This is a genomic window from Janthinobacterium sp. EB271-G4-3-2, assembly GCF_020858035.1.
GTDB lineage: Bacteria > Pseudomonadota > Gammaproteobacteria > Burkholderiales > Burkholderiaceae_D > Janthinobacterium > Janthinobacterium aestuarii.
In genome coordinates, this window is sequence record NZ_JACYMG010000003.1 from 458,104 (window position 1) to 514,698 (window position 56,595).

The 56,595-nt window shown below is 62.1% G+C and carries 51 protein-coding genes, 1 tRNA gene and 1 other RNA gene (2 of these 53 cut by a window edge); 22 read left to right on the plus strand and 31 right to left on the minus strand.

The annotated features are described in order from the left end of the window. Both ispH and IGS55_RS09930 read right to left on the minus strand, forming a co-directional pair. A protein-coding gene (gene ispH / locus IGS55_RS09925) for a 4-hydroxy-3-methylbut-2-enyl diphosphate reductase (protein ID WP_034747471.1) crosses the window boundary here: on the minus strand, positions 1–352 show its 5' portion. It extends 596 nt beyond the left edge of the window; only the first 352 of its 948 coding nucleotides appear in the window; it begins with the start codon at positions 350–352; its stop codon lies off the left edge, out of view. A gap of 12 nt (positions 353–364) precedes the next feature. Next, positions 365–820 carry an FKBP-type peptidyl-prolyl cis-trans isomerase gene (locus IGS55_RS09930; RefSeq protein ID WP_034785165.1) on the minus strand — a complete coding sequence of 152 codons (456 nt, stop codon included), beginning with the start codon at positions 818–820 and terminating at the stop codon, positions 365–367. Positions 821–940: 120 nt separating this feature from the next. Between IGS55_RS09930 and radC the strand changes: the two genes are divergently transcribed. From radC to rpmG, 3 genes are all read left to right on the plus strand, one after another. After that, a complete protein-coding gene (radC, locus tag IGS55_RS09935) occupies positions 941–1,615 on the plus strand; it encodes a RadC family protein (RefSeq protein WP_070224500.1) in 675 nt (224 codons plus the stop codon). 246 nt (positions 1,616–1,861) lie between these two features. Further along, positions 1,862–2,098 (plus strand): 50S ribosomal protein L28, encoded by a 237-nt coding sequence (gene rpmB / locus IGS55_RS09940; protein ID WP_010400928.1) that lies wholly within the window; start codon positions 1,862–1,864, stop codon positions 2,096–2,098. Between the two features lie 22 nt (positions 2,099–2,120). Next, positions 2,121–2,288, plus strand: a complete 168-nt coding sequence (rpmG, locus tag IGS55_RS09945; RefSeq protein WP_010400929.1) for a 50S ribosomal protein L33 — start codon at positions 2,121–2,123, stop codon at positions 2,286–2,288. Between the two features lie 139 nt (positions 2,289–2,427). On the opposite strand, the gene IGS55_RS09950 is transcribed toward rpmG, so the two are convergent. The 5 genes from IGS55_RS09950 to IGS55_RS09970 all read right to left on the minus strand — a co-directional run bounded on the left by IGS55_RS09950 (position 2,428) and on the right by IGS55_RS09970 (position 7,758). Next, positions 2,428–3,597 carry a DesA family fatty acid desaturase gene (locus IGS55_RS09950; RefSeq protein WP_442908155.1) on the minus strand — a complete coding sequence of 390 codons (1,170 nt, stop codon included), beginning with the start codon at positions 3,595–3,597 and terminating at the stop codon, positions 2,428–2,430. A gap of 172 nt (positions 3,598–3,769) precedes the next feature. Further along, a complete protein-coding gene (locus IGS55_RS09955; protein ID WP_230517166.1) occupies positions 3,770–5,128 on the minus strand; it encodes a mechanosensitive ion channel family protein in 1,359 nt (452 codons plus the stop codon). 125 nt (positions 5,129–5,253) lie between these two features. Further along, complete coding sequence (locus IGS55_RS09960) at positions 5,254–6,573, minus strand: RsmB/NOP family class I SAM-dependent RNA methyltransferase (RefSeq protein WP_102292656.1); 1,320 nt, start codon at positions 6,571–6,573, stop codon at positions 5,254–5,256. Between the two features lie 21 nt (positions 6,574–6,594). Beyond that, positions 6,595–7,203: a phosphoribosylglycinamide formyltransferase gene (gene purN, locus IGS55_RS09965; protein WP_034747453.1), complete on the minus strand. Its 609-nt coding sequence runs from the start codon at positions 7,201–7,203 to the stop codon at positions 6,595–6,597. 156 nt (positions 7,204–7,359) lie between these two features. Beyond that, positions 7,360–7,758, minus strand: a complete 399-nt coding sequence (locus IGS55_RS09970) for a barstar family protein (protein WP_034747450.1) — start codon at positions 7,756–7,758, stop codon at positions 7,360–7,362. A 401-nt stretch (positions 7,759–8,159) separates the two neighbouring features. On the opposite strand from IGS55_RS09970, the gene IGS55_RS09975 reads away from it, so the two are divergent. From IGS55_RS09975 to IGS55_RS09995, 5 genes are all read left to right on the plus strand, one after another. After that, positions 8,160–8,672: a glycine zipper 2TM domain-containing protein gene (locus IGS55_RS09975; protein WP_128142141.1), complete on the plus strand. Its 513-nt coding sequence runs from the start codon at positions 8,160–8,162 to the stop codon at positions 8,670–8,672. A gap of 214 nt (positions 8,673–8,886) precedes the next feature. Then, positions 8,887–9,675, plus strand: coding sequence for a spermidine synthase (locus tag IGS55_RS09980; protein ID WP_230517165.1), 789 nt, complete (start codon positions 8,887–8,889; stop codon positions 9,673–9,675). 47 nt (positions 9,676–9,722) lie between these two features. After that, positions 9,723–11,483: a GspE/PulE family protein gene (locus IGS55_RS09985; protein WP_230517164.1), complete on the plus strand. Its 1,761-nt coding sequence runs from the start codon at positions 9,723–9,725 to the stop codon at positions 11,481–11,483. Between the two features lie 68 nt (positions 11,484–11,551). Further along, positions 11,552–11,627 (plus strand) — tRNA-Lys (locus tag IGS55_RS09990). A gap of 103 nt (positions 11,628–11,730) precedes the next feature. Further along, the gene (locus IGS55_RS09995) at positions 11,731–12,129 is read left to right on the plus strand and encodes a hypothetical protein (protein WP_230517163.1); all 399 of its coding nucleotides are present in this window, start codon (positions 11,731–11,733) and stop codon (positions 12,127–12,129) included. Between the two features lies 1 nt (position 12,130). Here the strand turns inward: IGS55_RS09995 and IGS55_RS10000 are convergent, their stop codons facing one another. Together IGS55_RS10000 and IGS55_RS10005 are read right to left on the minus strand one after the other, a co-directional pair. After that, complete coding sequence (locus IGS55_RS10000) at positions 12,131–12,634, minus strand: hypothetical protein (RefSeq protein WP_230517162.1); 504 nt, start codon at positions 12,632–12,634, stop codon at positions 12,131–12,133. Positions 12,635–12,637: 3 nt separating this feature from the next. Further along, positions 12,638–13,684, minus strand: a complete 1,047-nt coding sequence (locus IGS55_RS10005) for a lysozyme inhibitor LprI family protein (protein ID WP_230517161.1) — start codon at positions 13,682–13,684, stop codon at positions 12,638–12,640. Positions 13,685–13,859: 175 nt separating this feature from the next. Between IGS55_RS10005 and IGS55_RS10010 the strand changes: the two genes are divergently transcribed. After that, positions 13,860–16,019: an alpha/beta hydrolase family protein gene (locus IGS55_RS10010; RefSeq protein WP_230517160.1), complete on the plus strand. Its 2,160-nt coding sequence runs from the start codon at positions 13,860–13,862 to the stop codon at positions 16,017–16,019. Positions 16,020–16,077: 58 nt separating this feature from the next. Here IGS55_RS10010 and IGS55_RS10015 read toward each other — a convergent pair whose 3' ends face one another. From IGS55_RS10015 to IGS55_RS10040, 6 genes are all read right to left on the minus strand, one after another. Then, entirely contained in the window at positions 16,078–17,370 is a 1,293-nt protein-coding gene (locus tag IGS55_RS10015) for an MFS transporter (RefSeq protein ID WP_230517159.1), read from the minus strand. Between the two features lie 154 nt (positions 17,371–17,524). Beyond that, positions 17,525–18,256 (minus strand): BON domain-containing protein, encoded by a 732-nt coding sequence (locus tag IGS55_RS10020; RefSeq protein ID WP_230517158.1) that lies wholly within the window; start codon positions 18,254–18,256, stop codon positions 17,525–17,527. Between the two features lie 104 nt (positions 18,257–18,360). Continuing rightward, the gene (locus tag IGS55_RS10025; RefSeq protein WP_230517157.1) at positions 18,361–19,044 is read right to left on the minus strand and encodes a hypothetical protein; all 684 of its coding nucleotides are present in this window, start codon (positions 19,042–19,044) and stop codon (positions 18,361–18,363) included. Between the two features lie 152 nt (positions 19,045–19,196). Further along, complete coding sequence (locus IGS55_RS10030) at positions 19,197–20,918, minus strand: dipeptidyl-peptidase 3 family protein (RefSeq protein WP_230517156.1); 1,722 nt, start codon at positions 20,916–20,918, stop codon at positions 19,197–19,199. Positions 20,919–20,966: 48 nt separating this feature from the next. Further along, the gene (locus tag IGS55_RS10035) at positions 20,967–22,685 is read right to left on the minus strand and encodes a methyl-accepting chemotaxis protein (RefSeq protein WP_230517155.1); all 1,719 of its coding nucleotides are present in this window, start codon (positions 22,683–22,685) and stop codon (positions 20,967–20,969) included. A gap of 143 nt (positions 22,686–22,828) precedes the next feature. Then, positions 22,829–23,428, minus strand: a complete 600-nt coding sequence (locus IGS55_RS10040; RefSeq protein WP_230517154.1) for a short chain dehydrogenase — start codon at positions 23,426–23,428, stop codon at positions 22,829–22,831. A 111-nt stretch (positions 23,429–23,539) separates the two neighbouring features. Between IGS55_RS10040 and IGS55_RS10045 the strand changes: the two genes are divergently transcribed. Beyond that, positions 23,540–24,457, plus strand: coding sequence for a LysR family transcriptional regulator (locus tag IGS55_RS10045; RefSeq protein ID WP_230517153.1), 918 nt, complete (start codon positions 23,540–23,542; stop codon positions 24,455–24,457). 9 nt (positions 24,458–24,466) lie between these two features. Here the strand turns inward: IGS55_RS10045 and IGS55_RS10050 are convergent, their stop codons facing one another. The 3 genes from IGS55_RS10050 to IGS55_RS10060 are packed head-to-tail and all read right to left on the minus strand — an operon-like array spanning position 24,467 to position 28,778. Beyond that, positions 24,467–25,948 carry an efflux transporter outer membrane subunit gene (locus IGS55_RS10050; RefSeq protein WP_230517152.1) on the minus strand — a complete coding sequence of 494 codons (1,482 nt, stop codon included), beginning with the start codon at positions 25,946–25,948 and terminating at the stop codon, positions 24,467–24,469. A gap of 31 nt (positions 25,949–25,979) precedes the next feature. Beyond that, complete coding sequence (locus tag IGS55_RS10055) at positions 25,980–27,578, minus strand: DHA2 family efflux MFS transporter permease subunit (protein ID WP_070301420.1); 1,599 nt, start codon at positions 27,576–27,578, stop codon at positions 25,980–25,982. Positions 27,579–27,584: 6 nt separating this feature from the next. Beyond that, the gene (locus IGS55_RS10060) at positions 27,585–28,778 is read right to left on the minus strand and encodes an HlyD family secretion protein (RefSeq protein ID WP_230517151.1); all 1,194 of its coding nucleotides are present in this window, start codon (positions 28,776–28,778) and stop codon (positions 27,585–27,587) included. A gap of 144 nt (positions 28,779–28,922) precedes the next feature. Here IGS55_RS10060 and IGS55_RS10065 point away from each other — a divergent pair, with 144 nt between their 5' ends. After that, positions 28,923–29,642 carry a TetR/AcrR family transcriptional regulator gene (locus IGS55_RS10065; protein ID WP_034747405.1) on the plus strand — a complete coding sequence of 240 codons (720 nt, stop codon included), beginning with the start codon at positions 28,923–28,925 and terminating at the stop codon, positions 29,640–29,642. A 23-nt stretch (positions 29,643–29,665) separates the two neighbouring features. Here IGS55_RS10065 and IGS55_RS10070 read toward each other — a convergent pair whose 3' ends face one another. From IGS55_RS10070 to aceE, 4 genes are all read right to left on the minus strand, one after another. Beyond that, positions 29,666–30,841, minus strand: a complete 1,176-nt coding sequence (locus IGS55_RS10070) for a hypothetical protein (RefSeq protein WP_230517150.1) — start codon at positions 30,839–30,841, stop codon at positions 29,666–29,668. A 257-nt stretch (positions 30,842–31,098) separates the two neighbouring features. After that, positions 31,099–32,877 carry a dihydrolipoyl dehydrogenase gene (gene lpdA / locus IGS55_RS10075; protein WP_230517149.1) on the minus strand — a complete coding sequence of 593 codons (1,779 nt, stop codon included), beginning with the start codon at positions 32,875–32,877 and terminating at the stop codon, positions 31,099–31,101. Between the two features lie 10 nt (positions 32,878–32,887). Next, positions 32,888–34,552 (minus strand): dihydrolipoyllysine-residue acetyltransferase, encoded by a 1,665-nt coding sequence (gene aceF / locus IGS55_RS10080; protein WP_230517148.1) that lies wholly within the window; start codon positions 34,550–34,552, stop codon positions 32,888–32,890. 94 nt (positions 34,553–34,646) lie between these two features. Then, positions 34,647–37,343 carry a pyruvate dehydrogenase (acetyl-transferring), homodimeric type gene (aceE, locus tag IGS55_RS10085; RefSeq protein ID WP_230517147.1) on the minus strand — a complete coding sequence of 899 codons (2,697 nt, stop codon included), beginning with the start codon at positions 37,341–37,343 and terminating at the stop codon, positions 34,647–34,649. Positions 37,344–38,001: 658 nt separating this feature from the next. On the opposite strand from aceE, the gene folD reads away from it, so the two are divergent. The 5 genes from folD (at position 38,002) to IGS55_RS10110 (ending at position 43,179) form a co-directional block, all read left to right on the plus strand. Then, positions 38,002–38,847 (plus strand): bifunctional methylenetetrahydrofolate dehydrogenase/methenyltetrahydrofolate cyclohydrolase FolD, encoded by an 846-nt coding sequence (gene folD, locus IGS55_RS10090; protein WP_230517146.1) that lies wholly within the window; start codon positions 38,002–38,004, stop codon positions 38,845–38,847. A gap of 50 nt (positions 38,848–38,897) precedes the next feature. Next, positions 38,898–40,967: a M3 family metallopeptidase gene (locus tag IGS55_RS10095; protein ID WP_442908156.1), complete on the plus strand. Its 2,070-nt coding sequence runs from the start codon at positions 38,898–38,900 to the stop codon at positions 40,965–40,967. Between the two features lie 8 nt (positions 40,968–40,975). Then, the gene (locus IGS55_RS10100) at positions 40,976–41,401 is read left to right on the plus strand and encodes a DNA polymerase III subunit chi (protein ID WP_230517144.1); all 426 of its coding nucleotides are present in this window, start codon (positions 40,976–40,978) and stop codon (positions 41,399–41,401) included. Beyond that, complete coding sequence (locus IGS55_RS10105) at positions 41,398–41,775, plus strand: hypothetical protein (protein ID WP_230517143.1); 378 nt, start codon at positions 41,398–41,400, stop codon at positions 41,773–41,775. The genes IGS55_RS10100 and IGS55_RS10105 overlap by 4 nt, the downstream gene beginning before the upstream one ends. 261 nt (positions 41,776–42,036) lie before the next feature. Continuing rightward, positions 42,037–43,179 carry a branched-chain amino acid ABC transporter substrate-binding protein gene (locus IGS55_RS10110; protein WP_070301412.1) on the plus strand — a complete coding sequence of 381 codons (1,143 nt, stop codon included), beginning with the start codon at positions 42,037–42,039 and terminating at the stop codon, positions 43,177–43,179. On the opposite strand, the gene IGS55_RS10115 is transcribed toward IGS55_RS10110, so the two are convergent. Continuing rightward, positions 43,172–44,074 carry a LysR family transcriptional regulator gene (locus tag IGS55_RS10115; protein WP_230517142.1) on the minus strand — a complete coding sequence of 301 codons (903 nt, stop codon included), beginning with the start codon at positions 44,072–44,074 and terminating at the stop codon, positions 43,172–43,174. The genes IGS55_RS10110 and IGS55_RS10115 overlap by 8 nt on opposite strands. Positions 44,075–44,165: 91 nt before the next feature. Between IGS55_RS10115 and IGS55_RS10120 the strand changes: the two genes are divergently transcribed. Beyond that, on the plus strand, positions 44,166–45,167 hold the full coding sequence (locus tag IGS55_RS10120; protein WP_230517141.1) for an NAD(P)H-binding protein: 1,002 nt from the start codon (positions 44,166–44,168) through the stop codon (positions 45,165–45,167). A gap of 21 nt (positions 45,168–45,188) precedes the next feature. On the opposite strand, the gene IGS55_RS10125 is transcribed toward IGS55_RS10120, so the two are convergent. Both IGS55_RS10125 and ilvD read right to left on the minus strand, forming a co-directional pair. Then, entirely contained in the window at positions 45,189–45,500 is a 312-nt protein-coding gene (locus IGS55_RS10125) for a c-type cytochrome (protein WP_034747381.1), read from the minus strand. A gap of 223 nt (positions 45,501–45,723) precedes the next feature. After that, positions 45,724–47,589 (minus strand): dihydroxy-acid dehydratase, encoded by a 1,866-nt coding sequence (ilvD, locus tag IGS55_RS10130; RefSeq protein ID WP_230517140.1) that lies wholly within the window; start codon positions 47,587–47,589, stop codon positions 45,724–45,726. A 170-nt stretch (positions 47,590–47,759) separates the two neighbouring features. On the opposite strand from ilvD, the gene IGS55_RS10135 reads away from it, so the two are divergent. The 3 genes from IGS55_RS10135 to IGS55_RS10145 all read left to right on the plus strand — a co-directional run bounded on the left by IGS55_RS10135 (position 47,760) and on the right by IGS55_RS10145 (position 51,242). Then, on the plus strand, positions 47,760–48,671 hold the full coding sequence (locus IGS55_RS10135) for a LysR family transcriptional regulator (protein ID WP_230517139.1): 912 nt from the start codon (positions 47,760–47,762) through the stop codon (positions 48,669–48,671). A gap of 79 nt (positions 48,672–48,750) precedes the next feature. After that, entirely contained in the window at positions 48,751–49,581 is an 831-nt protein-coding gene (gene lgt / locus IGS55_RS10140) for a prolipoprotein diacylglyceryl transferase (RefSeq protein ID WP_230517138.1), read from the plus strand. A 164-nt stretch (positions 49,582–49,745) separates the two neighbouring features. Beyond that, complete coding sequence (locus tag IGS55_RS10145) at positions 49,746–51,242, plus strand: GGDEF domain-containing protein (protein ID WP_230517137.1); 1,497 nt, start codon at positions 49,746–49,748, stop codon at positions 51,240–51,242. Here IGS55_RS10145 and IGS55_RS10150 read toward each other — a convergent pair. From IGS55_RS10150 to IGS55_RS10170, 5 genes are all read right to left on the minus strand, one after another. Beyond that, positions 51,239–51,703: an EVE domain-containing protein gene (locus IGS55_RS10150; protein WP_230517136.1), complete on the minus strand. Its 465-nt coding sequence runs from the start codon at positions 51,701–51,703 to the stop codon at positions 51,239–51,241. The genes IGS55_RS10145 and IGS55_RS10150 overlap by 4 nt on opposite strands. A gap of 90 nt (positions 51,704–51,793) precedes the next feature. After that, a non-coding RNA gene (gene ssrS / locus IGS55_RS10155) (6S RNA) lies at positions 51,794–51,971 on the minus strand. 54 nt (positions 51,972–52,025) lie between these two features. Continuing rightward, positions 52,026–52,337, minus strand: a complete 312-nt coding sequence (locus IGS55_RS10160; protein WP_034747344.1) for a cell division protein ZapA — start codon at positions 52,335–52,337, stop codon at positions 52,026–52,028. After that, positions 52,337–52,600 (minus strand): hypothetical protein, encoded by a 264-nt coding sequence (locus IGS55_RS10165; protein ID WP_034747342.1) that lies wholly within the window; start codon positions 52,598–52,600, stop codon positions 52,337–52,339. The genes IGS55_RS10160 and IGS55_RS10165 overlap by 1 nt, the downstream gene beginning before the upstream one ends. A gap of 156 nt (positions 52,601–52,756) precedes the next feature. Beyond that, on the minus strand, positions 52,757–53,503 hold the full coding sequence (locus IGS55_RS10170) for a hypothetical protein (RefSeq protein WP_230517135.1): 747 nt from the start codon (positions 53,501–53,503) through the stop codon (positions 52,757–52,759). 534 nt (positions 53,504–54,037) lie between these two features. Here IGS55_RS10170 and groES point away from each other — a divergent pair. Together groES and groL are read left to right on the plus strand one after the other, a co-directional pair. After that, complete coding sequence (gene groES, locus IGS55_RS10175) at positions 54,038–54,328, plus strand: co-chaperone GroES (protein WP_010400979.1); 291 nt, start codon at positions 54,038–54,040, stop codon at positions 54,326–54,328. Positions 54,329–54,378: 50 nt separating this feature from the next. Next, positions 54,379–56,028 (plus strand): chaperonin GroEL, encoded by a 1,650-nt coding sequence (groL, locus tag IGS55_RS10180; RefSeq protein WP_010400981.1) that lies wholly within the window; start codon positions 54,379–54,381, stop codon positions 56,026–56,028. A gap of 169 nt (positions 56,029–56,197) precedes the next feature. Here groL and IGS55_RS10185 read toward each other — a convergent pair whose 3' ends face one another. Next, positions 56,198–56,595, minus strand: partial view of a hypothetical protein gene (locus IGS55_RS10185; protein WP_230517134.1) — the end only. The gene runs 697 nt beyond the window's last position; the window shows 398 of its 1,095 coding nt (coding positions 698–1,095); the start codon falls outside the window, past its right edge; it ends in the stop codon at positions 56,198–56,200.

Genomic DNA, 56,595 nt, shown 5'->3' on the forward strand with positions numbered 1-56,595 from the left:
TCTCGCGGCCTTCGCGGCGCATCTTGCCCACTTCCATGTGCACCTTGGTGACGAGCGGGCAAGTGGCATCAAAAATGCTCAGGCCGCGCGATTCCGCCTCGGCGCGCACGGCTTTCGACACGCCATGGGCGGAAAACACGAGCGTATTGCCAGCAGGCACGTCATCGAGGTCGTCGATGAAGATGGCGCCCTTGTTGCGCAAGTCGGCCACCACATAGGCGTTATGGACGATTTCATGGCGCACGTAGATCGGCGCGCCAAATTGCTGCAAGGCGCGTTCGACGATTTCGATCGCCCGGTCGACGCCAGCGCAAAAACCGCGGGGCTGGGCCAGTAACAGTTCTTTATCCATCGCTATTCCTTTTTACAGCACCGAAATGAGCTTGACTTCAAAGCGCAGCGGCTGGCCGGCCAGCGGATGGTTGAAGTCGAACAGGGCCGAATCGTCGCGCATTTCGCGCAGCACGCCGGCAAAGCGGCCGCCGCCCGGCGCGGCGAAGTCGACCAGGTCGCCGATCTTGTAGTCGGCGCCCGGCACCGAGTTTTCGTCCAGGGTAGCGCGCGAGACGGACTGCACCAGCTCGGGATTGCGCTCGCCAAAGCCTTCTCCGGCCGCCAGCTCGAACGTCTGGTGCGTGCCTTCAGGCAAACCCAGCAGACGCTGCTCGAGGAATGGCGCCAGCTGGCCCTGTCCCAGCATCAAGGTCGCGGGATTTCCGCTGAAGGTAGTGACAATATCAGTACCGTCAACAGTAGCAAGACGATAATGCAGGGTGAGGTAAGCCGCTTCGGTGACGACTGCTGGTTGCTCGTTGGACATAGTAGTTTTCAAGTAACTGGTGCAAAACGATATTGTAAGCCACACTGGCCGCACCTGCCCCATGGCTTCGTCAAAGAAGACCGTACTGGGGCACGCGCCGGTGCCAAACAGGAGAACAGCATGGGCATCAAGGATTGGCCAGCCGGCGAACGGCCGCGCGAACGCCTGATCGAGGATGGCGCGCAGTCGCTGTCGGACGCGGAGTTGCTGGCCGTGTTCCTGCGCACGGGCGTGCGCGGCAAGAGCGCCGTGGAGCTGGCGCGCGATACGGTCGAGCACTTCGGCTCCTTGCGGGGCCTGTTTGGCGCCAGCCTCGTGAGCTTTTCCGCCGTGCACGGCATGGGCAGCGCCAAGTTCGCCCAGCTGCAAGCCGTGCTGGAACTGGCGCGGCGCGCCATCATCGAGGACTTGCAGGCGGGCCAGGCCCTCAATTCGCCGCACGCCGTCAAAGACTATCTGCGCCTGACCCTGGGCAACCTGGCGCATGAAGCGTTTCACGTGTTGTTTTTGGACGTCAAGAACCGCCTGATCACGACCCAGGAAATGTTTCGCGGGACCCTCACCCACACCAGCGTGTATCCGCGAGAAGTGGTCAAGCAGGCGCTGCTGCACAACGCGGCCAGCGTCATGCTCGCGCACAACCACCCGTCCGGCACACCGGAACCGAGCGAATCGGATTTATTGCTGACGCGCGCGCTGGCGCAAGCGTTGTCGCTGGTGGACGTGCGCATCCTCGACCATTTCGTCGTGGCCGGGCGGCAAGTGCATTCGTTTGCGGAACATGGGCAAATCTAGGCCAGAGCCCGCCCCAGCGCAGTTAACCATGTGTAAACAAGGACATACGTGAAAAGGGCAGCAGGCTTGTCTAGCAGTAAACAGCGCGGTTTACCAGTGCTTTCCCCTATGAGAAAGGTAAAAGTCAAATTGTTAAATTTTTTCAATACAACATGACACAATTGTTTTTCGCAAGTCATTGATAAATCGGCTTATTTTGGATATACTCTCGTTTTTCCAATTTGGAATATCTTTAAGGAGTGCGCCATGGCACGTGTTTGCCAAGTCACTGGGAAGAAGCCGATGGTCGGCAACAATGTTTCCCATGCAAACAACAAAACCAAACGTCGTTTTTTGCCTAACTTGCAGAATCGTCGTATTTTTGTTGAATCTGAAAACCGCTGGGTCTCCCTGCGTTTGTCCAACGCCGGTCTGCGCGTCATCGATAAAGTCGGCATCGACGCCGTATTGGTCGATATGCGCGCTCGTGGCGAAAAAGTCTAATTAGCAGAATAAGGGAGCTATCATGGCAAAATCAGGCCGCGACAAAATCAAGTTAGAATCGACCGCCGGTACGGGTCACTTCTACACGACCACCAAAAACAAGCGTACGACGCCTGCGAAAATGGAGATCATGAAATTCGATCCTAAAGCACGCAAGCACGTAACGTACAAAGAAACCAAGATCAAGTAATTGATATTGTATTCTGTAAAAAGAGCCGCTCCGATGAGCGGTTTTTTTTCGCCCTGATTTTCAGCCGACTCTCTTCAGCTTTGTCCCGACGAAAAAAAAGCCCCGGAAACCAGGGCTTTTATCTGCTGCAGCAGCTTACTTATGCATAGCTGCGCAGGCGCAAGGAAAAGTCCTGCAGCGACTTGATGCCCGACGCTTCGGCGCGTGTGCACCAGTCTTGCAGCTTTTGCAGCAACTGTTCGCGCGTAAAGTGGGAACGCTCCCAGATGGCGCCCAGCTCCACGCGCATGTGGTGCATGGTTTCCAGCGCCTTGCTGTGCTGGAACAGTTCCGACAGCTGCTCATGGTGCGCATCGGCCAGCTTGCCCGGCTCGCGCTGCATCAGCTTGCGCGACGATTTCAGGAAGCGCTTTTCCAGTTCCGCCTTGTGTTTCAAATGTTCCAGCTCTTCCTTCCAGGCATGCTTGATCGATTTTGCATACTTGGCCATCACGTCGTAGCGGTTGGCGATGACGGACTGCAAGGTCTCGAAGTCCGCTTCCAGCTTGCCGTGCGAGAACTTCGGTTCCGGCGCCAGCTTTTTCACCTTGGCCAGGCCCAGCATTTCCAGCGCGCGGATATACGCCCAGCCGATATCGATTTCATACCATTTCGACGACAGCTTGGCCGACGTCGCATACGTATGGTGATTGTTGTGCAATTCTTCGCCGCCGATCAAAATGCCGAAGGGAATGATGTTGGTGGCCGCGTCGGCGCAGTCGTAGTTACGGTAGCCCCAGTAGTGGCCGATGCCGTTGATGATGCCGGCCGCCGTGATCGGGATCCACATCATTTGCACGGCCCACACGGAAATGCCGATCACGCCGAACAACACGAAATTGATGACGAACAGCGACACCACGCCCAGCCAGCTGTACTTGGTGTACAGGTTGCGCTCGATCCAGTCCGTCGGCGTGCCATGGCCATATTTCGCCATGGTTTCCATGTTCTTCGATTCAGCGCGGTACAGCTCGGCGCCTTCCCAGAACACTTTCTTGATGCCGCGCGTCACGGGGCTGTGTGGATCTTCTTCCGTATCGCACTTGGCATGGTGCTTGCGGTGGATGGCGGCCCACTCCTTGGTGACCTGGCCCGTCGTCAGCCACAGCCAAAAACGGAAGAAATGGCTGGGCAGCGCATGCAATTCCAGCGCCCGGTGGGCCTGGTGGCGGTGCAGGTAAATCGTGACGCTGGCGATCGTGATGTGGGTGACCACCATGGTGTACAGGAAAACTTGCCATGCGGACAGATCGGTAATGCCAGTTGCCATGAACTGCAAAACGTCGTGTAAAACGGAACTCAATGTCATTACTACTACTCCAAGTGGACAGGGCGTGCGCACGGTCGCTCCAGTGACTCTGGAGGTCCGGCAGAGTTAATTTTAGGCGTGATTGTACGCCCTAATGGGTGCTATCAGGCAAAATCGGAGGCAGGCAGCGAGGTTAAGGCTGGGTGCCGGATGGCGTGGACTCACCGTCTGCAGCGCTGGCAAGCGGGGCAGGAGGCGTACCAACAATACGCAGTTCGCGTTGCGGAAACGGTACAGTAACCTTATGTTCCTGCAAGGTGCGCCAGATGGCGCGGTTCACATTCGATTTCACGCCGCCCGTGCCGTTTTCCGGATCCGCGATCCAGAAGCCGATCTGCACATCAAGGCCGTCGGCGCCGAAACGCACGAGGGTAGCCGATGGCGGATTGCTTTGCGACACACGCGGCACCTTGGCGGTCGCCTCTTCCAGCAAGGGGAAGATGACGTCCAGGTCCGTTTCGTAACCCACCGACACGGCCGTCGACAGCCAGACCATGCGGTTGCTCAGCGACATGTTCTGCACGCCGCCGGAAATCAGCATTTCATTGGGCACGATGGATTCAACCCCATCGCCACCCAGTAACACAGTATAGCGCGTATTGATCTGCGTGACCTTGCCTGTAAATTGACCGACCGTGATCATGTCGCCGATGGTGAGGCTGCGGTCGAGCAGGATGATGAAACCGGAGACGAAGTTCGCGGCGATCTTTTGCAAGCCGAAGCCCAGCGCCACGCCGAAGGCGCCGCCGAACACGGACAGCACCGTCAGGTCGATGCCCACCAGCGACAGGCTGACCAGCACGGAAACAAGGATCAGCACGGCGCGCCCCATGCGCGACAGCACCACGCGCAAGGACGTGTGCAGGCCCTGCATTTTCATCAGGCGCTCGTCGAGCGAAGTGCCGGCCCACATGGCCAGCACCAGCAGCACGGCGACCGAAATAGCGGCTTGCAAGATGGCAGCCACGGACACCTTGTTGCGTCCCAGCGGCACGACGATGCTTTCCAGGAAGGTATGCAGTTCCGGCCACAGGCCCGTGATATACAGGGCCATGCCGGCCCATACAACGACCGTGAAGATCTTTTCCAACAGCAACATGGTGGGGCTGATATCGCCGTGGCGGGCAAAAATACGGCGCAGCACGTAAAAACCGAAGCGCACCAGCGCCATCGATGTGCACAGGGGGATGGCGATGCTGAGCAGATTCACCGACTGGAACTTGGCCAGGAAATGCTGTGCAATACCCAGCAGCATGGCCGCCAGCACGGGCGTCAGGATGCGGATAAAACTATCGGTGCGCTGCAGGGTTTCCGGCGTGGCAGGCGTCGCGGCCGCTTCCGCCCGCTGATGCAGAAACACGCGCAACTGCCGCACCAGCAGCCAGCTCAGGGCCAGGCAGGCAACGATCGCCAGCGCCTGCCACAAGATGGCCGGTTGACGGAAATCGTCGACAAAGTCAGTGATCAGGTTGAGCAGCGGGGTTTCATTCATGGCGGATGGAATCTGGAAGGTGGTGCGGGAAAACAAACGGGCGGGGTGCCCGCAGCCTGCGCCAGACTGGCTGGCGCAAGTGCATGGTCACCGCTGCGATGCTGCAGCGATGGCCCGTGACAAACTTATTCAGCTTGCTCAGCGTCAACGTCGTCGGCCGGCTTTTCATCGGCGTAGACTTTTTTCGGCATGACCTTGCGCTCGAACACGGCGGCGAAGAAGCCGTCCGTCTGGTGCAAGTGCGGCAACAATTTCAGGTAGTCGCCCATTTCCAGCTCGATCTTCTGTTCCGCCAGCACCTTGTTCATCGGCACCAGGGTGAAGTCGGGATGGGCCGCCAGGAATTGCTCGGCGATAAAATCGTTTTCTTCGTTCAGGAAGCTGCAGGTGGCGTACACCAGGCGGCCGCCGCCCTTGACGAGGCGCGCCGCGCCGGCCAGGATGGCTGCCTGCTTGGCTTGCAGCTCGACGATCGAGTTCGGCTGCTGGCGCCATTTCACGTCCGGATTGCGGCGCAGGGTGCCCAGGCCGCTGCACGGGGCATCGACCAGCACGCGGTCGATCTTGCCGGCCAGACGCTTGATCTTGGCATCGCGCTCATGCGCGATCTGCACCGGATGCACGTTCGACAGACCGCTGCGGGCCATGCGCGGCTTCAGCTTGGCCAGGCGCTTTTCCGACACGTCGAATGCGTACAAACGGCCCGTGTTGCGCATCAGCGCGCCCAATGCGAGCGTCTTGCCGCCCGCGCCGGCACAGAAATCGACCACCATCTCGCCGCGCTTGGCGCCGACGATTTGCGACAGGATCTGGCTGCCTTCATCCTGCACTTCGATGGCGCCGCTCTGGAACAATGGCAGGTTTTGCAACGATGGCTTCTTGATCACGCGTAAACCCAGCGGCGCATAGGGCGTCGGCGTGCTGAGGATCGGCGCTTCGGCCAGGGCCAGCATCACGTCGTCACGCGTGGCCTTGAGCGAGTTCACGCGCAAGTCCAGCGGCGCCGGCGCGTTCAACGCATCGGCCAGCTTCATGGTTTCCGCTTCGCCGAACTGGGCGATCAGCTTGTCGAACAGCCAGGTCGGCATGTTGGCGCGCATGTTCGACGGCATCAGGCTGCGGTCGATCTGCGTGATGCGTTCCAGCCATTCCACTTCTTCTTCCGTCAGGCCGCCCAGCGAATCGGCGCCCACCGCTTCGGCCAGGCCGAGGATGGTCAAACGGCGCATGGTCGGGCCACTGCCCGCTTCGGCGAAGTCCGTGAAGAACGATTTGTTGCGCAGGACGGCATAGATGCCTTCGGCGATGGCGCCGCGTTCGCGCGAACCGAGGCGCGGATGGTCGCGGAAATAGCGCGACAGGGTGGTGTCGGCAGGAGCGGTGAAACGTAAAATTTCGCGCAATACTTCTTCAGCATTGGCAAGTATCGCTGGTGGCAATCTCATTGTTATTCTTTCTGTAATATTTTATTGAGGGTCCACGCGGACCTGGCCATGCTCGACTGACAGTTTATCGTCAATGAACAGGCGGATGGCGCGCGGGTAAAGCAGATGTTCCTGTACCAGCACGCGCGCCGATAAGCTCTCTTCTGTGTCGCCGGGCAAGACGGGGACTTTCGCGCTCGCCACGGCCGGGCCATGATCGAGCTCGGCAGTCACGAAATGCACGGTCGCGCCGTGTTCCGTTACACGAGCCTCGAGCGCCTGGCGGTGCGTCGCCATGCCCGGGAACAGCGGCAGCAGCGACGGGTGGATATTGAGCATGCGCCCCGCGTAATGTTCGACGAAGGGCGGCGTCAGGATGCGCATGAAACCGGCCAGCACGACCAGGTCGGGGGCAAAACCGTCGATCACGGCTTGCAGCGCAGCATCGAACTGTTCGCGGCTGGCATAATCCTTGTTGGCAACGACTGCGGTCGCTATCCCATGTTCCGCGGCAAAAACCAATCCCTGGGCATCGGCCCGGTTACTGATGACGGCGGCAATACGGGCTGGCCATTGCTCGGCTTGCGCCGCGCGTACGACCGCTTCCATGTTGCTGCCGCGTCCGGAAATGAGGATAACGATATTTTTCATAGCGCGCATTGTACCCGCTATGGCGATGCGAACCAAGAAAGGCCGGCGATATTGTTGCGCCGCAACATACTCGCACAACAAGCGCTTTCGCCGGACAATGCTGTCTGCCAAGCGGGAAAAAGGCTGATTTTACGTCATCACAACGTGAGTAAGTGTTTACTCGAACGAATAGAAGACGCGGAACGGGACTTTCTTCTCGGCCCAGTAGTCGGCCGCGTCGCGGAATACGTCGAGCAGGATCTCGCGCGCTTCCTTGTCGAATTTTTGCGTATTTGGCAATTGCTCGAGCACCACCAGGAAGCCTGTCTGCGTGCCCGCCTTGAACATGGTGTCCGTCAGGCACAGGCGCAGGGCATCGAAATTCTTCGCCAGGTTTTTCGGAAACAGGAATGCTTCTGCAATAATGCCGATGACTTGTTGTTTGGTCTGTCCAGCGTTGCAATGCGCATATAAAAAGTGCTGCCCGAGACGGATCGCCTCGTCTTGTAATTCGGTCACGCGAAAGGCACGGATGGACTGGACAAGGTTGGGCGGCACGGTTAGTAACAAACTCATTTTTCCCTCAAATCGACCTGTTATGTATGGATCTCTTCTAGCTGCTCTTCTTATTGCATCCCCGCACGCGGGTCAATGCGCACGCGGTGATTCGATCTGTATCAACTTTTATGCGATTCAGTGCGATTTTATATAAGCCATACGCGTATTAGGGTAACGTGTTGTCCTGCATGAATCAACCCGAATATGATGTCAAACGCAAGATTTGTTACAAACCGCTGGTTTCAAGTCATTTCAACATCTTGTATCGATTGAAAGTGCATGTTACAGACTGTGGGGCAAGGGACTTGGGCTGTTACATTTTGTTGCCAGCCGAAACACTTGCCCCGGTCTGGCGGGATTACTATAGTCCCAAGTTGTAAAAAATACCCTGAAAGATTCTCTAGATAACGAGGTTACAAATGAACTTGCAAGCCAAATTGATGATGTCAGCCCTTTGTATCGGTGCATTGCCACTCGCCCAGGCCGCCGACTTTGAAGATTTCGGCAAGGTCGTGCGCGTCGTGCCGCAAGTGGAACAGATCAACCGTCCACGCCAGGAATGCCGTACGGAATACGTGCAAGTCCAGGCGCCGCCACAACAGCGCAGCGCTGGCGGCTCCATCGTCGGCGGTATCGCCGGCGCCCTGCTCGGCAGCCAGGTCGGTAGCGGCAATGGCCGCACGGCCGCCGCCGCCGCTGGCGCGATTGCCGGCGCCGTCGTCGGCGACCGCGTCGACAACCAGAACAATTACCAGGGCGGCATGCAGGAACAAGCCGTCAAGCAATGCCGCCAGGTCGATCACTGGGAATCACGCAACAATGGCTACCAGGTCACCTACGACTACCGCGGCCGCAACTACACGAGCATCATGTCCTACGATCCGGGCGAGCGCATCCGCTTGCGCGTCTCCATCGAACCCGCTCAGCAATAACACCTGACATAAGCTGCTGCGCGTCGGCATAGGCGGCCTGCGATGCTCACCGGCTCGGCGCCCCCGTACTAAGTACGGTTGCGCTTCCCGGCCACCTCTTCCTTCCGCTCGCGACGCTTCTGTCAGGCGTTGTTACTCAGTATTAAAATGCCGGTCCCTCGGGGTTGGCATTTTTTATGGCACGCTATAATGCGGCACACTTTCAGGCCGCCTTATGCTTATCAAACGAAAATCCATCGAACAAGTCGAATCCTCGCGCCCCGCGCGCAAGCCCCGCTACGCCCCTGTCACCCTGTCGGAAATGGATGGCGTGCGCTATCTGCATTTCGGCACGGAATGGGTGCAGGGCGCCATGCGCATCCGCAAGCCGGACTGGCCGGAACTCGAATACGCGCAGCAAATGATGGCGTGGATGCTGTGGCTCGAGCAACCGCAGCGTATCGCCCAGCTGGGCCTGGGCACGGCAGCGCTGACCAAGTTCTGCTACCGCCAGTTTCCGCAGGCGCAGGTCGATGCCATCGAACTGAATCCGTCCGTCATCACCATCTGCGCCTCGATGTTCAAGCTGCCGCCCAACGACGTGCGCCTGCACGTGCGCGAAATGGATGCGCTCGACTATGTCAACGACGACGCCAACCACGGTACCCTGGACGCCCTGCAGGTGGACCTGTATGACGCCACGGCGCGCGGTCCCGTGCTCGACAGTGCCGATTTCTATACCGCCTGCTGCGCCTGCCTGGCGCCGCACGGCATCATGACGGTCAACCTGTTTGGCGACCATCCCAGCTACGCGAAAAACATCAAGGCGATGAAGTTTGCGTTTGAACAGGTGATCTGCCTGCCGGAAGTCCATGATGGGAACGTGGTGGCGATCGCGTTCAAGACGAAAGTGGCACTCGATACCGAAGCGCAAGCCGCCCTGCTCGAGCGCGCCAGGCAGATCGTCGCCGCGACCAAGCTGCCCGCCAAGTCCTGGGTCAAGGGCATCGTCAGCACCCTGTAACCGCCGGTCTGCCCAGGCAGGGCCGGCAGCCTGGAAAGGCACCGGCCATGCCCGCTTCCCCTCCTACCACCTCTCCCGACACGTCGCTGGAACTGCCGCAACTGCTGGCCTGGCTGCAGGAAGACGGCTTGCTCGATGCGGCGCAAGCGGCAGTCGTCCAGGCCCAGGCCGCCCAACTGCCGGCACCGGCTCTGCATCCGCTGTGCAGCATCGCCCACGGCGCACTGACGCTCGACACCCTGTGCGCCTGGCTGGCGCAACGCTCCAGCTTGCCGTATGTGCGCATCGATCCCCTGCACATCGATTTCAGCCAGGTGGCCGACGTCATGACGGCCGGCTATGCGGCCCGCTTCAACATCCTGCCCGTGGAAAGCACGCTTGACCGCATCGTCATCGCCACGGCCCAGCCTTACGCGCTCGCCTGGCAGGCGCAATTGGGAAACCTGGCGCCGCGCAAGCTGAGCCTGGTCATCGCCAACCCGCTGCACATCGCCGACGCCATCGCGCAATTTTTCAGCCTGGCCAGTTCCGTCAAGGTGGCCCGGCAAGCGTCCACGCAAGACCTGGCGCTGCGCCACAATTTCGAACAACTGGTGGAATTGGGGCGCAACAAGAGCAGCCTCGACGCCAACGACCAGCACGTCGTGCGCATCGTCGACTGGCTGTGGCAATACGCGTTCGCCCAGCGCGCTTCCGATATCCACCTGGAACCGAAGCGCGACGCGGGCCTCGTGCGCCTGCGCATCGACGGCCGCCTGCACCAGGCCTACCAGCTGCCGCCCGTCGTCATGCTGGCCATGACGGCGCGCATCAAGTTGCTCGGGCGTATGGACGTGGTGGAAAAGCGCCGCCCCCAGGATGGCCGCATCAAGACGCGCAATGCGCAGGGCCAGGAAATCGAGCTGCGCCTGTCGACCTTGCCCACGGCCTTCGGCGAAAAACTCGTCATGCGCATCTTCGATCCGGAAGTGGCCGTCAAAAGCCTGGCGGAGCTGGGCTTTCCGCCCGCGGACGCCGAACGCTGGCGCCAGCTGACGGCGCGCACGCACGGCATCGTGCTGGTGACGGGCCCCACGGGCTCGGGCAAGACCAGCACCCTGTACAGCACCCTGAAGGCGCTGGCAGGCAGCGAAGTCAATGTGTGCACGGTGGAAGACCCCATCGAAATGGTCGAGCCGGCCTTCAACCAGATGCAGGTGCAAACCCAGGCCGGCATCGAACTATCGTTTGCCGACGGCGTGCGGGCACTGATGCGGCAAGATCCCGACATCATCATGGTGGGAGAAATCCGCGACCTGGCCACGGCCGAGATGGCCATCCAGGCGGCGCTGACGGGGCACCTGGTGCTGTCGACCCTGCACACCAACGATGCGCCCTCGGCCGTCATGCGCCTGCTGGAACTGGGCTTGCCCGCCTATCTGCTGGAAGCGTGCCTGATCGGTGTGCTGGCGCAGCGCCTGCTGCGCTGCCTGTGCCCGGACTGCAAACAGCCGGGCGCCGCCCCGGACGATGCTGCCTGGCAGCGCCTGACGGGCGGCCAGCTGGAGCGGCCCCACGAAGCGTACCGCCCCGTCGGCTGCGCCCAGTGCCGGCACAGCGGCTACCTGGGGCGCGCCGGCATCTATGAACTGCTGAGCGTGACGGAAACGTTCGGCCAGCTCATCAAGGGGGGCGCCGACCTGTACGCCTTGCGCCGCCAGAGCATCGTCGACGGCATGACGCCGCTGCGCCTCGCCGGCGCCCGCAAGATCATCGATGGCACGACCAGCATCGACGAAGTGCTGAAGCTCACGGCCGCCCTGCATTGAGCCATCTTCATTTTCGTGCAGGAATGCTTTGCATTCTTTTTCAACTGATATATAATGCGGCCTCTTTCGGGTCGTTAGCTCAGCTGGTAGAGCAGCGGACTTTTAATCCGTTGGTCGCAGGTTCGAATCCCGCACGGCCTACCACGAATGCGCAGTACTAAAAAGCCTATCCTCACGGATAGGCTTTTTTCGTTTCCGGCCCCGCGGTTATACTGGCGCTTCGTCTTGCCAGCCCTGAAAGAACCGCATGAAACTTGCCGCCGCCCTCCTCCTGGCCACCGCCTGCCTGTCCGCCCAGGCGCAGCCGCCCATCGTGCTCGACGGCCAATACAGCCTGCGCACGGACGAGATGAGCCTGGAGATCATCGGCAACCGCGTCTGCTTCTCGCCCGACAAGGCGCAGTGGGGCCGCTTGCCCCGCCCGGCCGCCACGCACGATGCGTGGTTTTGTTTCAGCAACGACGCCCAGGCGCGCCGGCTGCTGCGCGTGCCCGCGCGCCAGGCCGACAATTGCGGCTGGCAGGCGCGTGCGCGCATCGTCATCGACAGCTATCAACCGTATGTGGAGCAAGGCGACGGCAACGACATGGCGCGCCTGGCGTCCGTGGTGAAGGTAGCGCAGCCGAACGCCATCGCCTGCGAATGAATCAACCGAGTTCGTATTCCTGCAGATAGCGGGCGAACAGTTCCCCATCGGACAGCGGACACGCAAACCCCGCGCCCCAGTCCGCCAGCAACAGCTGCTCTTTCAAGGGCAGCAGCAACAGCTCGGGCATGGCGTCACTGCACCACAGGTCGCACACGATGCCCTGCTCGTCCAGGCCCGCAAACAGGGTTTCCGTCTTGTCGCCGCCAAAGGCCAGCACGTTCTTGCATTCCACGCGGTAAGTGCTGTAGCCCGTGTAGACGGCGTCATACGGCGGCAAGGCGTCCGCCAGCGCCAGCCGCAGCTGATCGGCCGTGAGGCCCATCGCACCCATCTGCGACGGCGGCGCCTCGGGCACGTACATCTGCGTCCAGCCGGCACCGCTGCGGTGCGCATCGGCAAACGCCTCTTGCTCGCCCATCTGCGTCAAACAGTGCTGCAAGTTATCCAGCGGCAACAGTTCGATCATGCAAAAATCGTCTTCGTGGTAGTACGCTTCCCGCATGCTTCAATTCCCCAGCAAATCTTGTAGTTGCGCATTACGCCGCGACGTCAGCCGGCCGGCCCAGGTCTCGCTGGTGACGGCGGGATAGCGCACGGCGCCAAAATTCATCCAGGCATCGCGGTATGCCAGCCACAGGCGCTGGGTGGCGCGGATGCCGTCCTTGTCCACGGCGCCCGCATAGGTGGACGCGGGCTTTTTCATCAGCTTGCCGTAGATGACGTTGAGTTCCTTGTCGAGTGCCGCGACCTGCGCCTTCGACATGCTGACCGGCAGCTTGCCCGCTTCGTACTCGCGCAGATCGTGCGCCAGCAAATCGAGCTCGGCCGTGCGGGCGGCGATGCTCAGGGCGGCGCGCGCCGTGCCGCTCAAGTCCGTTTCATTGGCCGCGCGCGCATCGGCAAACTTGCTTGCCGCCGCCTGCAACTTTTGCAGCGACGCTTGCGCCACGGCCGGCATTGCTTCGCTGACTTTGGCTGTCGCCTGCGTGCGCACGCGCTGTTTTTGCCGCGCATCGATGGCGCTGCACACGCCCATCATGTAGCCGCTCGTGATGTCGTCGCACAAATCGATCATGCCGCGTCCGCTGGCATTGATCTGCTGCAAGTGTTCGATGCGGCCCCGCATTTCTGCCGGTGCCGCATCGATGCTGCACGCATACTTGAGCGCCAGCAATGGGTCTTTTTGCACGCCCTGTCCATTCTGGTACAGCATCATCAGGACGGCGCTGTTTTGCGTAGCCATGGCGCAATGGCGCACGGGACGCCAGTCGGCCGGCTTGGGCGAGGACATACTCTTGGTATCGTAATACAGGTCCGTTGCCTGACATTGCTGCAGGGACGCCACGGCCGATGGCGCCGGCAGGTCGGCGGGCGGCGGCGCCGCATCCTTGACCTTCAGGCAGCCCGCATACCAGGCCGTGCTTTCCGCGTGACCGACGCCCATGGCGCTCGTGTTCGGGTAGGGAGCGGGCGCAGCGGCAAAAACCGGGGCCGCAAACAGGCAGCTCGCGCCCAGCAATATTGTTTTCAATAAGGGTAGACTAATTTTCATGGCCGGCCAAAGGTTGCGTCAGTAAAAGAACAAGTTTAACTGATCAGCCATGGCGCGCCCGCCCGATACGTGACCGTCCCGCCTGGTAAGTAACGGTACACAGCCTTGGCAGCGCAGGAAAGCATGGGCAATAATGTTGCCCGCTGTACTTTTTTCACTACTCCGGACCACGCCCATGACCTCACCCCGTCTTCGCCGTTCCCTCGGCTCCCTGCTGATCGCAGCGGCCTGCGCCTCGCTCGCCCAGGCCGCCGATACCAAGGCCACCACCCCAGTTGCCACCGCGCAAACGCAAGCCAGACACGCCATCACGCATGAAGACGTGTGGCTGATGAAACGGGTGGGCGCGCCCGTCGCCAGCCCGGACGGACGCTGGGCCGTGTTTTCCGTGGTCGACAGCGCCTACGATAGCAAGGACCAATGGTCGGATCTGTGGATCAAGTCGCTGCTTGACGACAGCCCCGCGCGCCGCCTGACCTATTCCAAGGGCGGCGAAAGCGCTGTGGCCTGGTCGCCGGACAGCCGCCAGCTGGTGTTTGTTGCCAAGCGCGACGGCGATGAAGCGGGACAGATTTACCGCCTCGATGTCGCCGCCGGCGGCGAAGCGCAACGGTTGACCTCGCTCACCCTGGGCGCGCGCATGCCGAAATGGAGCCCGGACGGCAAGCAATTGCTGTTCATCAGCGACATCTATCCTGGCAACAAGACGGAAGCCGACGTCAAGCAAAGCGCAAAGGAACGCAAGGAGCGCAAGGTCAGCGCCCGTTCCTATGAAACGACGGCACCGCGCTATTTCGACAAATGGCTGACCGACAAGCAAGTACGCCTGTTCATCGTCGATGCGCAGCCTGAGGCGAAAGGTGAAAACACGCCGCGCGACATCCTGTCGGGCACGCAACTGGTGGCGCTGCCGGGCTTTGGCGGCGGCCAGGGCGACGAGGGGCAATCCTTGGATGCCATCTGGACGCCGGACGGCAAGGCCGTCGTCTTCAACGCCGCCACCAACCGCGACGCGGCCCAGCGCGAAGCCGTCTACTCCCAACTGTATCTGCTGCCCGTGGCGGGCGGCGAAGCGCAGCGTTTGACGCAGGACAAGCACAGCTATGGCTCGCTGAAATTTGCCGCCGACGGCAAGACCCTGTTCGCCTTGAGCGACGCGCAAACGCCCGGTAAAGTGTATGACGTGAAACGCCTGGCCAGCTTCGCCTGGCCGATGAGCAATCCTGCGCCAACCATACTGACAGCCAAGCTGGACCGCTCGATTTCCCGCTACGTGCTGCCCGAAGGCGGCAAGCGCGTCATTTTCAGCTATGAACATGCGGGCCTGGAAAAGCTGTACTCGATCGACGCCAAAGGCGGCGACGTGCGCGAAGAGCCATCCTTGCCGACAGGCACCATCAACTCGCTGAGCAGCGGCGGCAAGGCTCTGGTCGGCGTGTGGGAGTCGTCCATCAACCCGCCGGAAATCTATGCCTTCAACGGCAAGCAGCCGAAACGGCTGACGGCTTTCAATACGGACAAGGCAGACAAGATCGACTGGCAGGCGCCCGAGCACTTCTGGTTCACCACGGCCGACGGCCGCAAGATCCACAATATGCTCGTCAAGCCGGCCAATTTCGATCCGAACAAGAAATACCCGTTGTTTACCGTCATCCATGGCGGCGCGGCCAGCATGTGGCGCGACCAGTTCGTGCTGCGCTGGAACTATCACTTGCTGGCCAAGCCAGGCTATGTCGTGCTGCTGACGGACTACAAGGGTTCCACCGGCTATGGCGAGGAATTTTCGCGCTCGATCCAGTTCGACCCATTGAAAGGTCCGGGCGATGAAGTCAACCAGGGCGTCGATGAAGCCATCAAGAAATACCCGTTTATCGACAGCACGAAATTGGCCGCCGGCGGCGCCAGCTATGGCGGCCACCTGGCCAACTGGCTGCAGGCAACCACCACGCGCTACAAGGCCATCGTCTCGCACGCGGGCGAAATGGACTTGATCATGCAGTGGGGCACCAGCGATGGCGGCTTCGGCCGTGAAACGAACGCGGGCGGCCCCGTCTGGTCGAACCTGCCCGTGTGGCGCGATCAAAGCCCGGTGATGCAAGCAGGCAACCACGAAAAAGGCACGGGTTTCACCACCCCCATCCTGATCACCGTGGGCGAACTCGATTACCGCGTGCCGGCCAACAATGCCCTGATGAACTTTGCCGTGCAACAGCGCCTGAACGTGCCGGCGAAATTGCTGGTGTTCCCGGACGAAAACCACTGGATTTTGAAGGGCGAGAACAGCCGCTTCTTCTATAGCGAAGTCGAGGGATGGCTGGCCAAATACCTCAAATAAATCCTGAAACGTTCTTGAAATGAAAAGCCAGGCTCCGCTCATGCGGGCCTGGCTTTTTTCATGCGGGCTGGACGGCGGCCACGGCCGCCTTCTGGCGCTGGATCGCCAGCACCATTAACGCGGCGACGAGGCAGGCGGCGCCGGCCGCGAACAGGGCCGGGTTGTAGGTCAGCATCAGGGTGCGGATGCGGCCCGCGCCGTACGCGGCCACGGCGGCACCCAGCTGGTGGCCGGCGAAGATCCAGCCGAACACCATGCCCGCCCGCTCCCGGCCAAACGTGGCACCCACCAGTTTCACGGTCGGCGGCACGGTGGCGATCCAGTCCAGGCCATAGAACATGGCGAACAGGGACAGGCCGTACAGGGTGAATTCCGAATACGGCAGCCAGAACAGGGACAAGCCCCGCAAGCCGTAATACCAGAACAGCAGTTTGCGGTTGTCATAGCGGTCCGACAGCCAGCCGGACAAGATCGTGCCGAACAGGTCGAACGCCCCCATCATGGCCAGCACGGAGGCGGCCGGCACGGCGGACAGGCCCGAGTCGCCGCACAGGGAAATGAAGTGCGTCTGGATCAGGCCGTTGGTGCTGAGGCCGCAGATGAAGAAGGTGCCGAACAGTATCCAGAAGGTGCGATTGGAAGCCACGCTGCGCAGGATCACGAACGGCGTGGCAAACGTCATTTTTGCGGCCGCTGGCGCCGTCAGGGGCGTGGCCGGGTCGGCGCCGTAGGGACGCAAGGCGATATCCTGCGGACGGTCGCGCATGCACAGGAAGGCCAGCACGGCGACGAGGGCGCAGGCGACGAACACGGGCATGACGGCCGTGCGCCAGCCGTAGTGCTCGATCAGCCAGGCGCCCGCGGGCAGGAACAGCAGCTGGCCCGTGGCCGAACTGGCCGTCAGCACGCCCACCACCAGGCCCCGGTGCGTCTCGAACCAGCGGTTCGCCACCACGGCGCTCAAGACCAGCGCCGTCATGCCCGAACCGAGCCCCAGCAGAATGCCCCACAGGGCCACCAGGTGCCAGAACTGCGTCATGCGCGTGGCCAGCAGCATGCCGGCAGCGATCAGGCCCAGGGCCACGCAGATGACATTGCGCAAGCCGAAGCGTTCCATCAGGATGGCGGCAAACGGCCCCATCAAACCGAACAGCACGAAGCGCACGGCCAGGGCCGAGGAAATCTGCTCGGCATCCCAGCCGAACTCCCGGCTCAAGGGCTGCATCAGCGCTCCCGGCAAGCCCAGCGCAGCGGACGAGGTTAATGCTGTGAGGAAAGTGATGGCGACGATGACCCAGGCAAAGTGGATGCCGCGCCGCTCCAGCCATTGCGAAAAGGGAAGAGAAAGCATGCTGTCCTCATGAGAAAAAATGGATGCCGGTCACTACCAGCCGGCGGGATTTTTCTCATGTTATATTATGATCGTAATTTATACAATCAAAAAACTGGAGCGGCACTGCTGCTTACCGCTCCAGTCCTGGCTTTAACGCTGCGCAGAATGTGGCTTACTTGACCTTCAAGCCATTCTTCACATCCGTCACGCCTTCCACGCTGCGGGCCAGGTCAGCGGCTTTTTTCACTTGCGCCTGGGATGGCACAAAGCCGCTGAGCATGACGACGCCGTTGACCGTTTCCACGTGCACGTCGAGCGCTTTCAAGTCGTTGTCCTTGACGAGGTCAGCCTTGATCTTGGTCGTGATGACGGAGTCGGCCACGGCCGTCTTGGTGCTGCCGGCTGCATTTCGCGTCACGCAGGCGGCCTTGGCCGTCGCATCCATGGCGTCGCAATTTTCCTTCGTCGTGGCGGGCGGATTCTGCGCCACGTTGGTGCCGGCCTTGGCGCCCGTATTGGCGTCGGCCAAAGCGGCCGTCTTCGCCGCCTTGGCATCGTTCATGCACGTAGTTTTCTCGGCGCCCGTGCGGTCGCCGCATTTGGCCTTGGCCAGGTCATACTCGGCATTGGCAACGTCCTTGCGGGCCTTGCCCAGTTCTCGCGGCGTGTTGCGGTATTGCGCCACGGCGTCCGATTCGGCCTTGGCGCGCGCCACCTTGGCTTCTTCCACGCAGACCTTTTTCGCGTTGCCGCTCTGGGCGTCGCAGGCGGCCTTGGCCTGCTTGTAGTCGGCCGTTGCCTTGTCCGTCAAACTCTTGTACGAGGCATCCTGCGCATACGCTGGCGTGGCGGCAAGCAGGGCGCTGGCACTGGCGGCCAGCATGAGTGCGATCATTTTGTTCATGATGGTTCCTCTCTGGTTAGTTGATGCCCAGATTAGACCCCTGCCGGAAGCAAAGCTCCGTGCGACAGCACACGCTGACCGTCCATTCACATAAAAATCATCGTTTATTTGTCGCCGCTCAAGCCTTTTCGCCACAATACTTGCGCCTGTTCAAATATTGAAGCGGGCCCATCAAATACACCGGCGCCATCGGCCAGCGCCAGCCATGCCTGCGTGGCGTGGGAACCGCCGGCGCCGTCGCCAGCAGTGCGCACGCCGCGCATCCAGGCCAGCACATGCCGGTACTGCGCCGGGTGGCGCCCATGCATCCATGCCAGGGCCACCAGGTCCGCATAGCCTTCTTCGCGGCGCGTCTCGCGCAGCTCCTGCGCCAGCGGTGTCAACTTGCCCCGCTGTAGGCTGCGCGGCTCGACAAAGCCACGTGGCAAGGCGTGCCAGTCGCCCTGTGCATAGCGCTGGCAGTGGCCGATCTCATGCGCCATCATCGCTTCCATCATCAGGCCGTGGCGCGTGGCCGGCACGCCCTGCAAGACACTGTCCGCCTGCGCATTGCCGCGCAAGGACAGCACCAGCTTGCAACGCCCTGCCTCGTAGCCCAGCGCCAGCGGCACGGCGCCGGGCGCATCCTGCGGCTGCACGATGATGTCGATGGGCAAGCCTTGCGCACGTGCAAACGCGATGACGGGTTGGCCCGCCTGCAGCCAGCGGGTTTCCAGATCGGTGAGCTGGGCGGCAGCGACGGCGGGCAAAGCAAGGGACACACTTAACAGCGAAAACAGTTTCAACATGGGATCAACAGGAGAAATGGGGATTTACTACTGCAGAGTAAGCGGTAAAAATGTTTCCACAAGGAAAAACTGGCAACTTTTCGCAAATAAAGACGAAAAAAAACCGGTGCGCAAGGCACCGGCTTTCCAGACTGATAATAATCAAAGTCAGCTTATTTCTTCGCCGCCTGGTCCAGTGCGCGGGCCGTGACGAATTCCGGGCGGATATCGTTGGGCACGGCTTTCATCTTGTCGAGCGCCACTTGCACTTCAGGGCGGATCACCACATACTTGCTCATCATGTCTTTCGCGCGCGCATAGTCGCCCGTCGCCTCGATGGTCAAAAATTCACGGTCCAGGTCGATCACGGCCTGCTTGATCTTGCCAAAATCGACGCCAAACTTGCCGTCGCCCAGCGAGACAAAACCGCCCTTGTCGAGGATGTAATTCATCTGGATGGCCATGCCGCGCGCATGCGAATCCGTCAAGCCGAAATGCAGGGTGCGGAAACCGGAGGCGAGGAACGTGTTGTACAGCTTGCGCTCGGCCTCGTCGCCCTGCCCCAGAGTGTCCTTGAGTTGACCCTTGTCCATCATGTAGCGCAGCGCAAACAGGCCCGTGATGTCGGCCTTGGCTTCTTCGATGGTCGAATAGGCTTCCTTCAAGTCCTGGCGCGGCGTCGATGGCTTGCCGTCGACGACGGTCGCGTGCGGGCCCAGGCCGTGCATGATTTCATGCGCGAGGATGTGCGTGAAGAAGGAATTGAAGTCGACGTCCTGCTGCGCTTCGGGCGTCAGCACCAGTTTCGAAATCGGCGTCAGGGTGGCCTTGAACTTGGCTTCCTGCACGTTTTTCAGCATCACGCGCTTGGAGCCGCGCGCGCTGATGATGCGCTCGTCGTTGGGCAAGTTGTAGGCAGCCGTCTGCACGGCCATGTTGCCGTCGCCGGCGCCATACACCTGATTGACCACCACCATCGGCGCCAGCGCGCCCACTTTCGGGTTGCGGTACCGGGCGTCGAGCGGCAGGTTGTCTTCCAGTTCCTGCATGTGCTTGGCGAAGAAGTTCAGTTTTTGCGTTTCCGCCTGGTCGCGGATGTTCACGTACGCTTCGAACGCGGCCTTGTAGCCGAACAGTTCATCGTTATACGTCTCGTACGGACCGATGGTGATGTCGACGGGCGAATCGAGATCCATCCAGGCGAAGTCGGACGGCAGATAGTCGTTGTCGAGGAAAGCCTTGGCGCGCAGGGTCAAAAATTTCTTCAGCGATGCGTTATCCGTGGCGGCGGCAGCTTCATCAAGAAGCTTGGCCAGTTGCTTGAGTTCCACCTTGTATTCATCCGAATACTTGACGGTCTGATATTTGCCATCCTTGCCCGCGCGAATCGTCGTGAAGAACCATTGCGCCTGCTGCTTGTCCTCTGGCGACAAGCCATTCATCCACGTTTCCAGGCTGGCCTTGGTGGCGCCCTGCGGATAGAAATTGCCCGCTTCCGGCTTATGCGCGGGAATGGCGATGCCGGCATAGCTGGCCGGCATGAACGAGGCATGCGCGTCGAGCACCGACCACGGCCCCTTGTTGATCCAGAAATAGTTCAGACGGGCCTGACCCAGCTTTGACGTGTCCTTTTTCAGCGCTGCCCACAGCGCTTCATTGCCGGACCAGCGCTGGCGCAGCTGCAGCACGTCGACCAGCTTGGCCGCCTCGACCAGCTTGGCGATGGCCTGACGGTCACCAAAGGACAGGTGCGTGACATCGGCCGTCAGCGCGACGGGCGCGTAGCGGGCGCTCATGCTGGTCAGTTGTTGCGCGGTGGCCGGTGCTGCCGGCGTTGCGGCGCAAGCGCTGCCGATGGCGGCGGCCATCAGCAGGGGGAACAGGATACGTTTCATGGGGACCTCAGCAAACAATGTAAGGTCCCGATTGTAAACGAGCGCCGCTTAAAACTCTTCCCATGCGTCATCGGCGGGCACCTTGGAGGCCAGCTTTTTCGGTGCCGGCTTCGCTGCTGCCTTGACGGCCGGCCTGGCAGCAGTCATGGCGGCCGGACGCGCACGCGCACGCGCCGGCTGCGGCGCCTGCAGCGGCACTTGCGAGTTGTCGAGCTTGAAGATGCTGACCACCTGCGACAGGCTGCCGGCCTGCGCTTCCAGCGACGCGGCGGCCGAGGCCGACTGCTCCACCAGCGCCGCATTCTGCTGCACCACCTGGTCCATCAGGCCGACAGCCTGGTTGACCTGTTCGATGCCGGACGACTGCTCGCGCGTGGCCACGCTGATTTCGCCCATGATGTCGGTCACGCGCTTGACGCTGTCGACAATGTCTTGCATGGTCGTGCCCGCTTCATCGACCAGGCGCGCGCCCGTGCCGACGCGCTCGACGGAGTCGTCGATCAGCGACTTGATTTCCTTGGCGGCCTGGCTGGAACGCTGGGCCAGGCTGCGCACTTCGGTGGCGACGACGGCAAAGCCGCGGCCCTGCTCGCCGGCACGCGCCGCTTCCACGGCGGCATTGAGCGCCAGAATATTCGTCTGGAAAGCGATGCCGTCGATCACGCCGATAATGTCGACTATCTTTTTCGACGACTCGTTGATGGCGGCCATGGTCTGCACCACCTGCGCCACGACGGCGCCGCCCTTGACGGCCACACCCGAGGCCGATACGGCCAGCTGATTCGCTTCGATCGCGTGCTCGGCGTTCTGCTTGACGGTGCCCGTCAATTGCTCCATCGACGTGGCGGTTTCCTCGATCGACCCGGCCTGCTGTTCCGTGCGGTTCGACAGGTCCAGGTTGCCGGCCGCGATTTCGCGCGAATTGGTGGCGATGGTCTGCGTGCCGGCGCGCACCTGGCTGACGATGGCCACGAGGCTGTCGCGCATGCCGCGCATGGCGTACAGCAAGCTGTTGCGGTCATTCGGCCCGGTAGTGATGGTCACTGCCAGGTTACCAGCGGCAATTTCACCGGCGATGGCGGCCGCGTAGTCGGGCTCGCCGCCGAGCTGGCGCAGCAAGCCGTGGCTGATGCGCCAGGCCGCGATGGTACCGATGGCGATCGCGCCCAGGCACAGCAGCACCATGAAGAAGAAAAAGCTGCGCGCCACCGTGCTTGCGCTGTCGGCCTGTTCGCGGCTCATCTTTTCTTCGAGGTCGATCAGCTGGTTGACGGACGCAAGCCAGCCCGTGAAGGCGGCGGCGCCCTGCTGCTGCAGCAAGGCGGTGGCGCCGGCCACATCGTCGGCCAGGCGCAATTGAATCACCTTGGCGATGATCGGCTGGGCCTTCGCTTCACTGGCCTTGATGGCGGCGAGGGCCGTGCGTTCCGCTTCGGTCACGTCCTTGCCGCTGCCGATGATCTGGTCCAGCGGTGCGGCGGCCTGCGCGTAATTGGCGGCCAGCGTTTCGATGCGCGCGATTTCCGGCTTGGCCGACGCCGCGTCTGCCGCCAGCACCACGTCGCGCAGGGCGATCGCGCGGTCATGCACGCTGCCGCGGAAATTGATCGCATGGCGCTGCTTGACGTTGTTGACGTCGCTGATACTGGTGAGGATGGCGTCGATCTTTTGCACGCGGTTGATGCCGAGTGCGGTAACGATGATCAGCAGCAACAGGACCAGGCCGAATCCCGTATAAAGCCGTGTGCTGATTTTGGTGCTTTGCATATCCGTCTCATCCATTCGTTCATGAAAATGTCCAAATTCTTCATCACCATGATGTTGACATTTGGAAATAAAATTTAATTTATCATGAATGGAAGCAGGCTGCCTGAGGCCGGTCAAAAGCAGCCTTTTTTGAGGCCTGAACCCTACCACACGCGATAGACTTGCCCCGTCTGCGCCCCTTCCACGCTGCGGCTGTAGGCCAGCGCTACGCGGCTTGCGGCGGCCGGCTCGAAGCCGTAGAAGAAGGGGCCATACGATTCCAGCGATTCTTCCAGCACCGTCGGGCTGACAACATTGATGCGCACGCCGCGCGCCAGTTCGATGGCGGCGCCCCGTACAAAACCTTCCACGGCCGCATTCGTCATGCTGGCGGCCGCGCCGAAGCGGATAGGCTGCTCGGCAACGATGCCGCTGGTCAAGGTAATCGAACCGCCATCGTTCAGGTATTCCTGCGCCACCAGCGCCACGTTGACCTGGCCCATCAGCTTGCTGTCCAGGCCCAGCTGGAATTGCTCGGGCGTGAACTCGGCCAGGGGGCCGAAATGCAGCTTGCCGGCCGTGACGACGACGGCGTCGACCCTGCCGATGCGCTGGAACAGGGCGCGCACTTGCGCGATGTCGCCCATGTCGGCCTGGTGCGTGCCCGTGCGGCTGCCCACTTCGATGATTTCATGGCGCTGCGCCAGTTGCGCGGTGACGGCCTTGCCGATGGTGCCGCTGGCGCCGATGATGACGATTTTCATGCTGCTTCCTTGTGTGGGTTGAACGATGGAGACAGTATGCGCCGCTTAGAAAAATAATAAATGCGCTAGAATTTACAAGATTATCAACCCACAGTTTGGAATCAGGGTGGCATGGATAAATTGCGCAGCATGGAAATCTTTGTGTCCGTCGTCGACCAGGGCAGTTTCACGGCGGCCGCCGACACCTTCCGCATCTCGCCCGTGATGGTGGGCAAGCACATCAAACAGCTGGAAGAGCGGCTGGGCGCGCGCCTGCTGGCGCGCACGACGCGCCGGCAAAGCCTGACGGAAATCGGCCGGCAATACGTGGAGCAGTGCCGCCAGATCCTGGCGCAGATCGCGGCGGCCGAAACGGGCGCGGAAGCGATGCGCGCCACGCCGCGCGGCAAGCTGAAGATCACGGCGCCCGTGTCCTTCGGCAGCGAATGCATCGCGCCGCTGATGGCCGACTACCTGACGGCCTACCCGGACGTGAGCCTGGAGCTCAATTTGAATGACAGGATGGTGGATCTGGTGGAGGAAGGCTTCGATGCGGCCATCCGCATCGGCAAGCTGGAAGATTCCGGCATGGTGGCGCGGCCCTTGCGGCCCTATGCGATGGTGATCTGCGCCTCGCCCGGCTACCTGGCTAAGCACGGCACGCCGCGCACGCCGGACGACCTGGCGCGGCACGAATGCGTGGATTTCATGCAGTGGTCGCGCCACATGCGCTGGCGTCTGAGCGGCAAGGAAGCGCGCCACGATGGCGCTGCGACAGAAAGCCGCTTCCGCTCGAACAATGGCCAGGCGCTGCGCATGGCGGCCCTGCACGGCTTCGGCATCGTCATGCAGGCGGAGATTTTACTGGCCGACGATATCGCGGCGGGACGGCTGGTGCCGCTGCTGGCCGATTACGTGCCGGCGCCGCGCCTGATGCATGTGCTGTATCCGCGCGACCGCCAGCCTACGCCGAAGCTGACGACCTTCATCGATTTTCTGCTGGAACGCTACGGGCCGGCGGCGACACCGCCACCGGCCACGCTCACGTAATCGTCGTACTTAGTTCGCTTTGACGGTCGATGGCGCGGAAGCGAGCCTGGCCAGCTCGCCGTCCGGCTGCCAGCCCGCTCCCAAGGAGCGGGCCACGGCCACCGTCGCCAGCAGGCGCTGGGTCTTGATCTGCGCGGCGGCGCGGTCCGCTGCCAGCGAACTGCGCTGCGCGTCCGTCACGTCCAGGTAGGTCGAGATGCCGCGCTCGTAGCGCGTGCGCGCCACCAGGTAGGCGCGCGCCGCCGCTTCCTGCGACAGGGCCTGGGCGTCGCCCTGCAACTGGCGCTGTTCCACGTCTGACAAGGCATCTTCCACTTCGCGCAAGGCCGTCAACAGCTTCGTCTCGTGGTTCGCCACGGCTTCCGCATAGCGCGCCTTGGACAGGTCCAGGTTGGCCTGGTTGCGGCCGCCGTCGAAGATCGGCAGGGACAGGGCCAGCGGACCAAAACTGAACTGGCGCGAACCGCCCTGCGCCAGGTCGCGCAGCTTTTCCGATGCATAGCCAAAATTGCCCGTCAGTTGCAGCGACGGGTAAAACGCGCCTTCGGCCACGCCCACTTGCGCATTCGCCGCACGCAAGCCCGCCACACTGGAAACGAGGTCCGGGCGGTGCGCCAGCAGGCTGGCGGGCAAGCCGACGGGGATACCTGGCGGCAGTGGCAGGATCGAGGGATCGGCCGCCACCGGCAGTTGCAGCGCCGATGGCGGCTTGCCCGTCAGGGTAGCCAGGCTGTTTTCCAGCTGGTTGCGCTGGCGCCTGACTTCATGCAGGTCGGCCTGCGCGTTCGACAGCTCGACTTTCGCGCGCGCCAGGTCCAGCTCATTCGTCAGGCCCGCATTGAAACGCGCTTCGACCAGCTGCGCCGATTCGCGGCGCGTGTCGAGCGCACCATTCAAAATGGCCATTTCCGCGTCCAACCCGCGCAGCTGCCAGTAATTGCTGGCCACTTGCGCCGACAGCATCAGCAGCACGCCATCGCGGTCGGCCTGCGCCGCCAAGGCTTGGGAATCGGCCGCTTCGACCATGCGTTTTACACGGCCCAGCAAGTCGACTTCATACGACAGCGAGCCGCCCACTGAGAAGTTATTGCCGCTGATGGAGCGGTTGCCCAGGGCCAGGCCCTGCGACGTGTTGGCCGAGGTGCGCGAGTTCGAGATGCCCGTGCTGACGTTCACGCTCGGGCCCTGGCTGGCGCGCGCCGTGCCGCTTTGCGCCAGCGCCTGCAGCAGGCGCTCGCCGGCCGCTTTTACACTCGGATTGTCCCGCAGCGCGCTCTGCTCGAGGCGGTCCAGGGTGGCGTCGCCGTAAATGCTCCACCATTCCTTGGGCAGCTGCGCGGCATCCGCAGCGGCCGCGCCGTGGCGGAAGGTGCCGTTGTCGATGCCGGCCACGTTCGCCGGTGCCTTGAAATCCTGGCCCACGGTGCCGCAGGCGGACAGCGCCACGGCAAGGGACGCGGCCAGCGCGATTTTCGTCAATACTGTTTGCATGGTGATTACCTTCTTGTTCTTTAATTGACGGTCAATGACCGCCGCCACCGCCACCGGGGGCTTTGAGTTTGTCGGCCAGCCACAGGGGCACGATGCAGGCCAGCAGGATGGCGCCGATCAGGAAGAAGCCATCGTTGTAAGCCATCACATACGCTTCGCGGCGCACGATGCCGTCGATCGCCTGCAAGGCCTGGTTGCCGGCCGTGACGGCGTCATAGCCCTTGGCCATGAACGACGACGTCAGCTGGTCGATGCGCAGCTGGGTGGCGCTGGAATAGGCGTTGATCGCTTCGCCCAGGCGCTGCGAATGAAAATGCTCGCGGGTGCTCAGGGCCGTGGCCAGCAGGGCGATGCCGATCGAGCCGCCCAGGTTGCGCGTCATGTTGAACAGGCTCGAAGCGGACGGCATGTCCTTCGGCGCGATGCCCTTCATGGCGAAGTTCGACAGGGTCAGCATGACGAAGGGCTGGCCCAGCGCGCGCACCACCTGCGACCACAGCAGCTGGTCGTAGCCGGTGGACGCGTCCATGTAGGCATTCATCATGCACGAACCGCCAAACAGCAACAGGCCGAACGAGCACAGGATGCGGTTGTCCACCACGGACGACAGCTTGGCGACGAACGGCATGATGAACAGCTGCGGCAAGCCCACCCACATGATGACTTCACCGATCTGCATCGGCGAGTAGCCCGCGATCTGGCCCAGGAACAGCGGTAGCAAAAAGGCCGAGCCATACAGGCCCATGCCCGTCACGGCCGACAGCACGGTGGCGACGAGGAAATTGCGCTGGCCGTACAGGGCCAGGTTGACGAACGGTTCGGCGCGCGTGGCGCTGGTGACGACCCAGCCCAGGATACCCACCAGGGCCATCGAGGCGAAGGCGATGATGAAACCGGAGTCGAACCAGTCCTTCGAGTTGCCCTCTTCCAGGAAGATGGTCAGGCAGCCGAGGCCCAGGGCCATGAAGAAGATGCCCAGCCAGTCGGCTTTCCAGAACATCTCGAGCTTCATCGGCTCCTTGTCCAGGCCATAGATCATGCCGGCGATCAGCAGCACGCCCGGCACCCAGTTGATGTAGAAGATCGATGGCCAGCCATACAGCTCGCTCAAGTACCCGCCCAGGGTCGGGCCCATGGCCGGCGCCAGGGTGGCCGTCAGGCCGAAAATCGCCATGCCGACGGCGCGCTTCGACGGCGGCAGCTTGAGCATCACCAGGGTGAACGCCATCGGGATCAGGGCGCCGCCCGTGAAACCCTGCAGCATGCGGAAGACGATCATGCTTTCCAGGTTCCAGGCCGTGCCGCACAAGGTGGAGAACAGCAGGAAGAAAGCGGTGGTGCCGATCATGTAGGTACGCAGACCAAACACGCGCGCCAGCAGCGCGGTGAGGGGAATGACGATAATTTCCGCCACTAGGTAGGCCGTGGAAATCCACGAGCCTTCTTCCTGGGTGGCCGACAGCGAGCCAAGGATATCCTTGAGCGAGGAATTGGTGATCTGGATGTCGAGCACCGCCATGAAGGCGCCCAGCATGCCGGCGGCGACCGCCAGCCAGGTGCGCCCGGAGACTTTCTCGTCGATCACGGGAAACGCTGGCGGCTTCGCCAGCGTGGTGGAGGGGCTGCTCATGGAAGCTTAGTGCGTGGTGGACTGGGCGGCGGGAGCGGCGGCATGGCGCGCGGCCGGCTGCGTTTCAGGCTGATTCACTTCCACTTCGGCGATCACCGACATGCCCGGCACCAGGCGCCCATTCATGGCCTTGATGTCTTCCGGCTGGAAGACGATTTTCACCGGCACGCGCTGGACGATCTTGGTGAAGTTGCCGGTGGCGTTATCGGCCGGCAGCAGCGCGAATTGCGCGCCCGAAGCAGGAGCGAAGCTGTCCACGGTACCGACCAGTTTCTTGCCCGGCATGGCATCGATGGTCACGTGCACGCTCTGGCCGCGGTGCAGGTCGGCCAATTGGGTTTCCTTGAAGTTGGCGGTGACCCAGACGTTGTCCTGCACGATGGCCGTCAATTGCTGGCCAGGCTGCACGCGCATGCCCGTTTCCACGTTGCGCTTGCCGATGCGGCCGGCGACAGGGGCCAGGATGCGGTTGTATTGCAGCTGCTGCTGCGCGTCCTTCAATTGCACGCGCAGCACGGCCACTTGTGCCTTGGCCACGTCGCGCGCAGCTTGCGCCGCGCCGATCTGCGCCTTGGCGGCCGACGCGCTGTCGCGGCGGGCGGCCAGATCGGCCACGGCGCTCGAGCGGGCCGCGTTGGCCGCGTCGAGTTCCGCTTTCGAGACGGCTTTCATCTGGCTCGTGTACAGCTGGCCATAACGGTCCGCATCCTGCTTTGCGCGCAGCAGCTGCGCATCGGCTTGCGCCACTTGCGCCTGGGCGCCACTGGCTTGCGCCTGCACTTGCGCGATCTGCGCGTCCGCTTGCAGCACTTGCTGCTCGGCGCTGGCGATCTGCGCGGCGATCTGCTCGGTTTTCACGCGCTGGTCGAACGGGTCGAGTTCGGCGATCACGTCGCCCTCTTTCACCATTTGATTGTCGTCGATGAAGACCTTGGTGACGACGCCGGAAATGCGCGCCGAGACGGGATGCACGTGGCCGGCCACATAGGCATTTTCCGTTTCCACGAAATAGTGGCTGCGGTACCACATGCGCGCGCCGGCGCCCAGCGCCACGAGGACGATCAGGCCGGCGATGATTTTGACGCGGTTGTTCGGTGGTGCGGAGCTGGCGGAAGCGGCGGGCGCGGAAGGGGCGGCCGGGGCCGCGGGTGGGACGGCGCTCAGCACTTTGTGCTCTGCTTGGCCTGGCTGGTTGGACATACTCGCTCCGGAAATGAAATGATATATGTTCATTATTGGGCAAAGAAAAGCCAAAGTCAAGAAATGAAACGATTGCATTTCATTTTAATTTGCACTACAGTGTGAGCCATCACTTACCTTCCAACTTATAAAGAGACCCAGACCATGTCCGATCCCGGCCTCAGCGATACCTTGCCTACCGATAAAGAATCCGGCGACACCGCCCAGGAGCTTTCCTGCTGCGGCAAACCAGCCGGCCGCCCGCGCGCGGCCGACATGGAAGCGCGCATGGACAACCTTCTGCACACGGCCGGTTGTCTGTTTCTGGAAAAAGGGTACGGAAAGGTCAGCCTGGAAATGATCGCCCGCGAAGCCCACGTGGCCGTGCGCACGATTTATGTGAAGTTTGGCGGCAAGTCGGGCTTGTTCAATGCCGTGGTGGAATTGCGCCGCGCCGCCTACTTCTCGACCATGCCGGCGCTGGAAACGGATATGCGCCCCCTGCCCACCATCCTGGGCGAGTTCGGCCTGCTGTTCGTGCAACTGGTCACCATGCCGGCGGCCATCCACCTCAATCGCATGGTGGTGGCCGAAGCGGCCACGCATCCTGAACTGGCGGAAACGTTTTACAAGGTGGGACCGGGACAGACGCGCGAGATGCTCACGCGGTTTTTCAGCCGCCCCGACATCGCGCCCCTGTTTCGCGCGGAACTGGCACCGGCGATGCTGTCGCTGCACCTGCTCAATTGCCTGCTGGGCGACCAGATGTCGCGCCTGCTGTTTCCTCCGCAAACGCAACCGGATGTGGCGCAATTACGCGCCAAGGTGGCCGTCAGTCTCGACCTGTTCCTGCGCGGCACCCTGCGCCAGCCGCTGGCGGACTAACACGGGAAGGCTGACCGGGGAGGTCAGCCAGGGCGGCTGCAGCCTTCCGGCTGCGCCGCTTCGGCGCGTTCATCGTTCAAGCCCAGCGCGCGCAGGAAAGGCTGGGCCGCCGACGCGCCATCGACAGTGAGTGAAGACTCGCTTTCATCGTAGCGGTCCGGGCCATAGCGCATCAGGTCGAACGAGGTTTCAAAGCGCTGCGCCAGGAAATACGTGCGGAAGTAATCGAAGGAAAACGCCACCTGGCCATCTTCCCGCAACAGCAAGCCATGCGCATACAGCGGTGCCAGCCAGTCTCCGGCCGCCATGCTCCAGCCTTTCACGCCGCAATAGTCGCTGGCAAAGCGCTCCAGCTCCGCCTCGCTGAGGAAAACGCTCTTGGCTTCGAACATCACGAACGCCAGCTCGATCAGGAATTCGCGCGCATCGGCAGCCGCGCCGGCGTCCGCGCGCTGCTGCGCGCCCGCCTTGCCCAGCAAGCCATCGAGATAATCGCGCTCGCCTGCCAGCTGCGGCAGCAAGGTGGCAAACACATACTCGGCATCCACCTGCCCCGTTTCCTGGCCATTCGGCGTGTACAGCACCGACAGGGCGAAATTCTTGCTCACGTCATCGAACTCGCGCAGCGACACCGTCCACCGCGTGCCTGGCGCACCGCCATCGGCGGCGGCCTCGCCCGTGCCGAACTCGAGCACGGCAAACGCCGCCATCTGGCCACTGGTATCGTACAGGCTGCCGGGATTGCTCTTGAACAAGATGCCCAGCGACTTCATGAGCGAACTGGCATCGCCCGTATGCTGGTGGCCATGGAACACGGCGTGGATATTCTTGTAGTGCGCGCGCTGCTCGGCACTGGCGTGCTCATCGGCGGAGAAAAAACTGAAGCCGGCATTGCCCAGCGCCGCAGCGGCGACACCCTGCGCGCGGCTGCCCGGCACCAGGTAGAAACGCGCGCCAGGCAAGCTGGCCGCCTGCAGCAAGGGGCGCAGGAAGTATTCGTAGACATACACGGGCGTCGTGCCGGCACAGGCGTCGGGCGCCACCAGCTGGCCCGTGAAGAAAATCGCATCGATACGCTTGCCCGCCGCCAGGATAGCGGCCACATCCTGGTACAAGGCATGCAGCATCACGGCTTGCTCTTGCTCGTCAGCCCGGCGCAAACGGACGTCGGCAATATGAAGGGCGGTAAATTTTTTCATCGTTGCAAAGCTCTCTCAGTACAGCGGAATTTGACCGTATCCCACGCTGGCAACATTCCTGGAAAAATCACGCGTTTCTATTGAAGCAAAAAGAAGAACATGGTGACAGACCTCCATTCTGTCACTTTTTCCACACGGCAATACTCACCAATTTTCACAAGGCACCGCTGCGTCACGTTTTACTATGCCGCAGGTCAAAGGAAATAAAAAAAACCGGGAATATGTCCCGGTTTTTTGTACTGAACGTTAACGCTTTATCAGCGCTTGCGCGGCGGCGGCAGGTCCGTGCACACGCCTTCGTACACTTCGGCCGCCATGCCAATCGACTCGCCCAAGGTCGGGTGCGGATGGATGGTCTTGCCGATGTCGGTGCCGTCGCAGCCCATTTCGATGGCCAGCGCGATTTCACCGATCATGTCGCCCGCATGCGTGCCGACGATGGTGCCGCCGATGATGCGGTGCGTTTCAGCGTCGAACAGCAGCTTGGTGAAGCCTTCGGCGCGGCCGTTGGCCACGGCGCGGCCCGAAGCTGCCCAAGGGAAGTGGCCCTTCTCGACCTTGATACCCTTGGCTTTCGCTTCGTCTTCCGTGATGCCGGCCCATGCCACTTCCGGATCCGTGTAGGCGACCGACGGGATCACCTTGACGTCGAAGTGCGACTTCTGGCCAGAGGCGGCTTCCGCTGCCACGTGGGCTTCATGCACGGCCTTGTGCGCCAGCATCGGCTGACCGACCAAATCACCGATGGCGAAGATGTTCGGCACGTTGGTGCGCATCTGGCTGTCGACGTTGATGAAACCGCGATCCGTCACCTGCACGCCCGCCTTCTCGGCGGCCAGCTTCTTGCCGTTCGGGCTGCGGCCCACGGCCACCAGTACCAGGTCATAGATCTGTGGCGCCGGTGCGGTAGCACCCGCTTCGGCCGCTTCGAACGTGACCTTGATGCCTTCCGGCAGCGCTTCCACCGCGACCGTTTTGGTCTTGGTCATGATGTTGTCGAAGCGCTTCTCGTTGAACTTCTGCCACACCTTGACGGCGTCGCGGTCCGCACCCTGCATCAGGCCATCCATCATTTCGACCACGTCGATGCGCGCGCCGAATGTGGAATACACGGTCGCCATTTCCAGACCGATGATGCCGCCGCCGATGACCAGCATGCGTTTCGGGATCTGGCGCAATTCCAGCGCGCCCGTCGAATCGACGATGCGCGGGTCTTCCGGCACGAATGGCAGTTTCACCACGGACGAACCGGCGGCAATGATCGCTTGCTTGAACTGCACGACTTTTTTGGAGCCGTCGCCTGCCGTCACTTCGATGTGGTTCGCGGACAGGAACTGGCCCACGCCCGTGACCACTTGCGTCTTGCGCGCCTTGGCCATGCCGGCCAGACCGCCCGTCATGTTCGAGATCACGCCTTCCTTGTACTTGCGTACCTGGTCGATGTCGATCGTCGGCTTGGCGAACGTCACGCCCGTGTTGGACATGTGCGCCGTTTCATCGATGACGGAGGCGACGTGCAGCAGCGCCTTCGACGGGATGCAGCCCACGTTCAGGCACACGCCGCCCAGGGTCGCGTAGCGCTCGACGATGACCGTCGACATGCCCAGGTCGGCCGCGCGGAACGCCGCCGAATAGCCGCCAGGACCGCCGCCCAGCACCATCATGTCGACGTCGATGTCAACCTGGCCGCTGTAATTGCCGGCCGGGATGGCGGCGACAGGTGCAGGAGCCGCAGCGGCTGCCGGAGCGGATGCCGCCGGTGCAGGAGCGGCAGCTGGCGCGGCAGCGGCAGCACCTTCCGACGCTTCCACCACCAGCAGCGCGCTGCCTTCGGCGATCTTGTCGCCGACCTTGACTTTCAACTCCTTGACGACGCCGGCGTGGGTCGATGGAATCTCCATGCTGGCCTTGTCCGATTCGACCGTGATCAGGGACTGGTCCACCTTGATGGTGTCGCCCACCTTGACCATCAGTTCGATGACTTCGACTTCCTTGAAGTCGCCGATATTCGGTACTTTTACCTCTACTGTACTCATCAATCGCTCCTTACAGCAGAATTTTGCGCATGTCGGCCAGGACTTCGCCGAGGTACACGGAGAATCGCGCGCCCATCGCGCCATCGACCACGCGGTGGTCGTAGGACAGCGAAGTGCCCATCATCAGGCGTGGCTGGAAGGCCTTGCCATCCCATACCGGCTTGATCGAAGCTTTCGACAGGCCCAGGATCGCGACTTCCGGCGCATTGACGATAGGCGTGAAGTGCGTGCCGCCGATGCCGCCCAGGGACGAAATCGTGAAGCTGGCGCCCTGCATGTCGGCCGGTTTCAGCTTGCCTTCGCGCGCCTGCAAGGAGAGTTCCGTCATTTCGCGGGCGATCTGCGAGACCGACTTCTGGTCCGCGCCCTTGATCACGGGGACCACCAGGCCGTTCGGCGTGTCGGCCGCGAAGCCGATGTTGTAGTACTGCTTGAGGATCAGGTTCTCGCCCTTGGCATCCAGGGAAGCGTTAAACGCCGGGAATTTCTTCAGCGCGGCAACGGAAGCCTTGATGACGAAGGCCAGCATGGTCAGCTTGGCCGCATCCTTGTTCTTCGCATTGGCCGCGTTGGTGTCGACGCGGAAAGCTTCCAGGTCCGTCACGTCCGCTTCGTCGAACTGCGTGACGTGCGGGATCATGACCCAGTTGCGGTGCAAATTCGGGCCCGAGATTTTCTTGATGCGCGACAGCGGCAGCAATTCGGTCGTGCCGAACTTGCTGAAGTCCAGCGACGGCCATGGCAGCAGATCCAGGCCCACGCCCGAACCGCCTTTGGCAGCGACCGGCGCATTTGGTGCGGCGACGGCGCCCGACATCACGCCCTTGACGAAGTTCTGCACGTCTTCCTGGGTGATGCGGCCCTTCGGACCGGAACCGCCCACGCGGGTCAGGTCCACGCCCAGTTCGCGCGCGAACTTGCGGATCGATGGCGACGCGTGCGCCAGCTTGCCGTTGACGGCAGGAGCTGCAGCGGCGGCAGGAGCTGGTGCCGCCGCGGCGACCGGTGCCGAAGCGACGGCGGCGGCTGGTGCGGCGGCGGCGGCTTGCGCGGCAGGTGCTGGTGCGGCGGCAGGAGCAGCGCCACCGGTCGTTTCCACGACCAGCACCAAGCTGCCCTTGGCAACCTTGTCGCCAACCTTGACTTTCAATTCCTTGACGATACCGGCGTGGCTCGATGGAATTTCCATGCTGGCCTTGTCCGATTCGACCGTCAGCAGCGACTGGTCGACCTTGATGCTGTCGCCGACCTTGACCATCAGTTCGATGACTTCGACTTCCTTGAAGTCGCCGATATCGGGCACGGTCACTTCGACCAGGGCTGGCGCGCCGGCAGGGGCGGCAGGTGCCGGCGCGGCCGCAGGAGCGGCGGCGGGGGTTTCAGCGGCAGGTGCTGCGGCAGGGGCGGCAGCGGCAGGCGCAGGGGCCGACGCGTCGTCCGCCACTTCCAGCAGCAGGACCAGCGAACCTTCGGCGATCTTGTCGCCCACGTTGACTTTCAATTCCTTGACGACACCGGCGTGGCTCGATGGAATTTCCATGCTGGCCTTGTCCGATTCGACCGTGATCAGGGACTGGTCGACCTTGACCGTATCGCCTGGCTTGACCATCAGTTCAATGATCTCGACTTCCTTGAAATCGCCGATATCCGGGACTTTGACTTCCACAATGCTCATAGCTTGCTCCGTTATTTTATTTGTCAGATGGACCCGCACACACGCCAGGGCGGCGCTTTCGCACCGCCCTGGCATCATCGGGTCCGCACAACGATTACTGGGTCACCGGATTCGGTTTGTTCGCGTCGATGCCGTACTTGGCAATCGCCTGCTCCACCACCGACACGTCGATCTTGCCTTCGTCAGCCAGCGATTTGAGCGCGGCCACGGTGACATAATAACGGTTCACTTCGAAGAACTCGCGCAGCTTGGCGCGGCTGTCCGAGCGTCCAAAGCCATCGGTGCCGAGCACTTTATAAGTGCGGCCCTTCGGCATGAAGGCGCGGATCTGTTCTGCAAACGCGCGCATGTAGTCGGTCGTGGCGACGATCGGGCCGTCCGTGTCCTGCATCAGCGACGTCACGTATGGCACGCGCTGCTCTTTCGACGGGTTGACCATGTTCCAGCGTTCCGCATCCTGGCCATCGCGGGCCACCAGGGTCAGCGACGGCGCCGACCACACGTCCGCGGCCACGCCCCAGTCGTTTTGCAACAGCTCGGCGGCGAAGATCGATTCGCGCAGGATGGTGCCGCAGCCGATCAGCTGTACGCGCAGCTTGGCGTCCGCCGAACCTTCCTGCAGCTTGTACATGCCTTTCAGGATGCCTTCTTCCTGGCCCGGCTTGATGCCTGGCTGGGCGTAGTTCTCGTTCATGATCGTGATGTAGTAGAACACATCTTCCTGGTTGGCGATCATGCGGCGCAGGCCGTCCTGGATGATGACGGCGACTTCATGGCTGAAGGTCGGATCGTACGGCATGCAGGTCGGGATGGTCGCGGCGAAGATATGGCTGTGGCCATCTTCGTGCTGCAAGCCTTCGCCGTTCAGCGTCGTACGGCCAGCCGTGCCGCCCATCAGGAAGCCGCGGGCGCGCATGTCGGCCGAAGCCCATACCTGGTCGCCGATGCGCTGGAAGCCGAACATCGAGTAGAAGGTGTAGAACGGGATCATGATGCGGTCGTTGGTCGAGTACGACGTCGCCGCGGCGATCCACGAGCTCATGCCGCCCGCTTCGTTGATGCCCTCTTGCAGGATCTGGCCAGCCTTGTCTTCGCGGTAGTACATGACCTGGTCTTTGTCGACCGGCTCGTACAACTGGCCTTTCGGGTTGTAGATGCCGATCTGGCGGAACAGGCCTTCCATGCCGAAGGTACGCGATTCATCGACCAGGATAGGCACGACGCGCTGGCCCAGGTTCGGGTCTTTCAGCAGGGTCGAAATGACGCGCACAAACGCTTGCGTGGTCGAGATTTCACGGCCTTCAGGCGTCGCTTCGAGCACGTTCTTGAACGCGTCCAGGCCAGGCACAGGCAGGGTTTCTTCCGACTTCTGGCGGCGCTGCGGCAGGTAGCCGCCGAGGGCCTTGCGGCGCTCGTGCAGGTAGACCATTTCCGGCGCGTCGTCGGCTGGCTTGAAGAACGGGATATCGGCCAGCTTGTCGTCAGGGATAGGCAGCGAGAAGCGGTCGCGCATTTCGCGGATGGCTTCGTCGTCAAGTTTTTTCGTCTGGTGCGCCGTGTTGCGCGCTTCGCCGGACTTGCCCATGCCGTAGCCCTTGATGGTTTTCACCAGCAGGACGGTCGGCTGGCCCTTGTGTTCCTGGGCGATCTTGAATGCCGCATAGATCTTGTGCGGATCGTGGCCGCCGCGGGTCAGGCGCCAGATGTCGTCGTCCGTCATGTTGGCAACCATTTCCAGCAGCTTCGGATGCTTGCCGAAGAAGTGCTTGCGCACGTAGGCGCCGTCTTTCGCCTTGTAGTTCTGGTACTCGCCGTCGACGGTTTCCATCATCACGCGCTGCAGGATGCCTTCTTTATCTTGTGCCAGCAGGGCGTCCCAGCCCGGACCCCAGATGACCTTGACGACGTTCCAGCCGGCGCCGCGGAATTCGCCTTCCAGTTCCTGGATGATCTTGGTGTTGCCGCGCACGGGGCCGTCCAGGCGCTGCAGGTTGCAGTTGACCACGATGACCAGGTTGTCGAGCATGTCGCGTGCGGCCAGGCCGATCGCGCCCAGCGATTCCGGCTCGTCCATCTCGCCATCGCCGCAGAAGGCCCAGATCTTGCGGTTGTCGGTTTTCGCGATGCCGCGTGCGTGCAGGTATTTCAGGAAGCGCGCCTGGTAGATCGCCATGTGCGGGCCCAGGCCCATCGACACGGTCGGGAACTGCCAGAAGTCAGGCATGAGCTTCGGATGCGGGTACGAAGACAGGCCCTTGCCGTCAACTTCCTTGCGGAAGTTCAGCATTTGCTCTTCCGTCAAGCGGCCTTCGAGGAAGGCGCGCGCGTAGACGCCGGGCGACGAGTGGCCCTGGATGTACAGCAGGTCGCCGCCGTGGTCGGCCGTTGGCGCGTGCCAGAAGTGGTTGAAACCGATGCCCAGCATGTTCGCCAGCGAAGCGAACGAGGACAAGTGGCCGCCCAGGTCGCCGTCGGCGCGGTTGGCCTTGACGACCATGGCCATGGCGTTCCAGCGCATCCACGAGCGCAGGCGCTCTTCGTATTCGAGGTTGCCGGGACAGTGGGCTTCTTGCTTGGTGGGGATGGTATTGACGTAGGCGGTGGTGCTGGAGAACGGGATCTGGGCGCCGCGGCGGCGAGCCAGGTCAACCATGCGCTCCATCAGGTAATGCGCGCGTTCCGGACCTTCATTTTCCAGAACGGCTTCGAGCGCGTCCAGCCACTCCTTGGTTTCCTGCATATCCGGGTCGGTGCCGATCTGTGTCGTTACCTGGTTCAGTTGAGCTGACATCTGTTGAGTCTCCTTTGTGAACGCCCCACCCCGATTTTCCGGATCGCTGTCGGACGGTATTTCGCTGATTATTTACTATTAAGTCGGTTTAGTGTGGGGATTCTAACAGCGTATTTACTATTTTTCAAATTACGATATAGCATTTCGCATTGTGAAATTGCCCTATGAAATTTATGCTGCACTGCCGCAAATTCTGTGCGGAAATTAGGGTGATCAAAGTGCCAAAAACGGCGCCAAAAGAACCGCAGGCCCTTGCGCTCCCTAGGCCACCAGCACACCAGCAAAACGCATTAACGCCCCAGTCGTCCGCACAGGCATACCGGGCCAAGCGGGCCTGAAAAATGTCGAGGGCAAGGCGCAGCGACGCAGACAGTACGCCAGTACGGCAAGGAGCTGCAACGCCGCCATCGGCATTTTCTCAGGCCCGCGTCTCCGGCCCGCTGTTGTGCCGGGCCAGGCGGGCCTGAAAAACGTCGAGGGCAAGGCGCGGCGACGCAGACAGTACGCCAGTACGGCAAGGAGCTGCAACGCCGCCATCGGCATTTTCTCAGGCCCGCGTCTCTGGCCCGCTGTTGTCACGCCTTTGCATAGCCAAAACCGCCCCTTTGCACCGCCCGGCTTTATAATCTGTCTTTTCCCTCCCACACAGCCTCCTACCATGCCAGCACAACTGATCGACGGAATCGCCCTCTCCCAAAAACTGCGCAGCGAGATCGCCACGCGCGCCGCCGCCCTCACGGCCAAGGGCACCCAGCCCGGCCTGGCCGTGATCCTCGTCGGCGAAGACCCGGCCAGCCAGGTGTACGTCCGCAACAAGGTCAAGGCGTGCGGCGACGTGGGTTTCCACTCGGTGCTGGAAAAATATGAAGCGGACCTGTCCGAAGCGGACTTGCTGGCGCGTATCGCCAGCCTGAACACCGATCCGGCCATCCACGGCATCCTCGTGCAAATGCCGCTGCCAAAACACATCAACCCGCACAAGGTCATCGAAGCGATCGCCACGACGAAAGACGTCGATGGTTACTCCGTCCTGAGCGCAGGCGAACTGATGACGGGCTTGCCCGGCTTCCGCCCGTGCACGCCGTACGGCTGCATGAAACTGATCGAAAGCACGGGCGTGGACTTGCGCGGCAAGCACGCCGTCGTCATCGGACGCAGCAACACGGTCGGCAAGCCGATGGCCCTGCTGCTCTTGCAAGCGAACGCAACCGTCACCATCTGCCATAGTGCGACCCCGGACCTGGGCTTGTACACGCGCCAGGCGGACGTGGTCGTGGCCGCCGTCGGCCGCCGCAACACGCTGACGGCCGACATGGTCAAGCCGGGCGCCATCGTCATCGACGTGGGCATGAACCGCGACGATGAAGGCAAGCTGTGCGGCGACGTGGATTTTGCCGGTGTGAAAGAAGTCGCCTCCCACGTCACCCCCGTACCGGGTGGCGTGGGTCCGATGACGATTACGATGCTTCTCATGAACACGGTAGAGGCCGCCGAGCGCATTTAAGAATCACCGGGGCGGCATGACCGCCCTTTTATATATGGATGGAACCGACGATGAATACCAATCCCCTGCTTGATTTTTCCGGCCTGCCACGCTTCGACGCGATCACGCACGAGCATGTCACGCCTGCCATCGATACCCTTTTGGAACAGGCGCGCGCCACGGTGGCGCAGCTGGAAGCGCCCATGGAAGAAGTGAGCTGGGAAAACTTCGTCGCGCCCCAAGACCACATCGCCGAAACCCTGGGCCGCGCCTGGAGCATCGTCAACCATTTGAATAGCGTGGTCGATACGCCCGAGCTGCGCGCCGCCTACAATGCCAACCAGCCCAAGGTGACGGAATTCTGGACCGAGCTGGGCCAGAACGAAATCCTGTTTGGCAAATACAAGCAGCTGCAGGCCCGCGCCGATTTCGCCAGCCTGTCGCCGGCGCGCCGCCGCATCGTCGACAATGCCGTGCGCGACTTCCGCCTGGGCGGCGCCGAGTTGCCGGAAGATAAGAAAGAGCGCTTTGGCGCCATCCAGGAAGAACACGCGGCCGTCTCGACGCGTTTTTCCGAAAACGTGCTCGACGCCACCAATGACTACAAGTTGCTGGTCGAGAACGAGCTTGACCTGGCCGGATTGCCCGACGACGTGAAAGCCGCCGCGCGTGCCGCCGCCGAAAAAGCGGGCAAGCAGGGCTATGAATTCTCGCTGCACTTCCCGTCGTACTACCCGATCCTGCAATTTGCCGACAAGCGCGCGCTGCGCGAAACCATCTACCGCGCCAACGCCACCAAGGCGTCGGACCAGGGCGACGTGTTCAGCAAGAAGGACGAGTGGGACAATACACAGAACATCGTCACCTTGTTGCAACTGCGCGACGAAGAGGCAAAACTGCTGGGCTACGCCAATTTCGCCGAGGTGTCGCTCGTCTCCAAGATGGCCACCTCGCCCGCGCAAGTCATCGCTTTCCTGGAAGACCTGGCCAAGCGCGCGCGTCCGTTCGCCGAGAAGGACTTGGCCGAACTGAAACAATTCGCCCGCGAAGAACTGGGCATCGCCGAGCTGCAAGCGTGGGACGTGCCTTACGCTTCCGAAAAGCTGCAGGAACGCCGCTACGCGTTCTCGGCCCAGGAAGTCAAACAATATTTCCCTGAACACAAGGTGATCGACGGCCTGTTCCGCCAGATCCAGAACCTGTTCGCCGTCGAGATCAAGCCCGATACGGCGCCCGTCTGGCACCCGGACGTGCGTTTCTACCGCATCGAGCGCGACGGCAAGCTGGTCGGCCAGTTCTACCTGGACCTGTATGCGCGCGCGGGAAAAAGCGGCGGCGCCTGGATGGACGACGCGCGCGGCCGCCGCGCCGACGCGCAGCACGTGCAAACGCCGATCGCCTACCTGACCTGCAATTTCACGCAGCCGGCCGTGGTCGACGGCCAGGTCCAGCCGGCATTGTTCACGCACGATGAAGTGATCACCCTGTTCCACGAATTCGGCCACGGCCTGCACCATATGCTGACCGCCGTCGACGAGCTGGGCGTGTCGGGCATCGCCGGCGTCGAATGGGATGCCGTGGAACTGCCGTCGCAATTCATGGAAAACTTCTGCTGGGAGTGGGAAGTGCTCGAACACATGACGGCGCACGCCGTCACGGGCGAACCGCTGCCGCGCGCGCTGTACGACAAGATGCTGGCGGCCAAGAATTTCCAGTCCGGCTTGCAAACCCTGCGCCAGGTGGAGTTCTCCTTGCTCGACATGCATTTGCATTACGACTACGATGCCGGCACGGGCCAGAGCGTGCAGCAGCTGATCGACGGCGTGCGCGCCAAGTTTTCGCTGCTCATCCCACCCCCGTTCAACCGCTTCCAGAATGCCTTCGGGCATATCTTCGCCGGCGGCTACGCGGCTGGCTACTACAGCTACAAGTGGGCCGAGGTGCTGTCCGCCGACGCCTATGCGGCGTTTGAAGAAGCCAAGGCGCTGGGACCGGACGCCACCACGGCGGCGGGCAAGCGTTACTTGCAGGAAATCCTGTCCGTCGGCGGCTCGCGCCCGGCGCTCGAATCGTTCACGGCCTTCCGCGGCCGCGAACCGTCGATCGACGCCCTGCTGCGCCACAGCGGCATGGCAGCTTGAATCGCGCCATGAGCCGCGTCGATTTTCACAGCAACGTGCCGGACAAGCTGGCCTACGCGTGCCGCCTGGCGCGCAAGGCCTATATGGCCGGCAACAAGGTCGTCGTGCTGGCGGCCGACAGCGCCCAGCTCGACGCCTTGAACAGCGCCATGTGGACCATTTCCGCCACCGATTTCCTGCCGCACGTGCTGGCCGGCGATCCGCTGGCGGCACAAACGCCGATCATCCTGACCGATGACGAAACGGCCGAGCTGCCGCACCACGACATCCTCGTCAACCTGTCGCAGTTGCCGCCCGCCAATTACGCACAGTTCCAGCGCGTCTTCGAGATCGTCTCCATGGATGAGCAAGATGCGCAGGCGGGCCGCCAGCGCTTCCTGCACTACCGCCAGCAAAACGTGCAGCCGACCCACTTCGTGGCAGGGAAGACATGAGCCAGCAGCCATTCGACCAGGGCATCCCCCTGTTGACGGAGGTGCTGCTGGGGCCGGAAGTGGCCGAGGCCGTCGCGCCCGCCGCAGCGGCGCCTGCCGTCGAGGAAGCGCCGGCGTTGCCGCCTACGGTGGCGCAGCCCGACTGGGACGCCATCGAACAGCGGCTGACGCAGCGCATCCTGCACCAGGTGCAGGGCAAGATCGACCATCTGCTGGAAGAGCGCATCGCCCACGTGCTGCAGACGGCCCTGCAAAACGCCCTGATCGGCATGCGCGGCGCCCTGCGCGAAGACTTGCGGCAGTCGCTGGAGCAGATCGTGGCGCATGCGGTCAGTCATGAGCTCGGTCACCTGCATCCACCCGCGCAAGCCTGAGCATGCTGCGCAATGTCGGGTTACGCGCTTTGCGCTAACCCGACCTACCCTATTCTTCCCTCCAACGCCATTCTTTGGTGCGCTCGCGCCTGCGAAATCGGTGCATCGCGCCTCACTTTGGTGATTGTTGCGACAAAATGTAAAAAGCCCGAAATGCGGCTTTGCGCCGCTTGTTTTTTGTTGTACCTTTCTTCACACGCACCGCCTGTCGAAGCGGTTTTCACGAGACGCCGCCGTATCTTTATCCATTGGAGAATGTTTATGCTGCTCAAGACCAAAGTCCTTCCTCTCGCCCTCGCCCTCGCTTTTGCCGGCCATGCGGGCGCACAGGAAATCATCAAGATCGGCCACGTCGCCCCGGTCTCTGGCGCCAGCTCCCACCTGGGCAAGGATAACGAGAACGCGGCCAAGATGGCCATCGAGGATTTGAACGCCAAAGGCTTCAAGATCGATGGCAAGGCCGTGAAATTCGTGCTGGTCCCCGAAGATGACGCAGCCGATCCCAAACAGGGCACGGCCGTGGCGCAAAAGCTGGTCGACGCCAAGGTCAACGGCGTCGTCGGCCACCTGAATTCGGGCACGACGATTCCCGCCTCGCGCATTTACTTCAATGCCGGCATTCCGCAGATTTCACCGGCCGCCACCAACCCGACCTATACGCAGCAAAAATTCAACACGGCCTTCCGCGTCGTCGCCAATGACAACAAACTGGGTGGCACCCTGGGCGCGTATGCCGTGGGCAAGCTGCAAGCGAAGAAAATCGCCGTCATCGATGACCGCACGGCCTACGGCCAGGGCGTGGCGGAACAGTTCGTCAAGGGCGCCAAGAAGGCGGCACCTGGCGTGCAAATCGTCGGCAAGGAATTTACCAATGCCAACGCGACGGACTTCAATGCCATCCTGACCAGCATCAAGTCGAAAAATCCCGACCTGATCTTCTTTGGCGGCATGGATTCCGTGGGCGGCCCCATGCTGCGCCAGATGAAGGCGCTGGGCATCAAGGCCAAGTTCATGGGCGGCGACGGCCTGTGCACGGAACCGCTGGGCAAGCTGGCCGGCGACGCCGTGGGCGAAGACATGGTCACCTGCGCGGAAGCGGGCGGCGTGACGGGTGCGCAGCAAAAAGGCATGGATGATTTCCGCGCCCGCTACAAGCAAAAGTACAACATGGAAGTGCAGCTGTACGCGCCGTACGTATACGATGCCGTGATGACCATGGCCACCGCCATGGCCGACGCCAAATCGTCGAAACCGTCCGTCTACTTGCCGTTCCTGGCCAAGGTGCACTACCAGGGCGTGACGGGACCGATCTCGTTCGACGCCAACGGCGACATCAAGGATGGCGCGCTGACCTTGTTCACGTATCGTGACGGCAAGAAGACCAAGATGGAAGTGGTCAAGTAAGCGACTGCGTCGCCACGTAAGCCTGCAAGCCTTCGGCCAACGCGTCGAAGGTGGCGCGGCAGCGCAGGCTGCCGCGCAGGTCTTCATGCATGGTGACCCACGTTTCCATCGGTAGCGAAAACGCCTGCGGCAACACGCGCCGCAGGGCCGGATCGCGCGCCGCCAGCCCCGCCTGGCACACGCCGATGCCGGCACCCGCCCGTATCAGGGCCAGCTGCGCCAGGTCGCTGTCGCTGCGCCAGGCAAAATTTTCCCGCGTAAATCCGTTGAAAGCCGCGCCCGCGTTGCGCACGAAGGAGCTCGCCTCGTCGTAGCCGATGACGGCATGCCGCGCCAGATCGGCCAGCGCCAGCGGCGTGCCATGCCGTGCCAGGTAGTCCATGTGCGTGTGCAGGCCCAGTTCGATATCGCCCACCTTGCGCGCCACCAGCTGCTCCTGGCGCGGACGCAGCATACGCACGGCGATATCCGCCTCGCGGCGCAGCAAATCCTGCACCTTGTTGCTCAATACCAATTCAATGACCAAGTCCGGATGACGCGCGCGCAAGCTGGCCAGGATGGGCGGCAGCACCTCCACGCCCACCACTTCGCTGGCGGCGATGCGCACGACGCCGGCCACGCCCTGCCCCTGGCTGCAGGCGGCGCGCTCCATCAGGGCGGCAGTATGTTCCATGGTTTCCGCATGGGGCCGCAGCGCCAGCGCCACTTCCGTGGGGAGCAAGCCCAGCTGGGAGCGCGTGAACAGGGTCGCACCCAGCGCCTGCTCGAGCGCGGCGATATGCCGGCCGACGGTCGGTTGCGTGATGGCCAGCGCGCGGGCCGCGCCGGACAGGGAGCCGTGCTTGAGCACGGCCAGCAGCGAACGGTAGTATTCCCAGGCAATCGAGGTAGTCATACATAAATGTATAGCCTATGGTCGATGCTCGTCAATTCCCAATTAGTCCTGCGCGGCAGATACTAGCCTCATCAACCACACGGAGGACACAATGGACAAAACGGCATTGGTACTGGGCGCCACGGGCGGCATCGGCGGCGAGATGGTGCGCCAGCTCGTGGCGGCGGACTGGCAGGTGCGCGCCTTGACGCGGGGAAAAACGCCATCGCCACGGGGCGACGGCGTTGAATGGCTGTGCGGCGACGCGCTATCGCGCGCGGACGTGCTGGCGGCCGCCAAAGGCTGCGCCGTCATCGTGCACGCCGTCAACCCGCCCGGTTACCGGAACTGGGGCCAGCTGGTGCTGCCCATGCTCGACAACACCATCGCCGCGGCGATTGCCGAAAACGCCACAATCGTGCTGCCGGGCACCGTGTACAACTTCGGCCCCGACGCCTTTCCAGTCTTGGCGGAAGACGCGCCGCAACGCCCGCAAACGCGCAAGGGCGCCATCCGCGTGGAACTGGAAGCGCGGCTGGAACGGGCCGCCACGCAGGGCGCCAGGGTCATCATCGTGCGCGCTGGCGACTTCTTCGGCGCCCGCGCCGGCAATAACTGGTTTTCGCAGGGTCTGGTGAAACCGGGCCAGAGGGTGCGCAGCGTGCTGTATCCGGGCCTGCCCGGCATCGGCCACCAGTGGTCCTACCTGCCCGACGTGGCGCGCACGATGGTGCAATTGCTGGCCATACGCGCCACCTTGCCCGCATTCTCCCGCTTTCACATGGCCGGCCACTGGGACCACGACGGCCGGCAAATGACGGGGGCGATTGCCCGCGTGGTGGAACAGGCGACAGGAACCGCGCCCGCCACCCGGCGTTTTCCGTGGTGGCTGGTGGCGCTGGCGTCGCCGTTCGTGGCGACTTTGCGTGAAATGCGCGAGATGCGCTATCTGTGGCAAACGCCCTTGTCCATGGACAATGCGCGGCTGCTGGCCGTGCTGGGCCGGGAGCCGCATACGCCACTTGACGAGGCGGTGCGGGCGACATTGGAAGGCATGGGCAATCTGCAAAAGGTCGCGGGCAAAAAAAATGCGCCGGGATTGCCGGCGCGCTAATTGCTGGTACTGCGGCACAGATTATTTCTGTGCCAGTACCCATTTAACCAGGGTGTGGGCTTCAGCATCGCTCACTTGCGGGTTCGCTGGCATCGGGATCGCGCCCCAGGTGCCGGAACCGCCCTTCATGACTTTCGCCACGAGCTTGTTTTCAGCGTCTTTCTGGCCGGCGTACTTGGCAGCCACGTCCTTGAACGCAGGGCCCACCAGTTTCGTGCTCACCGCATGGCAAGCCATGCAGTTTTTTGCTTTCGCCAGATCCGGATTGGCCAACGCTGCTTGCGATGCCAGAGCCGATACGGTCAATACACTCACCAACATAAAACGTTTCATTGTCTTTTCTCCAAAGTTACTTCCTGCGGCATTTTACTGTGTTTCCGCAGATGCACCACGAGCCCAGATCAAGCGTTTCAATGTAGTAACGCAGTGTAGTAGCGATTAGGCATTCATATTCTGCCCCATCTGCGCGTCCATGACCATGTTGTTTGTAAGGCGATGTAACGACAAGCGGCCCCGCGCAGTGGATCGGGGCCGCTTGTCTTACCTGCGCAACAGATCAGCGCTTCTTCAACTGCGACAGGTCGCGCACGGCGCCCCGGTCGGCCGACGTCGTCAGCGCCGCATACGCCTGCAGTGCCTGCGACACGTAGCGGTCGCGGTTGACGGGCAGCCAGGCCGCATCGCCCTTCGCTTCCATGGCGGCGCGGCGCGCGGCCAGTTCCGCATCCGTCACGCGCAGGTTGATGGTGCGCTCGGGGATGTCGATGTCGATGAAGTCTCCCTCTTCCACCAGGCCGATGGCGCCGCCTTCGGCCGCTTCCGGCGAGGCGTGGCCGATCACCAGGCCCGAGGAACCGCCCGAGAAGCGTCCGTCCGTGAACAGCGCGCACGCCTTGCCCAGGCCCTTCGATTTGATGTACGAGGTCGGGTACAGCATTTCCTGCATGCCGGGACCGCCTTTCGGGCCTTCGTAGCGGATGATGACGACGTCGCCTTCATGCACGGTATCGGCCAAAATCGCTTCCACAGCGGAATCCTGGCTTTCGAACACGCGCGCCTTGCCCGAGAATTTCAAGATGCTTTCATCGACGCCGGCCGTCTTGACGATGCAGCCCTTTTCGGCCAGGTTGCCGTACAAGACGGCCAGGCCGCCATCCTGCGAATAGGCGTGGGCCTTGTCGCGGATGCAGCCCGTGCTGCGGTCCGTGTCGACTGCCGCAAAACGCTCCGATTGCGAGAACGCCGTCTGCGTCGGCACGCCGCCAGGGGCGGCGCGGAACAGTTCATGCACGGCCGGATCGTCCGTGCACTTGATGTCGTTTTGCGCGATGGCGTCGGCCAGGGTCGGCGCGTGAATCGTCGGCAAAGTCGTGTTGAGCAGGCCGGCGCGCGCCAGTTCGCCCAAAATCCCCACGATGCCGCCCGCGCGGTGCACGTCTTCGATATGGTATTTGTCCGTCATCGGCGCCACCTTGCACAGGCACGGTACCTTGCGCGAGATGCGGTCGATGTCGGCCATCGTGAATTCCACTTCCGCCTCGTGCGCGGCGGCCAGCAAGTGCAGCACGGTGTTGGTCGAGCCGCCCATGGAGACGTCGAGCGCCATCGCGTTCTCGAACGCGGCCTTGGTGGCGATCGAGCGTGGCAGCACCGAGTAGTCATCCTGCTCGTAGTGGCGCTTGGCCAGTTCGACGATCAGGCGGCCCGCGCGCAGGAACAGCTGCTGGCGGTCCGAGTGCGTGGCCAGAATCGTGCCGTTGCCGGGCAGGGCCAGGCCCAGCGCCTCGGTCAAACAGTTCATCGAATTGGCTGTAAACATGCCGGAGCAGGAACCGCAGGTCGGACAGGCCGAGCGTTCGATTTCCGCCACGTCGGCGTCGGACACGGTGCTGTCGCCCGCCTTGATCATGGCGTCGACCAGGTCCAGCTTGATGATCTTCTGCGTGCCGTTGACGACCTTGACGACCTTGCCCGCTTCCATCGGCCCGCCGGAAATAAACACGACGGGGATATTGATGCGCATGGCGGCCATCAGCATGCCCGGCGTGATCTTGTCGCAGTTCGAGATGCAGACCATCGCGTCGGCGCAGTGGGCATTGACCATGTATTCGACGGAGTCGGCGATCAGGTCGCGCGACGGCAGCGAATACAGCATGCCGCCGTGGCCCATGGCGATGCCGTCATCGACGGCGATGGTGTTGAATTCCTTGGCCACGCCGCCGGCCTTTTCGATTTCGCGCGCCACCATCTGGCCCAGGTCCTTCAGGTGCACGTGGCCGGGCACAAACTGGGTGAACGAGTTGACGACGGCGATGATCGGCTTGTCGAAGTCGCCGTCCTTCATGCCGGTGGCGCGCCACAGGGCGCGGGCGCCAGCCATGTTGCGGCCGTGGGTGGTGGTGCGGGAGCGGTATTGCGGCATGATGGACCTTCCAAAAGTGTTAGTGCCTGACTGTGCGGGCCTGCAGTAAAACCCTGCATGCAGTGGGGGTACGCCAGATTGCCTTGCGCGCGCCCCACTGTCAAATATATGATGCACGTGTCTGTGAGTCGTTTTGGATATCACAGAAGTTATTCCGCATGGAAATACATATGAATCTGGAACTGCGCCAGCTGCGCTACTTTGTCACCGTCGCCGAGGAATTGCACTTCGGCCGCGCCGCCGCGCGCCTGCACATGACGCAGCCGCCCCTGTCGCAAACCATCATGGCGCTGGAAGAATTGCTGGGCGCCCCGCTGTTCGTGCGCACGCGGCGCGAAGTGCAGCTGACGCCGGCCGGCACGGCCCTGCTGCCCGAGGCGCGCCGGCTGCTGGCGCAGGCGCAGGATTTATCCGCTCTGGTGCGGCGGGCCGCGCAGGGCGAGGCGGGACGGCTGAGCCTGGCCTTCGTCTCGTCGGCCGACTACAGCGTGCTGCCGCCCCTGCTGCGCGCGTACCAGACGGCTTATCCGCAAGTGCAAATCCAACTACAGGAAGCCACCTCCGACCTGCAGCTCGATGAACTGCTGGCCGGGCGCACGGATGCGGGCCTGCTGATCCCGCCCCTGCCCGAAAAAGCAAAAGGGGAACTCGATTACCTGCCCGTGCTGGCCGAACCGCTGGTGCTGGCCGCGCCGTCCGGCCTCGGCATATTGAATACGCCGGGTCCCGTGCGCCTGCGCGACGTGCCGCCCCTGCCCTTGATCGTTTTCCCGCGCGCCATTTCTCCCGCCCTGCATGACGCGATTCTGGGCGTGTTCCGCGCGGCCGGCATCACGCCGCAGATCGGCCAGGAAGCGATCCAGATGCAAACCATCGTCAGCCTCGTCTCGGCTGGCATGGGCATCGCGCTTGTGCCACAATCGGTATCGAATCTGATGCGCCCGGGCGTAGAATACAGGCCGCTGCAGGACGCCACGCCGCTGGTGGAAACGGGCCTGGCCTGGCGCCGCGACAATCCGTCCGCCGTGCTGCAAGGTTTCCTGGCGCTGCTGCGCAAGCAGATCGGCGCGGCCGCCGATTAAATTAAGTGGCCGCTAAGACAAAAAACGGCCAGCGCCCCCATACTACGCAACCTTGGCTTTAAACAAAGAAAGAAACCCCATGCTGATACACCCGATGCCCGACCCGATAGCCATCCAGATCGGCCCGCTCGCCGTGCACTGGTACGGCCTGATGTATGTGCTGGCCTTTGCCCTGTTCATTATCCTGGGCAGAGTGCGCATCAAGCAGCCGCACATCGCCATGCTGGGCTGGAAGAAGGAAGACCTCGATGACATGCTGTTCTACGGCATGCTGGGCGTGGTGATCGGCGGGCGCCTGGGCGAAGTGCTGTTCTACCGTCCCGAATATTTCATGCACAACCCGCTCGAGATCTTCATGGTCTGGCATGGCGGCATGTCCTTCCATGGCGGCTTCCTCGGCGTCATCCTGGCCATGTATCTGTGGGGCCGCAAGGCGGGCCGCAACCTGTTCGACGTGCTCGACTTCATCGCCCCGCTGGTGCCGCTCGGCTACGCGGCCGGCCGCCTGGGCAACTTCATCAATGCCGAACTGCCGGGCCGCATCGCGCCGGAAACCCTGCCGTGGGCCATGCAGTGGCCAGGCATTCCGTATCCCGTGCACCCGTCGCCGCTCTACCAGATGCTGGTCGACGGCATCCTCGTCTTCATCATCCTGTGGCTGTTTGCGCGCAAGCAGCGTCCGCGCATGGCCGTGGGCGCCATGTTTACCCTGCTGTACGGCTGCGCGCGCTTCATCACCGAATACTTCCGCACGCCGGACTGGGAAGTCGTGTGGCTTGGCGTGCCGATCACGTCGGGCCAGATGCTGTCCCTGCCGATGATCGTCGGCGCCATCGCCCTGCTGGTGTGGGCATATAAAAGCCAGGTAATGGGCGCCCCGCCCACCAAGGCGCGTCCGGCCAACACGTAAAACCGCCGTTCTCCAGGTGGCGCGCCAGGCAGGCGCGCCACTCTCCCTCCCTGCCTCCCCCGCAACATTTCCCTCAATACAATTAAATTTCCTCGTGGAATAGACTTGCTGTTGACATCTCGGTATCATCGTTTTCACATGCCGCCACCGGGGAGTGCCTTGCCATGCCGCCTGCCGGACAAAAACTGACGTACTCGATTGCGCTGGGCGCCAGCTATGTGCTGGCGCAGCTGGCCTTGACGGCCTGGGCCGGCACGCACGCGCCGTACGTCAGCTATGCGTTCAACATTGTCGCGCCCCTGCTGGCGCTGGCGGCATGTTGCCGCTGCGCCTACGTCAGCGCGGCAGGCGCCGTCAGGACAGGCTGGGCCCTGTTCGCCGTGGCCATGCTGTTCTGGAGCACGGGCATGATATTGTCGGCCTGGCAGGATCTGAGCGGACAAGTGGCATCCGACGCCACGTATTTTTCCGATTTCGCCTATTTCATGTATGGCGCGCCCCTGCTGCTGGCCATGTCGTCCGTAACGCACAACCATCGCTCGCGCACCTTGCAATGGCTCGATGCCGTGCAGGTGCTGCTGGCGGCCTACCTGGCCTATACAGCCATCTTTTCCGTGTCGCCCTTCGACCAGCGCTCGATCGCGCCGATTCCCGCCAGCCTGCTGGTGCTGACCTACAACGTGGAAAACCTGGTCCTGGCCTGTTGCGCTTCGCTACGCCTGCTGGCGCACCGGCGCGATGGCGGCCAAGGCCGCTTTTACCTGTTGCTGACGGTATTTTTGTGGTGCTATGCGGGCTGCGCGGCCGCGTATAACTATCTGACCTTGCATGGCGTGACGCAAGCGTGGAGCGAAGTGCTGCCCAGCCTGCCGTTCCTGCTGCTGGTGCTGCTGGCCACGCGCGTCACGGCGGCGCAGTCCGCGGCCGAAAGTACGCAGGCGCAGCAAGCCCCGCAAAAGCTGACCCTGCTGATCGACAATTTCAGTCCCATCTTCTTTACGGCCGCCTTGCTGGGCTTGGGCTTTGCCGTCATGCGCGCGCATTTCTACCTGGCGGCGGCGTCGCTGTTCGTCGCGCTGCTGGTCCACGCGCTGCGCTCGGCCACCTTGCAAAGCCGCTACATGCAAAGCGAACTGGCCTTGCGCGCCGCGCATGACAAGCTGGAAAAGCTGTCGCTGACGGATGGTTTGACGGGCATCGCCAACCGGCGCTGCTTCGACCAGACATTACAGCTGGAGTGGCAGCGCGCCGCGCGCAACCATCAAGGGCTGGCCCTGCTGATCATCGATATCGATTTCTTCAAAAGCCTCAACGATACCTTCGGCCACCCGTATGGCGACGCCTGCCTGGTGCGGATCGCGGCCGCCCTGCACTCGGCGCTGCCACGCGCCAGCGACCTGGCGGCGCGCTTCGGCGGCGAGGAGTTTGCCGCCATCCTGCCCGCCACCGATGGCGACGGCGCACTGGCCGTGGCGCACAAGATGCAGGAAGCGATCGCCGCTGCCGCCATCGTCCACGCGCCGTCGCGCGGCGGCCTGGTGACGGCCAGCATCGGCCTGGCCTTGAGCGACGCAGGACAGACGCCGGAACAATTGCTGGCCGCCGCCGACCAGGCCCTGTACCGGGCCAAGCAGAATGGCCGCAACCGGGTAGAAGCCTAGCCTTTCAGCTTATGGGTAATCACTTTCCATTGCGCCGGCGTCACGGGCGTGATCGACAGCCGGCTGCCTTTCTTGAGCAGCAGCATGTCTTCCAGTTCCGGCATCCGGCGCATCTCGGACAGGGGCAGCAGCGCCGTCTTCTTCACGCCGCGCACGTCGACGCTGATCCAGCGCGGCTGCTCCGGCGTGGCCTTGGCATCGAAATATTTGCCACCCTCTTCAAACTGGCTGTGATCGGGATACGCGCCGCTGGCCACTTCGGCCACGCCCGCCACGCCCGGCTGCGGGCAGCTCGAGTGATAGAACAGCACGCCATCGCCCGGCTGCATGCCATCGCGCATGAAGTTGCGCGCCTGGTAGTTGCGCACGCCGAACCACGGCATGGTGTGCTGGGGCGCGGCCATCAGGTCGTCGATGCTCACTTCATCGGGTTCGGATTTCATCAGCCAGTATTGTTTCATGCAGACTCCGTATCAAAGCGACAGGCGTAAAAAAACGGTTGCGCATCAATGCTGCAACCGTTTTCAGTTGTACTACCAAGTTACTGCGAATTGGGCCCCGCCTGTGCCGCTATGCCGGCATCCCGAACCAAACGGTTCAAGGTGGTCACGTTAGTTCAATTTCGGGTTCGTCGAACGAGCGACGCTCACTCCCATCAAACAAAATTCGCAACCGATGCGCATAAATGGTTCAAGGAATATATGGCAATCGCGAACACCGCAGGGTAGACCCAAGTTTACTCCTTTGATCGCGCATCGCAAAGACAAATCGTCGCGTGCACGCTTAAAAAAGGTTTTCCTGGGGCGTCAAAGCGCTATCGAGAACAGTATGCATGGCCGAGATTTTCTGCTTCACTTCCAGGATCGTCAATTCCGACAGCGGACCTTGCGGCGACTTCACGGAGAGGAATTCCGCGGCCACGCCCAGGGCGGCCAGCACGGCGATGCGGTCGTTGCCCTTGACCTTGCCCGCGTCGCGGATGGCTTTCATTTTGCTATCGAGATAGATCGCCGCTTCGCGCAGCGCGCGCTCTTCACCGTCGCGGCACACCATGCTGTAGGACTGACCCATGATATTGACATCGACACGCGGCATCACGCTTCCTTCTCGTTCTCGGCAATATAGGCGCCCGCTTCCGAAGCGGCTTGCTCCAGGCCGGCTTGCACTAGTTCGGGAATTTTTTCCAGCAACGCTTCGACCCGCTCCTGCGCCTCGCGCATGCGCTGCACGTACAGGGCGTTCTCGGCGGCCAGCGCGGCATTGTCCTTGCGCAGTTGCGCGTTTTCACGGCGCAGCGCATGGGTCATTTCGGCCAGCAGGCCTATTTTGTCGGATAATTCGTTGAATTCGGAAATCATCCCGCCACTATAGGGCGGACGCTCCATGGGCGTCAATCGAATCACGCCGCTGTCACACATATTTACATCAATGCAGGTCAGTTGCCGTGAAATACACGCTTTTTCCGGCGCTTTTCGCCAAGTGCGCGCATCTGCCAGCGCCGCGATGGCGGCGTTTTACTCGTCGACGTAATCGGGTTCGATATCGAGTCCGCCATAGCGGTTTTCGCAAGAGCGGCGCGTCAGCGTCTGTTGTCCACCCTTGCCGTCAAGCACCATCGTCAAATCGCGGCAAGTACGGCCGTAGCTGCCAGGTTTGCCGTCCGTCAGCGAGGGCGTCAGGCGCACCGCCAGCGGTACCGCATTGCCCAGGCCCTTGTTGCTCCACTGGCGCGTCTTGCCATCCTCTTCATCTTTCAAGGTGCGCACGGCGGCCGTCAACAGGGCTTGCTTTTCCTTGGCATTAAGCTTGGCGATGGTGACGTCGGACAGGAAAGGCGGATACACGACGGGCGCCGGATCCTTGCCCTGCACGTCCCAGCGGCCGCTGCTCTGCGAACAGGTACGGCGGCTCAGGTCTTGCGACTTGTCACCGGCCGTGACGACGAATTTCAGGTCGCGGCAGATGTGCGCCTTCAGGCTGTGTTCCGTCATGCCGGAGTTGCTGAAGTTATACGTGACTTTGACCAGCACGCCGCGGTCGGCGCCGTTGTCCCACACGTGCGCTTCCTGGTCGTCGTCGTCCTTGTTCAGATCGTTGAACAGCTCGTTCAGCAGCCTTTCCTTTTCCTGCGGCGTCAAGGCGGCCACGGTGATCTCGTCGACGATGGTGGGCGTTTGCGCGGCGGCATTGCCCAGACAGGCGAGACCGATGAGGGTGACGCCCAGCAGGCGCAGGGCGGAACGGGAAGTGGTCAATGGCATGGTGTGCTTTCTGGTGCAGGTGACGATATAGGGCGATATTGATATGCAATTACAATCATCTTATCAAAGTCCATAGCAAAACTGTGTTTCCTGTGCGTACAGGAACGCCGTTCGCCTGACGGGCATGCTAGAGTCGCGCCTGTTGCTGACGCCCGGGAACGAGGCTTGCGTTTGCGCAAACCCTGCGTAAATGCAGGCTGCGCAGAACGTCCAAGCTTATCTTCCCGGAGAATAAGCCCTTGAATAAGCCCCCTACCGTCCCTATAATTAGCACTCGTTAGTAGAGAGTGCTAACAAACTCTTTCGTAGCAATCCTCAGGACATGATGGTGTCTGCCGGGCAACAGCAGGGAACGCTACGCGGCGGGCGACGCCGCGATGCCACCACTGCCTAGCTGGCACGCACTCGATGACATGGGGTTTGCTTGACCGTTGCGGGCTGCTTTCAACGGCGGTCACTGAAAGCAGGTCTGGCGCTGTGCCAGGCATGTATTCATTTAGCAACACCTATCCATTGAACTTTAAGGAGTTTTGTATGAATCTGCGCCCATTGAACGATCGCGTCATCGTCAAACGCCTCGACCAGGAAACCAAAACTGCGTCCGGCCTCATCATTCCTGATGCAGCTGCTGAAAAACCGGATCAAGGCGAAGTCCTTGCCGTAGGCAATGGCAAGATTCTCGACGACGGCAAAGTCCGTCCTCTGGATGTCAAAGTAGGCGACCGCGTCCTGTTCGGCAAATACGCCGGCCAAACCGTCAAAGTTGACGGCGATGAGCTGCTGGTCATGCGCGAAGAAGACATCATGGCGATCGTCGTCAAGTAATTGTTTCCACGTTGTAGACAGATACATCCCGAAACTCAGGAGAATTGAACATGGCAGCTAAAGAAGTAGTATTCGGCGACGCAGCGCGCGCCAAGATGGTCGAAGGCGTCAATATCCTCGCCAACGCAGTCAAAGTCACCTTGGGCCCGAAAGGCCGCAACGTCGTGCTGGAACGCTCGTTCGGCGCCCCTACCGTCACCAAGGACGGCGTGTCGGTAGCGAAAGAAGTTGAACTCAAAGACAAGCTCATGAACATGGGCGCGCAAATGGTCAAGGAAGTTGCTTCCCGCACCAGCGACAACGCCGGCGACGGCACCACCACCGCGACCGTGCTGGCACAAGCCATCGTGCGCGAAGGCATGAAGTTCGTTGCCGCCGGCATGAACCCGATGGACCTGAAGCGCGGTATCGACAAGGCAGTTGCTGCCACCGTCGAAGAACTGGCGAAAATCGCCCGTCCTTGCACCACGACCAAGGAAATCGCCCAGGTTGGCGCGATCTCGGCGAACTCGGACTACTCGATCGGCGAGCGTATCGCTGAAGCGATGGAAAAAGTCGGTAAAGAAGGCGTCATCACCGTGGAAGACGGCAAGTCGCTGAACGACGAGCTGGACATCGTTGAAGGCATGCAGTTCGACCGCGGCTACCTGTCGCCATACTTCATCAACAACCCAGAGAAACAAGTTGCCGTACTGGACAGCCCATTCGTCCTGCTGTGCGACAAGAAAATCTCGAACATCCGTGACCTGCTGCCGGTACTGGAACAAGTCGCAAAAGCTGGCCGTCCACTGCTGATCATCGCGGAAGACATCGAAGGCGAAGCGCTGGCGACCCTGGTTGTGAACAACATCCGCGGCATCCTGAAAACTTGCGCAGTGAAAGCACCTGGCTTCGGCGACCGCCGCAAAGCCATGCTGGAAGACATCGCTGTCCTGACCGGCGGCCAAGTGATCGCTGAAGAAGTCGGCCTGACCCTGGAAAAAGTGACCCTGGCCGAACTGGGCCAAGCGAAACGCATCGAAGTGGGCAAGGAAAACACCATCGTCATCGATGGCGCCGGCGAAGCTGCCTCGATCGAAGCACGCGTGAAACAAGTGCGTGTACAGATCGAAGAAGCGACCTCGGACTACGACCGTGAAAAACTGCAGGAGCGCGTCGCCAAACTGGCTGGCGGCGTTGCCGTGATCAAGGTTGGCGCAGCCACCGAAGTCGAAATGAAAGAGAAAAAAGCACGCGTTGAAGATGCACTGCACGCTACCCGCGCTGCCGTGGAAGAAGGCATCGTGCCAGGCGGCGGCGTAGCCCTGCTGCGCGCTCGCGCCAACATCACGGTCAAAGGCGACAATCCTGATCAAGACGCTGGTATCAAGATCGTCCTGCGCGCAATGGAAGAGCCACTGCGCATGATCGTGCAAAACGCTGGCGAAGAAGCTTCGGTCGTCGTGGCAGCCGTACTGGCTGGCACGGGCAACTACGGCTACAACGCTGCCAACGGCACGTATGGCGACATGGTTGAAATGGGCGTTCTGGACCCAGCCAAAGTGACCCGTTCGGCGCTGCAAAACGCCGCTTCGATCGCTTCGCTGATGCTGACGACCGACTGCATGGTCTGCGAAATCGCTGACGACAAAGCAGGCGGCGGCATGGGCGGCGGCATGGGTGGTATGGGCGGCATGGGCGGCATGGACGGCATGATGTAATGTCCGGCGTCCCCGCGCGCAGGCGACGGCGCGCAGGGATGCATCGCCGGGCCAGGACAGGCAGACCAAAAGCTGTTTATCCCAGCCCGGCAGCCCCGAAAAGCTATCTTCTACGGAAGGTAGCTTTTTTTTTCGCCTGGCGCTTGTCGCCGCTGCCGCGAACACGTCCTCAGTTCTGGCTCAGGCTTTCCGGATACACGACGGCCGATGCATAATCGATGCGCTTCTCCGTATCATCGGGCGGCAGGCCGTTCGCGGCATACTTGATGCCGGCAGCCAGCAACGTCATGCTATGCCGCCCGAATGCCCCGACATCGACGTCGGGAAAAGTCATGCGGATGTCGCGCCGGTAATCGCGCGCGTGATTGAATCTGGTCGATATCTTGCGCACAAACGACAGCGCCTCGCCATCCAGATACACACGGGAGATATTCGGGTCCTTCGTCACCACGTAGTTGCGCCAATGTAAGAAGAACCAGCCGGTTGCCGGACTGGGGTCAAAGGCAACCGTCGCACGCACATCGCACGCCTTGCTGCTATACGCCAGATGTTGCGCCAAGCCCCCTC

Bases quoted from the DNA above. Each gene is read 5' to 3' on its own strand.
- IGS55_RS10100 (WP_230517144.1), top strand. From the start codon at position 40,976: ATGAGCCGCGTCGATTTTCACAGCAACGTGCCGGACAAGCTGGCCTAC.
- IGS55_RS09995 (WP_230517163.1), top strand. From the start codon at position 11,731: ATGAAACTTGCCGCCGCCCTCCTCCTGGCCACCGCCTGCCTGTCCGCC.
- IGS55_RS10165 (WP_034747342.1), bottom strand. From the start codon at position 52,600: ATGATTTCCGAATTCAACGAATTATCCGACAAAATAGGCCTGCTGGCC.
- IGS55_RS10160 (WP_034747344.1), bottom strand. From the start codon at position 52,337: ATGCCGCGTGTCGATGTCAATATCATGGGTCAGTCCTACAGCATGGTG.
- groL (WP_010400981.1), top strand. From the start codon at position 54,379: ATGGCAGCTAAAGAAGTAGTATTCGGCGACGCAGCGCGCGCCAAGATG.
- IGS55_RS10145 (WP_230517137.1), top strand. From the start codon at position 49,746: ATGCCGCCTGCCGGACAAAAACTGACGTACTCGATTGCGCTGGGCGCC.
- lpdA (WP_230517149.1), bottom strand. From the start codon at position 32,877: ATGAGTACAGTAGAGGTAAAAGTACCGAATATCGGCGACTTCAAGGAA.
- IGS55_RS10095 (WP_442908156.1), top strand. From the start codon at position 38,898: ATGAATACCAATCCCCTGCTTGATTTTTCCGGCCTGCCACGCTTCGAC.
- IGS55_RS10040 (WP_230517154.1), bottom strand. From the start codon at position 23,428: ATGAAAATCGTCATCATCGGCGCCAGCGGCACCATCGGCAAGGCCGTC.
- IGS55_RS09955 (WP_230517166.1), bottom strand. From the start codon at position 5,128: ATGAATGAAACCCCGCTGCTCAACCTGATCACTGACTTTGTCGACGAT.
- IGS55_RS10105 (WP_230517143.1), top strand. From the start codon at position 41,398: ATGAGCCAGCAGCCATTCGACCAGGGCATCCCCCTGTTGACGGAGGTG.
- IGS55_RS10015 (WP_230517159.1), bottom strand. From the start codon at position 17,370: ATGCTTTCTCTTCCCTTTTCGCAATGGCTGGAGCGGCGCGGCATCCAC.
- IGS55_RS09970 (WP_034747450.1), bottom strand. From the start codon at position 7,758: ATGAGTTTGTTACTAACCGTGCCGCCCAACCTTGTCCAGTCCATCCGT.
- IGS55_RS10115 (WP_230517142.1), bottom strand. From the start codon at position 44,074: ATGACTACCTCGATTGCCTGGGAATACTACCGTTCGCTGCTGGCCGTG.
- ilvD (WP_230517140.1), bottom strand. From the start codon at position 47,589: ATGCCGCAATACCGCTCCCGCACCACCACCCACGGCCGCAACATGGCT.
- IGS55_RS09960 (WP_102292656.1), bottom strand. From the start codon at position 6,573: ATGAGATTGCCACCAGCGATACTTGCCAATGCTGAAGAAGTATTGCGC.
- IGS55_RS10110 (WP_070301412.1), top strand. From the start codon at position 42,037: ATGCTGCTCAAGACCAAAGTCCTTCCTCTCGCCCTCGCCCTCGCTTTT.
- rpmG (WP_010400929.1), top strand. From the start codon at position 2,121: ATGGCAAAATCAGGCCGCGACAAAATCAAGTTAGAATCGACCGCCGGT.
- radC (WP_070224500.1), top strand. From the start codon at position 941: ATGGGCATCAAGGATTGGCCAGCCGGCGAACGGCCGCGCGAACGCCTG.
- IGS55_RS10010 (WP_230517160.1), top strand. From the start codon at position 13,860: ATGACCTCACCCCGTCTTCGCCGTTCCCTCGGCTCCCTGCTGATCGCA.
- IGS55_RS10060 (WP_230517151.1), bottom strand. From the start codon at position 28,778: ATGTCCAACCAGCCAGGCCAAGCAGAGCACAAAGTGCTGAGCGCCGTC.
- IGS55_RS10170 (WP_230517135.1), bottom strand. From the start codon at position 53,503: ATGCCATTGACCACTTCCCGTTCCGCCCTGCGCCTGCTGGGCGTCACC.
- IGS55_RS10030 (WP_230517156.1), bottom strand. From the start codon at position 20,918: ATGAAACGTATCCTGTTCCCCCTGCTGATGGCCGCCGCCATCGGCAGC.
- aceE (WP_230517147.1), bottom strand. From the start codon at position 37,343: ATGTCAGCTCAACTGAACCAGGTAACGACACAGATCGGCACCGACCCG.
- lgt (WP_230517138.1), top strand. From the start codon at position 48,751: ATGCTGATACACCCGATGCCCGACCCGATAGCCATCCAGATCGGCCCG.
- groES (WP_010400979.1), top strand. From the start codon at position 54,038: ATGAATCTGCGCCCATTGAACGATCGCGTCATCGTCAAACGCCTCGAC.
- IGS55_RS10070 (WP_230517150.1), bottom strand. From the start codon at position 30,841: ATGAAAAAATTTACCGCCCTTCATATTGCCGACGTCCGTTTGCGCCGG.
- IGS55_RS10000 (WP_230517162.1), bottom strand. From the start codon at position 12,634: ATGCGGGAAGCGTACTACCACGAAGACGATTTTTGCATGATCGAACTG.
- IGS55_RS10125 (WP_034747381.1), bottom strand. From the start codon at position 45,500: ATGAAACGTTTTATGTTGGTGAGTGTATTGACCGTATCGGCTCTGGCA.
- folD (WP_230517146.1), top strand. From the start codon at position 38,002: ATGCCAGCACAACTGATCGACGGAATCGCCCTCTCCCAAAAACTGCGC.
- IGS55_RS09975 (WP_128142141.1), top strand. From the start codon at position 8,160: ATGAACTTGCAAGCCAAATTGATGATGTCAGCCCTTTGTATCGGTGCA.
- IGS55_RS10050 (WP_230517152.1), bottom strand. From the start codon at position 25,948: ATGCAAACAGTATTGACGAAAATCGCGCTGGCCGCGTCCCTTGCCGTG.
- aceF (WP_230517148.1), bottom strand. From the start codon at position 34,552: ATGAGCATTGTGGAAGTCAAAGTCCCGGATATCGGCGATTTCAAGGAA.
- purN (WP_034747453.1), bottom strand. From the start codon at position 7,203: ATGAAAAATATCGTTATCCTCATTTCCGGACGCGGCAGCAACATGGAA.
- IGS55_RS09950 (WP_442908155.1), bottom strand. From the start codon at position 3,597: ATGGCAACTGGCATTACCGATCTGTCCGCATGGCAAGTTTTCCTGTAC.
- IGS55_RS10055 (WP_070301420.1), bottom strand. From the start codon at position 27,578: ATGAGCAGCCCCTCCACCACGCTGGCGAAGCCGCCAGCGTTTCCCGTG.
- IGS55_RS10045 (WP_230517153.1), top strand. From the start codon at position 23,540: ATGGATAAATTGCGCAGCATGGAAATCTTTGTGTCCGTCGTCGACCAG.
- IGS55_RS09985 (WP_230517164.1), top strand. From the start codon at position 9,723: ATGCCCGCTTCCCCTCCTACCACCTCTCCCGACACGTCGCTGGAACTG.
- rpmB (WP_010400928.1), top strand. From the start codon at position 1,862: ATGGCACGTGTTTGCCAAGTCACTGGGAAGAAGCCGATGGTCGGCAAC.
- IGS55_RS10120 (WP_230517141.1), top strand. From the start codon at position 44,166: ATGGACAAAACGGCATTGGTACTGGGCGCCACGGGCGGCATCGGCGGC.
- IGS55_RS10025 (WP_230517157.1), bottom strand. From the start codon at position 19,044: ATGTTGAAACTGTTTTCGCTGTTAAGTGTGTCCCTTGCTTTGCCCGCC.
- IGS55_RS09980 (WP_230517165.1), top strand. From the start codon at position 8,887: ATGCTTATCAAACGAAAATCCATCGAACAAGTCGAATCCTCGCGCCCC.
- IGS55_RS10065 (WP_034747405.1), top strand. From the start codon at position 28,923: ATGTCCGATCCCGGCCTCAGCGATACCTTGCCTACCGATAAAGAATCC.
- IGS55_RS10135 (WP_230517139.1), top strand. From the start codon at position 47,760: ATGAATCTGGAACTGCGCCAGCTGCGCTACTTTGTCACCGTCGCCGAG.
- IGS55_RS10020 (WP_230517158.1), bottom strand. From the start codon at position 18,256: ATGAACAAAATGATCGCACTCATGCTGGCCGCCAGTGCCAGCGCCCTG.
- IGS55_RS09930 (WP_034785165.1), bottom strand. From the start codon at position 820: ATGTCCAACGAGCAACCAGCAGTCGTCACCGAAGCGGCTTACCTCACC.
- IGS55_RS10150 (WP_230517136.1), bottom strand. From the start codon at position 51,703: ATGAAACAATACTGGCTGATGAAATCCGAACCCGATGAAGTGAGCATC.
- IGS55_RS10035 (WP_230517155.1), bottom strand. From the start codon at position 22,685: ATGCAAAGCACCAAAATCAGCACACGGCTTTATACGGGATTCGGCCTG.
- IGS55_RS10005 (WP_230517161.1), bottom strand. From the start codon at position 13,684: ATGAAAATTAGTCTACCCTTATTGAAAACAATATTGCTGGGCGCGAGC.